At 62.3% G+C, this 57,671-nt stretch carries 52 protein-coding genes (2 of these 52 running past the window's edge); 18 read left to right on the top strand and 34 right to left on the bottom strand.

All coding sequences use genetic code 11. The features are described from left to right. Both ACFWEM_RS21995 and ACFWEM_RS21990 read right to left on the bottom strand, forming a co-directional pair. On the bottom strand, window positions 1-517 hold the 5' end (the start) of the coding sequence (locus tag ACFWEM_RS21995) for a flavin-containing monooxygenase (protein WP_378537036.1). Its footprint begins 968 nt before the window's first position; 517 of the gene's 1,485 nt are visible here — the first part of the coding sequence; its start codon is at window positions 515-517; its stop codon lies beyond the left edge, outside the window. Further along, the gene (locus ACFWEM_RS21990) at window positions 514-1,038 is read right to left on the bottom strand and encodes a TetR/AcrR family transcriptional regulator (protein WP_378537175.1); all 525 of its coding nucleotides are present in this window, start codon (window positions 1,036-1,038) and stop codon (window positions 514-516) included. Before ACFWEM_RS21990 ends, ACFWEM_RS21995 begins: the two co-directional genes overlap by 4 nt. Before the next feature lie 192 nt (window positions 1,039-1,230). Here ACFWEM_RS21990 and ACFWEM_RS21985 point away from each other — a divergent pair, with 192 nt between their 5' ends. From ACFWEM_RS21985 to ACFWEM_RS21965, 5 genes are all read left to right on the top strand, one after another. Then, window positions 1,231-1,935, top strand: coding sequence for a LuxR C-terminal-related transcriptional regulator (locus ACFWEM_RS21985; protein ID WP_378537034.1), 705 nt, complete (start codon window positions 1,231-1,233; stop codon window positions 1,933-1,935). Window positions 1,936-2,102: 167 nt separating this feature from the next. Continuing rightward, window positions 2,103-2,369, top strand: a complete 267-nt coding sequence (locus ACFWEM_RS21980) for a response regulator transcription factor (protein ID WP_378537032.1) — start codon at window positions 2,103-2,105, stop codon at window positions 2,367-2,369. Between the two features lie 152 nt (window positions 2,370-2,521). Beyond that, window positions 2,522-3,565, top strand: coding sequence for a sensor histidine kinase (locus ACFWEM_RS21975; protein WP_378537030.1), 1,044 nt, complete (start codon window positions 2,522-2,524; stop codon window positions 3,563-3,565). Continuing rightward, a complete protein-coding gene (locus ACFWEM_RS21970; protein WP_378537028.1) occupies window positions 3,562-4,593 on the top strand; it encodes a hypothetical protein in 1,032 nt (343 codons plus the stop codon). Before ACFWEM_RS21975 ends, ACFWEM_RS21970 begins: the two co-directional genes overlap by 4 nt. Before the next feature lie 112 nt (window positions 4,594-4,705). Further along, window positions 4,706-5,011, top strand: coding sequence for a hypothetical protein (locus tag ACFWEM_RS21965; protein WP_378537026.1), 306 nt, complete (start codon window positions 4,706-4,708; stop codon window positions 5,009-5,011). 6 nt (window positions 5,012-5,017) lie between these two features. Here the strand turns inward: ACFWEM_RS21965 and ACFWEM_RS21960 are convergent, their stop codons facing one another. From ACFWEM_RS21960 to ACFWEM_RS21950, 3 genes are read right to left on the bottom strand one after another with little or no spacing between them, the layout of a single operon-like run. Then, on the bottom strand, window positions 5,018-5,929 hold the full coding sequence (locus ACFWEM_RS21960) for a hydroxymethylglutaryl-CoA lyase (protein ID WP_378537024.1): 912 nt from the start codon (window positions 5,927-5,929) through the stop codon (window positions 5,018-5,020). 1 nt (window position 5,930) lies between these two features. Next, window positions 5,931-7,145, bottom strand: coding sequence for a CaiB/BaiF CoA transferase family protein (locus ACFWEM_RS21955; RefSeq protein ID WP_378537022.1), 1,215 nt, complete (start codon window positions 7,143-7,145; stop codon window positions 5,931-5,933). A 36-nt stretch (window positions 7,146-7,181) separates the two neighbouring features. Next, window positions 7,182-8,948 (bottom strand): multicopper oxidase family protein, encoded by a 1,767-nt coding sequence (locus ACFWEM_RS21950; RefSeq protein WP_378537020.1) that lies wholly within the window; start codon window positions 8,946-8,948, stop codon window positions 7,182-7,184. Window positions 8,949-9,220: 272 nt separating this feature from the next. Between ACFWEM_RS21950 and ACFWEM_RS21945 the strand changes: the two genes are divergently transcribed. Beyond that, window positions 9,221-10,537, top strand: coding sequence for a DUF222 domain-containing protein (locus ACFWEM_RS21945; RefSeq protein WP_378537017.1), 1,317 nt, complete (start codon window positions 9,221-9,223; stop codon window positions 10,535-10,537). A gap of 89 nt (window positions 10,538-10,626) precedes the next feature. Here the strand turns inward: ACFWEM_RS21945 and ACFWEM_RS21940 are convergent, their stop codons facing one another. Both ACFWEM_RS21940 and ACFWEM_RS21935 read right to left on the bottom strand, forming a co-directional pair. Then, window positions 10,627-11,559, bottom strand: coding sequence for an oxygenase MpaB family protein (locus tag ACFWEM_RS21940; protein ID WP_378537014.1), 933 nt, complete (start codon window positions 11,557-11,559; stop codon window positions 10,627-10,629). 1 nt (window position 11,560) lies between these two features. Then, entirely contained in the window at window positions 11,561-13,348 is a 1,788-nt protein-coding gene (locus ACFWEM_RS21935; protein WP_378537173.1) for an acyl-CoA dehydrogenase, read from the bottom strand. A gap of 138 nt (window positions 13,349-13,486) precedes the next feature. On the opposite strand from ACFWEM_RS21935, the gene ACFWEM_RS21930 reads away from it, so the two are divergent. Beyond that, window positions 13,487-14,128, top strand: a complete 642-nt coding sequence (locus ACFWEM_RS21930; RefSeq protein WP_378445687.1) for a TetR/AcrR family transcriptional regulator — start codon at window positions 13,487-13,489, stop codon at window positions 14,126-14,128. A 169-nt stretch (window positions 14,129-14,297) separates the two neighbouring features. On the opposite strand, the gene ACFWEM_RS21925 is transcribed toward ACFWEM_RS21930, so the two are convergent. The 4 genes from ACFWEM_RS21925 to ACFWEM_RS21910 are packed head-to-tail and all read right to left on the bottom strand — an operon-like array spanning window position 14,298 to window position 17,972. Continuing rightward, window positions 14,298-15,332, bottom strand: a complete 1,035-nt coding sequence (locus ACFWEM_RS21925; protein ID WP_378537010.1) for an aspartate-semialdehyde dehydrogenase — start codon at window positions 15,330-15,332, stop codon at window positions 14,298-14,300. Window positions 15,333-15,338: 6 nt separating this feature from the next. Continuing rightward, a complete protein-coding gene (locus ACFWEM_RS21920) occupies window positions 15,339-16,604 on the bottom strand; it encodes an aspartate kinase (RefSeq protein ID WP_378537006.1) in 1,266 nt (421 codons plus the stop codon). 49 nt (window positions 16,605-16,653) lie between these two features. Beyond that, window positions 16,654-17,607, bottom strand: coding sequence for a hypothetical protein (locus ACFWEM_RS21915; RefSeq protein ID WP_378537002.1), 954 nt, complete (start codon window positions 17,605-17,607; stop codon window positions 16,654-16,656). Further along, the gene (locus ACFWEM_RS21910) at window positions 17,607-17,972 is read right to left on the bottom strand and encodes a hypothetical protein (RefSeq protein WP_378536999.1); all 366 of its coding nucleotides are present in this window, start codon (window positions 17,970-17,972) and stop codon (window positions 17,607-17,609) included. The genes ACFWEM_RS21915 and ACFWEM_RS21910 overlap by 1 nt, the downstream gene beginning before the upstream one ends. A 270-nt stretch (window positions 17,973-18,242) precedes the next feature. Between ACFWEM_RS21910 and leuA the strand changes: the two genes are divergently transcribed. Then, on the top strand, window positions 18,243-20,051 hold the full coding sequence (leuA, locus tag ACFWEM_RS21905; RefSeq protein WP_003943488.1) for a 2-isopropylmalate synthase: 1,809 nt from the start codon (window positions 18,243-18,245) through the stop codon (window positions 20,049-20,051). A gap of 240 nt (window positions 20,052-20,291) precedes the next feature. Next, complete coding sequence (locus ACFWEM_RS21900) at window positions 20,292-20,669, top strand: SHOCT domain-containing protein (protein WP_378536996.1); 378 nt, start codon at window positions 20,292-20,294, stop codon at window positions 20,667-20,669. A gap of 159 nt (window positions 20,670-20,828) precedes the next feature. Here the strand turns inward: ACFWEM_RS21900 and ACFWEM_RS21895 are convergent, their stop codons facing one another. Next, entirely contained in the window at window positions 20,829-21,722 is an 894-nt protein-coding gene (locus ACFWEM_RS21895) for a LysR family transcriptional regulator (protein WP_378537171.1), read from the bottom strand. Between the two features lie 90 nt (window positions 21,723-21,812). Between ACFWEM_RS21895 and ACFWEM_RS21890 the strand changes: the two genes are divergently transcribed. The 3 genes from ACFWEM_RS21890 to ACFWEM_RS21880 are packed head-to-tail and all read left to right on the top strand — an operon-like array spanning window position 21,813 to window position 24,739. Beyond that, window positions 21,813-22,754, top strand: coding sequence for an EamA family transporter (locus ACFWEM_RS21890; protein ID WP_378536993.1), 942 nt, complete (start codon window positions 21,813-21,815; stop codon window positions 22,752-22,754). A 25-nt stretch (window positions 22,755-22,779) separates the two neighbouring features. Then, window positions 22,780-24,033 carry a MurT ligase domain-containing protein gene (locus ACFWEM_RS21885; RefSeq protein ID WP_378536989.1) on the top strand — a complete coding sequence of 418 codons (1,254 nt, stop codon included), beginning with the start codon at window positions 22,780-22,782 and terminating at the stop codon, window positions 24,031-24,033. Beyond that, entirely contained in the window at window positions 24,026-24,739 is a 714-nt protein-coding gene (locus ACFWEM_RS21880) for a type 1 glutamine amidotransferase (RefSeq protein ID WP_378536986.1), read from the top strand. The genes ACFWEM_RS21885 and ACFWEM_RS21880 overlap by 8 nt, the downstream gene beginning before the upstream one ends. 6 nt (window positions 24,740-24,745) lie before the next feature. Here ACFWEM_RS21880 and ACFWEM_RS21875 read toward each other — a convergent pair whose 3' ends face one another. From ACFWEM_RS21875 to ACFWEM_RS21825, 11 genes are all read right to left on the bottom strand, one after another. Then, window positions 24,746-25,909, bottom strand: coding sequence for a low temperature requirement protein A (locus tag ACFWEM_RS21875; RefSeq protein WP_378536983.1), 1,164 nt, complete (start codon window positions 25,907-25,909; stop codon window positions 24,746-24,748). Between the two features lie 66 nt (window positions 25,910-25,975). After that, window positions 25,976-27,103 carry an acyl-CoA dehydrogenase family protein gene (locus tag ACFWEM_RS21870; protein ID WP_378536980.1) on the bottom strand — a complete coding sequence of 376 codons (1,128 nt, stop codon included), beginning with the start codon at window positions 27,101-27,103 and terminating at the stop codon, window positions 25,976-25,978. Window position 27,104: 1 nt separating this feature from the next. Further along, complete coding sequence (locus tag ACFWEM_RS21865; RefSeq protein WP_378536976.1) at window positions 27,105-28,310, bottom strand: acyl-CoA dehydrogenase family protein; 1,206 nt, start codon at window positions 28,308-28,310, stop codon at window positions 27,105-27,107. Window positions 28,311-28,327: 17 nt separating this feature from the next. Then, complete coding sequence (locus ACFWEM_RS21860) at window positions 28,328-30,538, bottom strand: acyl-CoA dehydrogenase (RefSeq protein WP_378536973.1); 2,211 nt, start codon at window positions 30,536-30,538, stop codon at window positions 28,328-28,330. 27 nt (window positions 30,539-30,565) lie between these two features. After that, window positions 30,566-31,696, bottom strand: a complete 1,131-nt coding sequence (locus ACFWEM_RS21855; protein WP_378536969.1) for a steroid 3-ketoacyl-CoA thiolase — start codon at window positions 31,694-31,696, stop codon at window positions 30,566-30,568. Continuing rightward, window positions 31,693-32,529: an SDR family NAD(P)-dependent oxidoreductase gene (locus tag ACFWEM_RS21850; RefSeq protein ID WP_378536965.1), complete on the bottom strand. Its 837-nt coding sequence runs from the start codon at window positions 32,527-32,529 to the stop codon at window positions 31,693-31,695. Before ACFWEM_RS21850 ends, ACFWEM_RS21855 begins: the two co-directional genes overlap by 4 nt. Before the next feature lies 1 nt (window position 32,530). Then, window positions 32,531-33,739 (bottom strand): DegT/DnrJ/EryC1/StrS family aminotransferase, encoded by a 1,209-nt coding sequence (locus tag ACFWEM_RS21845; RefSeq protein WP_378536962.1) that lies wholly within the window; start codon window positions 33,737-33,739, stop codon window positions 32,531-32,533. Window positions 33,740-33,773: 34 nt separating this feature from the next. After that, on the bottom strand, window positions 33,774-34,955 hold the full coding sequence (locus ACFWEM_RS21840) for a lipid-transfer protein (protein WP_378536959.1): 1,182 nt from the start codon (window positions 34,953-34,955) through the stop codon (window positions 33,774-33,776). Continuing rightward, window positions 34,952-35,365, bottom strand: coding sequence for an acyl dehydratase (locus ACFWEM_RS21835; RefSeq protein WP_378536956.1), 414 nt, complete (start codon window positions 35,363-35,365; stop codon window positions 34,952-34,954). The genes ACFWEM_RS21840 and ACFWEM_RS21835 overlap by 4 nt, the downstream gene beginning before the upstream one ends. Next, the gene (locus ACFWEM_RS21830) at window positions 35,362-35,790 is read right to left on the bottom strand and encodes a Zn-ribbon domain-containing OB-fold protein (protein ID WP_378445672.1); all 429 of its coding nucleotides are present in this window, start codon (window positions 35,788-35,790) and stop codon (window positions 35,362-35,364) included. Before ACFWEM_RS21830 ends, ACFWEM_RS21835 begins: the two co-directional genes overlap by 4 nt. Further along, window positions 35,787-36,365 carry a MaoC family dehydratase N-terminal domain-containing protein gene (locus tag ACFWEM_RS21825; protein WP_378536953.1) on the bottom strand — a complete coding sequence of 193 codons (579 nt, stop codon included), beginning with the start codon at window positions 36,363-36,365 and terminating at the stop codon, window positions 35,787-35,789. Before ACFWEM_RS21825 ends, ACFWEM_RS21830 begins: the two co-directional genes overlap by 4 nt. A gap of 65 nt (window positions 36,366-36,430) precedes the next feature. Here ACFWEM_RS21825 and ACFWEM_RS21820 point away from each other — a divergent pair, with 65 nt between their 5' ends. Continuing rightward, entirely contained in the window at window positions 36,431-37,144 is a 714-nt protein-coding gene (locus ACFWEM_RS21820; protein ID WP_378536950.1) for a TetR/AcrR family transcriptional regulator, read from the top strand. On the opposite strand, the gene ACFWEM_RS21815 is transcribed toward ACFWEM_RS21820, so the two are convergent. The 4 genes from ACFWEM_RS21815 to ACFWEM_RS21800 form a co-directional block, all read right to left on the bottom strand. Next, window positions 37,131-38,603 carry an MFS transporter gene (locus tag ACFWEM_RS21815; protein ID WP_378536947.1) on the bottom strand — a complete coding sequence of 491 codons (1,473 nt, stop codon included), beginning with the start codon at window positions 38,601-38,603 and terminating at the stop codon, window positions 37,131-37,133. The two genes, ACFWEM_RS21820 and ACFWEM_RS21815, sit on opposite strands and share 14 nt — an antisense overlap. An 86-nt stretch (window positions 38,604-38,689) precedes the next feature. Continuing rightward, window positions 38,690-39,259, bottom strand: a complete 570-nt coding sequence (locus ACFWEM_RS21810; RefSeq protein WP_378536944.1) for a TetR/AcrR family transcriptional regulator — start codon at window positions 39,257-39,259, stop codon at window positions 38,690-38,692. Beyond that, complete coding sequence (recR, locus tag ACFWEM_RS21805; protein ID WP_003943917.1) at window positions 39,259-39,879, bottom strand: recombination mediator RecR; 621 nt, start codon at window positions 39,877-39,879, stop codon at window positions 39,259-39,261. Before recR ends, ACFWEM_RS21810 begins: the two co-directional genes overlap by 1 nt. Window positions 39,880-39,891: 12 nt before the next feature. Beyond that, a complete protein-coding gene (locus ACFWEM_RS21800; protein WP_003943929.1) occupies window positions 39,892-40,230 on the bottom strand; it encodes a YbaB/EbfC family nucleoid-associated protein in 339 nt (112 codons plus the stop codon). Between the two features lie 109 nt (window positions 40,231-40,339). Between ACFWEM_RS21800 and ACFWEM_RS21795 the strand changes: the two genes are divergently transcribed. The 3 genes from ACFWEM_RS21795 to ACFWEM_RS21785 all read left to right on the top strand — a co-directional run bounded on the left by ACFWEM_RS21795 (window position 40,340) and on the right by ACFWEM_RS21785 (window position 43,032). Beyond that, on the top strand, window positions 40,340-41,140 hold the full coding sequence (locus tag ACFWEM_RS21795) for an Rv3717 family N-acetylmuramoyl-L-alanine amidase (RefSeq protein WP_378536940.1): 801 nt from the start codon (window positions 40,340-40,342) through the stop codon (window positions 41,138-41,140). A gap of 84 nt (window positions 41,141-41,224) precedes the next feature. Beyond that, window positions 41,225-41,521, top strand: coding sequence for a hypothetical protein (locus ACFWEM_RS21790; RefSeq protein WP_378536937.1), 297 nt, complete (start codon window positions 41,225-41,227; stop codon window positions 41,519-41,521). Continuing rightward, the gene (locus tag ACFWEM_RS21785) at window positions 41,521-43,032 is read left to right on the top strand and encodes an alpha/beta hydrolase (RefSeq protein ID WP_378536934.1); all 1,512 of its coding nucleotides are present in this window, start codon (window positions 41,521-41,523) and stop codon (window positions 43,030-43,032) included. Before ACFWEM_RS21790 ends, ACFWEM_RS21785 begins: the two co-directional genes overlap by 1 nt. A gap of 55 nt (window positions 43,033-43,087) precedes the next feature. Here ACFWEM_RS21785 and ACFWEM_RS21780 read toward each other — a convergent pair whose 3' ends face one another. Continuing rightward, window positions 43,088-43,522, bottom strand: a complete 435-nt coding sequence (locus ACFWEM_RS21780) for an SRPBCC family protein (protein ID WP_378445664.1) — start codon at window positions 43,520-43,522, stop codon at window positions 43,088-43,090. Between the two features lie 336 nt (window positions 43,523-43,858). Here ACFWEM_RS21780 and ACFWEM_RS21775 point away from each other — a divergent pair, with 336 nt between their 5' ends. Then, window positions 43,859-45,286, top strand: coding sequence for an FAD-binding protein (locus ACFWEM_RS21775; RefSeq protein ID WP_378537168.1), 1,428 nt, complete (start codon window positions 43,859-43,861; stop codon window positions 45,284-45,286). After that, window positions 45,283-46,584 (top strand): class I SAM-dependent methyltransferase, encoded by a 1,302-nt coding sequence (locus ACFWEM_RS21770; protein ID WP_230816598.1) that lies wholly within the window; start codon window positions 45,283-45,285, stop codon window positions 46,582-46,584. The genes ACFWEM_RS21775 and ACFWEM_RS21770 overlap by 4 nt, the downstream gene beginning before the upstream one ends. 21 nt (window positions 46,585-46,605) lie before the next feature. On the opposite strand, the gene ACFWEM_RS21765 is transcribed toward ACFWEM_RS21770, so the two are convergent. The 6 genes from ACFWEM_RS21765 to ACFWEM_RS21740 form a co-directional block, all read right to left on the bottom strand. After that, window positions 46,606-47,658, bottom strand: a complete 1,053-nt coding sequence (locus ACFWEM_RS21765; protein ID WP_378536930.1) for a hypothetical protein — start codon at window positions 47,656-47,658, stop codon at window positions 46,606-46,608. Window positions 47,659-47,766: 108 nt separating this feature from the next. Next, on the bottom strand, window positions 47,767-49,908 hold the full coding sequence (locus ACFWEM_RS21760) for a 3-hydroxyacyl-CoA dehydrogenase NAD-binding domain-containing protein (RefSeq protein ID WP_378536927.1): 2,142 nt from the start codon (window positions 49,906-49,908) through the stop codon (window positions 47,767-47,769). A 45-nt stretch (window positions 49,909-49,953) separates the two neighbouring features. Continuing rightward, on the bottom strand, window positions 49,954-51,168 hold the full coding sequence (locus tag ACFWEM_RS21755) for an acetyl-CoA C-acetyltransferase (protein ID WP_003943886.1): 1,215 nt from the start codon (window positions 51,166-51,168) through the stop codon (window positions 49,954-49,956). A 222-nt stretch (window positions 51,169-51,390) separates the two neighbouring features. After that, window positions 51,391-53,223, bottom strand: a complete 1,833-nt coding sequence (locus ACFWEM_RS21750) for a multicopper oxidase domain-containing protein (protein ID WP_378536923.1) — start codon at window positions 53,221-53,223, stop codon at window positions 51,391-51,393. An 87-nt stretch (window positions 53,224-53,310) separates the two neighbouring features. Further along, window positions 53,311-54,867, bottom strand: a complete 1,557-nt coding sequence (locus ACFWEM_RS21745; RefSeq protein WP_378536920.1) for a hypothetical protein — start codon at window positions 54,865-54,867, stop codon at window positions 53,311-53,313. Further along, window positions 54,864-57,671: the end of an SDR family NAD(P)-dependent oxidoreductase gene (locus tag ACFWEM_RS21740; protein ID WP_378536917.1), read on the bottom strand. Its footprint extends 3,318 nt past the window's final position; only the last 2,808 of its 6,126 coding nucleotides appear in the window; its start codon lies off the right edge, out of view; it ends in the stop codon at window positions 54,864-54,866. The genes ACFWEM_RS21745 and ACFWEM_RS21740 overlap by 4 nt, the downstream gene beginning before the upstream one ends.

Raw genomic sequence — 57,671 nt, 5'->3', positions numbered from 1 at the left:
CACCACGCAGTTCGTGTTCGTGGTTCCACGTCGCCGAATGGAAAGTGGTACCGGAGAATTGGTCGAGACCGGGAAAGTCCGGAATCTTGGGTGTCGACAACGCCCCCGTTGCGGCGACCAACGTCTTGGCCGTCAAGGACCCTCGGGATGTTCGAATACGCCACAGCGCCGCATCCTCGTCCCAGACAGCAGCTTCGAGTTCGCAGTTCAGTACTACGCGATCCCCGATGCCGGTGTCTGCAGCCACCTTCTTCAGGTAGGCGTAAATCTCGGGCTGACGAGCGAACGTGTGACTCCAATCTGCGCTCGGTGCAAACGAATACGAGTACAACGCCGTCGGCACGTCACAGGCACAACCTGGATAGGTGTTGTCTCGCCAGGTGCCGCCGATGTCAGCTCCGCGCTCGATCAACACGACGTCCGCTGCTCGGTTGTCGCGAAGCATTCTGGCCGCCAAGCCCATACCCGCGAATCCGGCACCGACGATCAACGTTTCGACATGTTCGGGAAGCTTCACTTCTTCTCCACTCGGGATTGCCAGGCCGGCAACAGTCGCGCTCTGAGCGCGTCGTCGGCTTCGGATGTACGGAAAAGGGCTGAGACGGCAAGCCCACGGACGAGTTCGATGGTGAGTTCGACCGATTCGGAATCGAAGCGTTCGCCGAACAACTCCGCGCTACCGAATTCGAGTGCCTCACTGACCTTGCGTTCGAGGGGCACCGTCGCCGCGTGCAGAACGGGATCGGTTCGCGCCGCGACCCACAATTCGAGAGCGGCATAGAACAGCGGCCCGGAAAACGCGTCCGCCAGGACCTCGAGGCCTCGACCGCGATCCACTTCAGCGGTGAGGATTTCTTCCAGTCGCTTGTCGACCAGATACTCGACGGCCGCAACGACCAGCGATTCCTTTGTCGGAAAATGGTGCAGTTGCGTACCCCGCGAAACGCCTGCGCGGCGGGCGATCTCTTGCGTACTGGTCCGTGCGTAGCCCAGTTCGACTAACGATTCAACGGCGGCGTCGAGCAGGCGCCCACGCATCGCGGCAGTTCGTTCGGCCTGCGTACGGCTTACTTTCGCATCAGACGTGGTCTCGGTCACAAGACAACTGTAGAGCTGAAACGTAAAACAGTCCAGGCTGACTTCAAAACTTAGCCAGCCGATAACTTTATCCAGACCAACCGGTCAGCTTCCCTGATAACGTCTTCGCATCGAGAGGAGGGGGTCGTTCGTATGTCAGAGCAAACTGCATTTCCACATCGCCGTGTAGGGCTGGTCGAAGACCACGAGTCGGTGGCTATCGGCTTGTCCGTGATGCTGAAGGACGAGCCAGATCTCGAGTTGGTGTGCATCGCGACCACCGTGTCCGAACTGCTCGCCCAGAACGTCGCCGTCGATCTGGCAATTCTCGACCTCCGGCTGGCTGACGGGTCATCACCCAAGAGCAACGTCGAGCAACTGCGGGCAGCCGGGCTCGAGACATTGATCTTCACCGGAGCAGAGAACCCGTTTCTCGTTCGCTCGGCTGCCCGTGCCGGTGTGCTGGGTGTTGTACGAAAGTCCGAGCCGACTGCCGTCGTGGTTGATGCGATTCGTTCCGCCGCGTCGGGAGGGCAGGTGGTGACGACGGAGTGGGCTGCCGCCATTGACGGGGATCCAGGGCTAGGTGAAGTGGGTCTGAGTCCTCGGCAACTCGAGGTACTCGAACTTTACGCATCCGGAGAGAAGGCGGATCGCGTTGCGCGGCTTACCGGATTGTCGCCGCAAACGGTCAACGACTACCTCCAGCGCATCAGGCAGAAATATGCGGCCGCCGGACGGCCGGCCCCCACAAAGACTGATCTGTACAAACGCGCGGTCGAGGACGGGGTGTTGCCGATTCCGGAACGGACGAATTTCGGGAGCAATCTGACATTGACCAACAATGACCTTCAGTAATGAAGCTGTTTCGCTGACAATTACTTTCGCTAAGGCTGCCCCTGGAAATATGGGCAGAGGAATTGATGTCTGGGACAAAGGGCCAACTTCGACTTACATTCTCCTGGTAAGAAGACGGCGCTGTCGGGGAGTCTGTCATTCCGCTATTCGAAAGAAAGACGAAACTCATGACCGTCACTGTGGAAAACTGCACGGCACAAGAACCTGTCGGACCACACCTTTCGGAGCGCGAAGTCGAGGTTCTGAGGGCGTGGCTACTCAGTGATTCGAAGTCACGCGTCGCTCAAAACCTCTACATAAGCGTGGGAACAGTGGGAACCCACCTGTCCCGGATTCGCGAGAAGTATGCCTACGTTGGAAGGAACGCACCGACGAAATGCGAACTACTCGTGCGAGCGATACAAGATCAGATAGTCACGATCGACGAACTCTGACCCGAGCCACCGACAGCGAACCCGCTACCGCTTCTGACAATATTCTGAGGCTCTTCGGCCGTTTCATCGGCGCCGGCTATGTCTGTTATCTGATATTGCTTGCCCCTGCCATTTCAGACGCCACTGCTCTGTCCGAGTCATGGTGGACGCCCGTGGCTGTGGTCGCGACTTTCGGTAGTGGGTTGGCACTGGGAGCATCGACGTTTCACGCGGACACAAAGTGGGTGAAACGAGCCGCGAGTACCAATGCGCTTCTCTACGTTGTGGTCATCCTTCTGTGGTGGCCCGCGTGGAATGGTGAGCACGTCACGGATTTCACATTGTGGATTACCAATTTCCCCGGTGTAGCCAGCCTTGCCGCAGCTGCCGCTTGGCGGCCGGCCGCTGCCGTCGTGCACCTATTCGTGGCGGCAACACTCGCGCAATTGACCAATCACATAATCCGCACCAGTCCCACCACACACCTGCTTGTTCCCGACCTCGCCTTCGCCTGGACATTTTGCGCGGTATTCGTCGCAGCGGCAGTCATGGCCTTGCGCACCGGCCGAGTACTGGATGCGACTATCGCCACCACTCATGCTGCCGCGGCCGGCGCCGCCGCAGCCGAGGCCAAGTCCGTCGAGCGCGAGAGATTCGACGCACTCATCCACGACACCGTGATGTCCACCCTGCTCGCTGCTTCAAGGAACGATGCCGATCCCTCGGTCGTCGCTCAGTCGCGAAGAACGGTGGCGAGCCTGGACGAACTCCGCTCCGGAACCGACCACGAGACGATCTTCGACTTCGACGGAATTCTCGCTCAGTTACGTTCAGCCGCTTCGGAAGTAGACGAAGGTATCGCCTTCGACAACGCCATCTCCGGTGGAGCTGATCCGAGCGGATATGCACCCGATTCGATTCGAGCGATGGCCGGCGCGATGGCCGAGGCGCTGCGCAACAGCGTCAAGCACGCCGGAAGCAGTGCACGACGGTCGGTCACGGTCACGGCAACCGCGACCGGCATCGAGGTAGTCGTCGCGGACGACGGCGTCGGCTTCGATCCGAGCTCCGTCGAGACACATCGACTCGGAATCACTGTCAGCATTCGCGGGAGAATGCGTCAACTCGACGGCGGATCGGCAGTCGTTCGATCGTCGCCCGGTCGCGGCACTTCTGTGACGCTCACCTTGAGCGCGCCCGAAACGGTGATGACGTGACCAGACCAGACGGGCGAGATATTCGCGATCTCCTCGGCATGCACAGCCGTGCCGCTCGATTCATGGCTGCATGCTTCGCCCTCACCTGCGTGATCTCGGTCGCCTACACGTCCTCCGACGTCCGAGCCGTCTGGCCGATGGTTCTGGCAATTGTCGTGTGCTCGACTGCGGCATTCACACTCGTTCTGAGCAAGGGCGACCCGATGCCGCTGGGGCAGAGCATTCTGGTGTCGTTGACCGGCGCCGTCACGAGTGGCTTGGTGTTGTCAGTAGTTCCAGTCCCCGTCAACGACATGACTCAACTGTGGATGTTCGGGATGTCGACAGCCGTCTTCACCTTCATGTGCGTTCGTGGGCGTACTGCTTTCGCATGGATTGGGCTTGGGCTCATGGTGTCGGTAACCGCCATCTGGTCCTCCACTACCGGCCAGGGGGCCATGTACGGAGTGTCGTTGACGGTTATCAACGCGGGTCCTGTTCTGATGGCGACCTTCTTCGCGTACACCATCCGCCCCCAGGCCAGGGTGATCTACGAACTCAGGGAGCAGTCCACCCGACGAATTGCCTCCGCATCCGCTAACGCTGCGATTCTCGAGGAACGCGACGCGCAACTCGACAGGCTAGATCTCCTTGCACGCCCGCTTCTCGAACGGATCGGTTCCGGGGTTCCGCTGACATCCGCCGAGCGACAAGAATGCGAACTCCTCGAGGCACAACTCCGAGATTCACTGAGGGCACCTGCCTTACAAGAGACAGATGTCGTCGAGGCGGTGTACTCGGCGCGGAGCCGTGGCGTCGAGGTGGTACTGCTCGACGACCACGGAATGGATGACGCGAACCCCGCTGTGCGCGACCGAATCCACTCGAGCATCGTCCGGGAACTCACCGCGATCACGCGAGGCAAAGTGACTATTCGTATCCTTCCACCACGGCGCACCGCCATGGCCACGATGCTGGTCGACACCGAAGACGTTCGACGAATCGAGTTCGATCACAACGGAATGCAACTGATACGGCAGAAGGGTTAGCGAAGCTCGGCACCGCATCCGTGTCCGTCGATCCGACTACAGACAGCGCCGTCGAACCCTAATAGCTTTCGAGGAGAGTGAGATTCACCGGGTCGATCACCAGGAGAAATGAATGATCTTCGAACTGCGTCCAGCACATGTCGCTCGCGCCCTCGCCGCGCTGTGCGCACTTCCGATTCTGTGGACCTTCGCGGTCGAGGGAATCACCACGACAACGGAATACGACTACAGCACAGGCGAAGCGTCCTCGTCGAGCGACCTGGGCTCCCAGATCGGAAGCGTCGCGATCTGGATCGTCCTCGCGATCATATTTGCCGCCGGTGCATGGTATCTGGAGAAGCAGCGCATCGGCTGGCCGCCGGCGGCAAACGAACAGTTGGTCAAACTGCAGCTCGCGTCACCCAGCCGAGACGAGTAAGGCTCCCTATCGCTTCCGATCGCCCGCGCGGAGGAGATTACTGGGAACTGCATGGCCCACAATCTCTTCCGCAACGGCAGCGGCACGAATGCTCGCGTCCAGGTCGATACCTGTCGCAATGCCCATGTCTTCGAGCATGTAGACCAGTTCCTCAGTCGCAATATTGCCACTGGCGCCTGGAGCGAACGGACAACCGCCCAGACCGCCGGTGGACGCGTCCAGGTTTCGAACACCGTGCTGCACAGCCGCCAACGCGCAGGCAAGACCAGCACCGCGAGTGTTGTGGAAGTGCACACCCAACCCGAAGTCGCCCACTCTTTCGGCCACGGCGTCGATCAACCGTCCGACACGCCCCGGCGTGGCAGTGCCGATGGTGTCCGCGATCGAGAACTGATCAGCGCCGAACTCTTTGGCCTGCTCCGCAATCCGCAGAACACGATCCGGGTCGGTGGGACCGTCGAACGGGCAGTCCCAGGCTGTGGCCACGATGACCTCTACCCGCCCACCGGCGTCGTGGACGATCTGAACGACCTCTCCGATACGTTCGGTTGCTTGCTCGGTGGTCGACCGGGTGTTGGCTTCGCTGTGTCCATTCGATGCCGACACAACGTATTCGACGGTTCTCATTCCTGCAGCGACGGCCCGTTTCGCTCCTCCGATTCCGGCGACCAATGCCGAGAACTCGATGCCCGGCCACTGGTGCAGTTCTGCGGCCAATAACTCCGCGTCCGCCAATGCCGGCACAGCGCGCGGTGAGACGAACGACGTCGCCTCGATGCGCGAAACACCCGTCGCAGCCAGAGCTTCGACAAGTCGAAGTTTCTCCGCCAGCGACACCGGGTCTTCGATCTGCAACCCGTCCCGTGGCCCGACTTCACGAATACTGACTGCTGGAATACCCGCGTCAGGGACCGACATGTCAGATCACGCCCTTCGTTTTCAGTTCTGCCTGCTCGTCGTCCGAGAGTCCGAGGAGCCCGCCCCAGACCGAGGAGTTGTCGTGACCCGGCGCCGACGCTCCCGCGTTGCGCACGGATCCAGGGGTCTCACTGAAGGTAGGCACGACGCCCAAACCGAGGACGTTTTCCCCGATCCGCTCGTCGTAGTGGTCGACAAGCATTCCCCGTTCGATCAACTGAGGATCCTTGACGACGTCTTCAACCGTATTGATCGGTCCGGCAACAACTCCCACCTCGGTCAGCCGTTCCACCAGCGTCGCGGGATCCTGTGCCACAACCCATTCGGCGATCAGTTCGTCGAGTTCGTCCTGGTGCTTTCCCCGCGCAACGTGATCCGCGAAACGCTTGTCCTGAGCAAGTTCCGGTGAACCCATGATGCTGCACAGCCGAGCGAACAACGTGTCCTGATTGGCCGCGATCACCACCCAGTTTCCTTCAGAGGTCTGATAGATGTTGGACGGCGCGATACCCTCCAACCTCGTTCCCGAGGGCTGTCGGATGATGCCGCCGCGGTCGTAATCCGGAATCGTGGATTCCTGCACCGCCAGACAGGATTCCGTGAGAGCAACGTCGACGACCTGACCGCGGCCGGTCCGCTCTCGCGAGAGCAACGCCGCCAACACTCCTTGAACGGCGAACATCCCGCCGAGGGAATCTCCGAGCGAAAGGGCAATACGCGGAGGTGCCTGCCCTGGATAACCGTTCAGATGCCGAAATCCGCTGACTGCCTCAGCCACCGAGGCGTAGCCGGCACTCTTCGCCTGCGGTCCGCTCTGCCCGTACCCGGATACCCTGGCCAACACCAACTTCGGGTTGCGTGCGCTGAGCACGTCGAATCCCAGACCCCACTTCTCGAGGGTGCCCGGCCGGAAGTTCTCGACCACCACGTCCGCATGTTCGACCAGATTCAGAAACAGGTCTCGTCCCGCGTCGACGCGAAGATCCAACGTCACACACCGCTTGTTGCGGGCGTGAACCGTCCAGAAGAATCGATGACCGTCCTGCTCAGCCTGACCCCAGGTACGAAGCGGGTCTGGGCGGTCCGGTGATTCGATCTTGATCACGTCGGCTCCCATGTCGCCGAGCAATTTCCCGGCGAAGGGCCCGGCGATCAAGGTTCCGAGTTCAATCACCCGATATCCGTCCAGGGGCCCGGTGGGCGCACCTTCCGACACAGCTGCCTCCTCTGGGAACTTTTCTCCCTTTGAAGGCTACGTCACCACCCGATATCGCAACATCATGTCGTGGTCTTCGTGATCGAGCATGTGGCAGTGCCAGACGTACCCCTGCAGGTTCTCCATGCCGGCCTCACCGTGTGCCGTGTGATCCGCCATGGAACCTCTCGCGAATGTTGCATCCGGATCGAAGCCCAACTCGTCCGCCGTCGGAAAGCGAACGATCACCCGGGTAATCGAGTTGGCATCCACGATGACAGTGTCTTTCTCCCCCGTTTCCCACACTTCTGGAGGCCGCAGCGGGGAGGTCACGAACTCCTCGGCCGACGGCGTCCACCGGACCCCCAGGTCAGGTACCGGATACCGCTGCATCAGCGCTGCAGTGTCGATGTTCTGGCGTCCCACGACGCGGAACGCCACCAGATGCAGATGAATCGGATGGGGTTCCGTAGTGATGTTGATCAGATTCCATTGTTCGATGGTTCCCTGGCGCGGTAGTTCGATATCCGAATCGGTGAACCGCAAATTGTTGAGCGACATGGTGATCGAGGGATAATCCGAGGGACGCGACAGCTGCATGATCGTGAGATTGCGCACCACATCCGGGGATGTTGGTTCGGCGGCAACGGAATTCAACTTCTGGGGGATCGTGCCGGTGAACCCTGCTGCACTGCCCAGGTCGAACCGGCAGAAGACCGGCATCACCTGCGTGCCGCGTTGAGCCACCGCAAGAGGTACCGGTTCATCGTTGCGCAATTCCACCGTCGTGCCCGGCTCGAGCATTCTGAAGTCGACCAGCAGATCAGCGCGTTCACCTGGACTCAACCGGACGTGATCCGTCGGCGCAGGAGCGGCCAGTAACCCACCCTCGGACCCGATCACCCAGAACCGCATACGATTTGCGAAGTGCAGATTCCACACCGAATAGGTTGCGGCATTGAGCAGTCGCAATCGATACAGTCCGCGAGCCACCTCCACTTTCGGCCATACGACGCCGTTCACCACACCCACGTCACCAGGAGTCGCCGGGTCCCATGAACCTTGCGGAGTGAGCCACGTGGAACGGACACTCTGCTGACCGTCGGAGGTGAATACCTTGTCCTGCAAAATCATCGGAAGCTCGAACTCACCGGACGGCAAGCCGAGAGAGTTCCCGGCGGTGCCTGTGTCAGCGTCGTCACGGAGAAAATACATCCCGACCAGCCCGGCGTAGACGTTGAGGCGAGTCATCCCCATGGCGTGATCGTGGTACCAGAGATTACCGGCGGCACGACCATTCGTGTATTCGTGGACTAAACCTTCGCCCGGCCGTTGAATCAACTCCGGATGTCCGTCGAACTGTGGTGCAGTAACTCCTCCATGCAGGTGAAGCGAGGTGGGGACCTGTGTGCGGTCGAGGTCGCTCACACCGTGCAGGCCCGGATCGACATCGGCGGCAAGCGGATACGCAGCAATGTCATTGGCGTATCGCACTGTCACGAGCTGATCGACGTGCGCCTCGATGGTGGGGCCCAGATAGTCCAACCCGCCGTATCCCAGCGACGGCGACGACGGTAGGTCCGGATGGAAACGATGCATCGACGACGCCGCGCGAAGTTCCAGATTGCCACCCGAAATGCCCGGCAGGACAGGAAGGGGCTCCCGGAACGGTTCCAGCCGGGGTGACGGAAGTTGGAACGGGCGCAGTGGGTCGATATCAGGGGGTCTAGCCGTCGCAGACCCAGCGGACAATGCACTCAGTCCAGCCAGCAGGCCAAGCCCTTGAACAAACGAACGGCGACGGATCTTGTGTGACTCGTCCACTCACGGCCCCCTCACGCTGACGGCATCCGGAGCGGGTTACCCGTGTGCTCGCGCGGTCAAACGCCGGCCGCATACTTTAGCCAAGTTTGAGAATCGGTGGCCTATACCCCACCCCATCGGTCGTGACACTCGATGACGGCCTCCGTCCCGACGAAACACATTCGCGGACAACGGATGCACTCTTGAATCTTTGCGAGAAACCGAGGATTCAAAAATGCTCTTGACTCGAAAGTATGTTCGAGTATTGTAGAGGGTGGGGATCGGGGGATTCTATGAGTGTCTTGTTGTCGGACGTGGTGTCTGGTTCTGCGGTGGGGTTACGCGGACGCCTGTGGCGGTTGTCTGCTTCTGAGTTGCGTGAGGCTGCGGTGTCGGCGAGTGCGGAGATTCTGCGCCTGGAAGCCGTTCGGGTGGCGGTGGTGGACGAACTGTCGATGCGTCCGGATGATCAGGTGATTGCGTCCCGCGGGGTGGGGGCGTGGTTGGCGGCGAACACGATGCTGCAGGTTCGGGACGGGAAGAAGATCGCCGCCCTTGGTGCGGCGCTGCGGCCGTTTCCCGCGGTGGCAGCGAGTTTCGATGTGGGGGATTGCTCGTTCGATCATGCCGTGTTGATCGTGGCGTTTTGTGAGTCCCCGCCGAAGGGGATGCCGGAGGAAGCGTTGCCTCGCTGCATCGATTTGCTGTTGGCGGCTGCGTCGGGGATAGAAGCGACGACGACGAAGGTACGGCACGTCATCGCGACTTTGGAGCGGTTGTTCGAATCGGATGAGATTCCGCCCGCCGAAGACGTCGACCAGAACGAACTCCGCATCGCCTCGACACTTAATGGTCGGGTGGTGGTGCGCGGGGATTTCGACGCCCTCACTGGCGAAATGCTGCTGTCGGCGTTGTCGAATCTGACGATGCCCACCCCCGCGCCCGACGGAACTCCCGACGCTCGGTCGGCGGCGAAGCGGACCGCGGACGGGTTCACCGAACTGATCCGCCGCTACCTCGACTGCGCAAAAACCGGTACCGATGGTGGTCAACGACCGCACGTGAACGTGCACATCAACGCCCGCGACCTCGCTGAGCATCGGGACTGCGCCGCCGCGCCTTCTGATGTGGACGACGAAGGCTCGCCCGATCTGGACCTGTCAGATCTCGATGTCGGGCACATGCCATGGCTGGGACCACTGTCCGTGTCGCAGACCCGACTTCTCGGGTGCGATTGCTTCCTGTCGACTGTCCTACTCGACGATCACGGCGCGCCGCTCGATGCGAAACCCGGGAAACGGTTGGTCACCCCGGAGCAGAGAGTGGCGTTGATTGCCCGAGACAAGGGCTGCGCGTTCCCCGGCTGCACATGCGTGCCCGCGTGGACTGATGCGCACCATATCCGGCATTGGGCTAACGGCGGTCCGACGGTGATGAACAACCTGGTCCTGCTGTGCCGCTCGCACCACCGGTTGATGCACCGCAAATCCGGGTTCGTCGGAAAATGGGACATCCGAATAGGCGTCGACAACAAACCGTGGTTCATCCCGCCGCCCTCGATCGACCCGCAGCAGCACCCGCGGCCGGCGAACACCACCTTCAAAACCTGAGAACAGTTTCTCAGGCGCAACAGAATACGGCCAGGCTCCGCATCGGACATCAGCACCCGATACGGAGCCCACAGGCCGTGGCGAACCCGTCAGACTGCCTGCGGAACTTTGGCGGCTCGCGGGAATCGCTCCCGAATCTCTGCTGGGGTGACAACCCTCGGGTCGAGGGGCTGCTCGTCACGCAGGTGCCGCTCCAACACCTTGCCCGTCATCGGCGCAATGACTTTCAGAGCAGTGGTCATGTTCTTCGGTGAACTGCCCACCCGGACTGCAGTTCGCACCGCGGGCGCAATTGCCCTGTCCAACAACGCGGGCTGATCGAACCCACCCATCGTTCGCATCCAGCCGGGCAAAGTCGCGATAGTGGCCGGCGCGACCAATCGGCTGAAGGCCGCGAACTTCGTCTTCCCCTGCGCTCTCGGAGTTCTCAACAAGTAGTGCATCGCCCGGTTGGCACGCTCGGAGGTACACAATCTGGGCCTGACTTCTGCGAAGTACTCACGTACCTCGTCTCGGGAGCGTGGAACGTCGGAGGTCTTGCATGTCTGTAGTTCGGCAGCGATCACGCATTCTTCCCAGTACCGCTGCTCTTCGACGGCGGAGAGTGGTCCCGGCCCGTACATCTCGTAGCACTTGAGCACCGAATGCCAACCGGTCACGTGGATCCACAGTTGCGACGCCGGATTGTTTGCACTGTAACGAGTTCCGGTAATCGGTTCGATGCCCGTGGCCTGAGCGTGAACCGTCATGAGATGGTCGGACAAGGCCAGTGCCGTCCGCCCGTCGGCAGTGGCGACGGTCAGGAAGTAGGCCAAGGTTCGGTCGAGTCGCCCGGCCGGATCGCTGTAGATCCCGCTCATGTCTGCCACTGCGGCAGCAAGAAAGGGGTCGAAGTGCTCGAGCACCACTGACCGTTGGAAACCGATCAATGCTGTCGGGGCCGCCCATATTTTCCAACTGGGTGATCCTGGGCCGAAGAAGCCGTAATCCTCACGCGGTCGATTCATTGTCAGTTCAGACATTTCATTCCTCCCCGTTCGTTTCGCGAGCACCGTTCATTTCGTATGCACCGGACAGAGCAACAACCTGCTGCCAGACGTACTCGAATCGCTCGGCCGCAAACGCGGGGCGCCGAATGGATGCGAGAGCCAACCGTTGTTGATCTTCACTGGCACTGGGCTTGCCGTACAACTCCACCGCCGCAGCACTGAAGTCGCGAACCAAGACATCGAAGATCTGATCCAGGACCCCGCCGTCGCGCTGCCCCTCGTCCAATCCCAAGATCTCGGCCTGTTCGAGGATCAGCTGGCCGTAGACGACGAGGGTGAAGAGTTCGGTGATCGCCAAGCCGAAGTCCAAGTCGACCTGCTGCGCCGCATCCGGTGCAGCTTCGGCCAAGAGGGTCACGAGCGCTTCTGCCTGCTCGACGAACAGCGCGACGTTGGGAACATCCGCGAACTTCGCGTACACCGCTCGCCAGTCATCGAATCGAACCTTCGACAGCCCGCGTGCCGGGCCCTGACGGAACAGGAACTCGTCGTCGGCGGCGTCATTGCGCGTCGGAATCGCCGGAAATGACTCGGGGGCAAAGAGGTACGCCGGCATGAACTTGGCGATAAGGGCGAGATTGACGGCGACGGTTCCCTCGAGTTTGGGCAATCCGTCGACATCCATCTTGGCCACCGCGAGGTAGCTGTCTTTCTCGAAACCCTTTGCCGCAGCGATGTCGGAGAGCAGTCCGATCACTTTCTGCGCTTCGGTTGTCACCTTCATCTTGGTGACGGGGTTGAACAAGAGATAGCGGCGGTCTTCGGGCGATGCAGTACGGAAATAATCCACCGCTCGATCCGAGAAAAGCCTCATTGCCAGCAGGCGCGCGTACGCGTCTACGAACTCACGTCGCACGTGAGGGAAGGCGGTGACTGGATTACCGAACAGAATTCGATTGTGCGCGTGGGTGATCGTCTCGTACAACGCATGTGTCGACATACCGATTCCACCGAAGCACAGGTTGAACTTTCCGATGTTCACCGTGTTGAGTGCCGCACTGAAGGCTGCCTCACCGGTATGCAGAATATCTTCTGCCGCAACGGGATAGTCGGCGAGAGAGAACTCCGCCACGTACATCTGCGCCGGAACGATGTTCTTCACCACGGTGAATGCCGGATGGTCCGAGTCGGCGTAGAAGAAGACGTACTGATCAGCACCCTCCACTCCGTCGACGCGACCGAAGACGGAAACAGTGTTGGCACAGTTGCCATTTCCGATGTAATACTTCGAACCGCTGGCCAGGTAGCCGCCACCGCCGTTCGGCGTCAAGACCATGTCGGTGGAGTAGACGTCGGCGCCGTGCTCTTTCTCGGACAATCCGAATGCCGCAACACCTCCGGAATTCAACGCGGAAGCTGCTCGCGCCCTTGCCGTCTCGTTGTCGCTCTGCCACACCGGCCCGAGACCGAGAATGGTCACCTGCCACGGGTACCAGTAGTTGAGTCCGTAGAAGCCGAGGATCTCGGACAGCGCGGCGATACGACTGGTATCCCAGCGCTTGTCGGAGTCGCCGCCGCTGTCGCGGGCGGGCGTCAGAAATGTGGCGAACAGCCCTTCCTTCGCCGCGAAATCGAGGAAATCGGAGTAGAAGGTCTTGTCGTGATAGTCGGCCAGGAGCCGACTCTTTCCACGTGCCTCGAACCAGTCGACGGTCGCGCCCAGCAGTCTCCGCGTGGTCGCGTCGAACTCCGGCCGATCGTAAGTGGAGGGATGGAGCAACAGATCATTCGGCGCTGTCATAGCGGTTGTTCTCCTCGAGATCTCGGCAGAGGCGCCTCACTGAGCACCCCTTCGAATACAACGCCACCGTAACAATTGCAGACGTCGAATACAACGGTTGCGTATGATTCATGCAGAAGTGGCTGGCAGATTAGGGTGGGAGACGAGGTGAGGCACACGATGACCAGGTCACAGGCAGACACAACGGACACACCGCGTCGAAAGTACGCTCCGCGCATGGCGCCCGAGCAACGTCGCGAACAGCTCCTCGACGCAGCATTCGAGGTCACCGGCCGCGTTGGCCTGCACAACCTCAGCATGGAATCAGTGGCCGCCGAAGCCGGCGTCGGCAAGCCCGTCCTCTACACAATTTTCGACACGAGAACCGATCTCGTTGCCGCACTGCTGCGCCGCGAGCACGAGCGAGCCATCGCTCAGGTGCTCGAAACCATGCCGACAGATCTGAGCGAACTCGGCCCAGCCGCGTCGTACACCGGAACCGTTGGAGCCTTCGTCGACGCCGTACTCGCGAACCCGACGCGCTGGCGCCTGATTCTCACGTCTGTCGAGAACGCACCCAGCGAGTATCACGGTCTGTTGAAGCTCTCACGCGGAGCCGTTTTCGCTCGCGCCGAAGAACTGGCCCGCGCCGGAATTGCCATCGAACCGAAACTCGAAGGACTGGATCCGGTTCTCCTCGCCCACACGATGATGTCGTTTGCCGAAATGCTCGGACGGTTGGCCGTCAGCGACCCCGAAAGCTATACCCGAGAACGACTTTCCAGCTTCGCCGTAGCTCTCGCCCAATCGGTAGGTCGCTAGAAAGACGACTGAAACCTGTCGGTGAACTCGGTGCGCTTCTCGCCAAGGCGTATTCGGACGCCGACGACCTCGGCGGCCTGGTCGCGATCTCCGAACTGGACTGAAACGCACCAGCAAAACGACAGTGACCCCGCACCGCAAGGCACGGGGTCACTGGCAAAAAAGATGCTTAGCCGACCAACAGCTCGGCAATCTGAATCGTGTTGAGAGCGGCGCCCTTACGCAGGTTGTCACCCGAGACGAAGAGCGCGAGTCCGCGGCCCTCCGGAACACCCTCGTCCTGACGGATGCGACCGACCAGCGACGCGTTGCCACCGGCAGCGGCCAGCGGCGTCGGAACCTCGACCAGCTCCACACCGGGAGCGTCGGCGAGGATTTCCTTCGCACGAGCGACCGAGAGCGGGTTCGCGAACTCTGCGTTGATCGCGAGCGAGTGCCCGGTCACGACGGGAACGCGCACGCAGGTGCCCGAAACCAGCAGATCAGGAAGTCCGAGGATCTTGCGGCTCTCGTTGCGGAGCTTCTGATCTTCGTCGGTCTCTCCGCTTCCGTCGTCGACCAGCGAACCTGCGAGAGGCAGGACGTTGAACGCGATGGGAGCGACATAGTTGTTCGGGGCCGGGAAGTCGACGGCACTGCCGTCGTGAACCAGCTTCTCGGCGTCACCGACAACGGCGCGCACCTGGCCGAGCAGTTCCTCGACGCCGGCGATGCCGCTACCGGACACAGCCTGGTAGCTGGAGACGATCAGACGCTGCAGACCAGCTTCGTCGTGCAGAACCTTCAGCACCGGCATCGCTGCCATGGTGGTGCAGTTGGGGTTCGCGATGATGCCCTTGACCAGGTTCTTCGCGTCCTGCGGATTGACCTCGCTGACCACGAGGGGAACCTCGGGATCCTTGCGCCACGCGGAAGAGTTGTCGACAACGGTCGCGCCGGCAGCGGCGAAACGCGGAGCCTGGGCGCGCGAGAGCGTCGCACCGGCGGAGAAAAGGGCGATGTCGATGCCCTTGAGGTCCTCGTCGGACGTTGCTGCGGCATCCTCGACAACGATCTCTTCGCCGCGGAACGTCAGCTTCTTACCGGCAGAGCGCGCCGATGCGAAGAACCGCACCTTGTCTGCGGGGAAGTTACGTTCTTCGAGCAGAGTGCGCATGACGATGCCGACCTGACCGGTCGCACCGACAACAGCGATTGTCGTCATCAGAAATTACCGTCCTGTTCCTGCGTGTACTACAGCTTCTTCGTCGCCGCCCAGTCCGAAGGCTGCGTGGATAACGCGCACGGCGTCGTCGAGTTCGGTGTCCTTGACCAGCACTGAGATGCGGATCTCGGAAGTCGAGATGAGGTCGATGTTGATGTCGGCCTTGGCCAGTGCCTCACAGAACGTGGCCGTGACACCCGGGTGGCTCCGCATTCCGGCGCCGACGAGGGAAACCTTGCCGATGTGATCGTCGAACAAGATCTGTGTGAAGCCGATGTCTTCCTGGCGCTTGGTCAGGATCTCGACCGCGCGCGGGCCGTCAGCCGTCGGCAGCGTGAAGGTGATGTCCGTCTTGTTGGTCTCCACCTTGGAGATGTTCTGCAGCACCATGTCGATGTTGATCTCGGCATCGGAGACTGCGCGGAACACCTTGGCAGCGTGTCCCGGTGTGTCCGGCAATCCGACAACGGTGATCTTGGCTTCGCCGCGATCGTGCGCGACTCCGGTGATCAGGGCCTCTTCCACAGGAATGTCCTCCATCGATCCGGACACGATTGTTCCGGGCTTGGTGGTGTATGACGAACGGACGTGCACTGGCACGTTGTAGCGACGGGCGTACTCGACGCAGCGGAGCATGAGCACCTTGGCACCGCACGCTGCGAGTTCGAGCATTTCCTCGAAGGAAACCGTCTCGAGACGGTGAGCGTCGGGGACGATGCGCGGATCGGCGGAGTAAACGCCGTCGACGTCGGTGTAGATCTCGCAGACGTCAGCGTCGAGAGCGGCTGCCAACGCCACGGCAGTGGTGTCCGAGCCACCGCGTCCGAGCGTCGTGATGTCCTTGCTGTCCTGGCTGACGCCTTGGAATCCGGCGACCAGAACGATCGAGCCCTCGTCGAGCGCGGTGCGAACACGGCCCGGGGTGACGTCGATGATCTTGGCGTTGCCGTGGCTGCCGGTGGTGATGACTCCGGCCTGTGAGCCCGTGAACGAGCGAGCCTCGGCACCGAGAGAATGAATTGCCATCGCAACCAAGGAGTTGGAGATGCGCTCACCCGAGGTCAGCAGCATGTCCATTTCACGGGCCGGCGGGGAAGGGCACACCTGCTGAGCCAGGTCGAGCAGCTCATCGGTGGTATCGCCCATCGCTGACACCACGACGACGACATCATTGCCGGCCTTCTTGGTCTCGACGATCCGTTCAGCGACTCGTCGGATGCGCTCGGCGGTTGCCACCGAGGATCCGCCGTACTTCTGGACGACGAGAGCCACGCGTTTCTACCTCCAGGTCGAAATTGTTTACAGATACCAGAGGTCGAGCTTACCGAGGTGGTCCTGGGACTTCCCGATGCGTACTGCTGTTCGCCTCAGATCCCCGCGGGATCAGTTGCGAGATCCGCGCTCGCATCAACGTCGCAGAACGCGAGCCACCGGCAACATAACCGACCACCGCGACGGCAACTCCGCAGGCGAGAAGGACGCGGATACTGCTGACCAGCGAAACTGCCAGCGCGTCGTACACCGCGACTGCCGCCTCAGATGACGGTATGTCTGAATTCTGTAAATAGACCCGACGCACGACGGCCAGCGCCACCAGCAGGGCGATCATCGCCACCGCGGTCGCAAGCCCGACCAGGGACAGCGCCCGCATTCGCCCCGGTGCAACTGTGACGGCCGCGATCGCACACGCCACCGACACCCACGGCAGCCAGGCCGCTGCTCGGTCGAGAGTGTTCGAGAGGTGCTGGGCCCGCACCAGCTCGTCGGATTGCAGGATCTCGAACTGCGGATCGAACGTAGGGAGGCGATCGACGACGGTGAATCCGCGATCGCGGAGGTTCGTCCGCAGTTCTGTCATGACCGGCTCGAGGGACAAGGTGACTGCTCCGCTGTCGTCGGACCGAACGATGCCGTCGGTGGCTCGGCCGGTCACCATCGCGGCAAGTTGCGCGTGCGCCTGACGGTTGGCCGCGATCCAGAGCGTCGCAAACTTCTCGCTCGAGACCAACGACTGAGCCGCCTCCCGAACGAGTTTCTCGGCTTGTCTCGTCACCACCTGCGGAAACCGGTCCAACCGCTGCGTCAATTCCTCGGTCAGCCGGTCAACGACCGCCGTTTGGACAGCAGGTTCTGCAGCCAACGGGGCGACCGTCTCGACATAGCTGTCGGTGTCGTTCACCTGGGCGTGCACGAACAGCGCAACCACCGAACCGGCAGAACCGAGCCCGGCGAGAACGATCAGCAGTGAACAGACGACCCAGCGGATCGAACGCATCACGTGTGCTTGGCGCGCGCCGGTCGGATCTTTGCGGTGATGCGGTGAATGCGGTGATCATCAGCGGGTATCCGGAAAGTCTCGGTAACCCGAACGGTCATCAGGCTCCGCCCGAACAACCCGGCGTCAAGGAGGTACTCAGCCGTCAGGTCGTCCCCGTCGACCGTCCACTCCACCTCACGAATATCGCGGATCACGCGATACTGAGGACCTCCGGAAAGGCTGCGCCGCAGATGATTCCCCGAAAATCCGGTCTTGAGCCCGACCTCGTGGCGTACTGCGTCCGGAGCCAGCGGTACGGAGCTGCCATCGTGACTGCGGAGCGCGTCGAGGTACGTGCTCGCCACGCCGATTCGGGGATCCATGGACGACAGTCCACCATTTTCGGTGCCGAAACGGCAGCACAATTCGGCGACAAATTGGACATGAGGGCGAACCCCGCCGATTTCTCGCGAAATCCAGGAGTAGAGTGCTGTCCATGCAGCGCGCACTCCTTCTTGGTTGCCGCGACGGGGTCTGATCCAGACTGGCCTCCCGCCGCGGGGTTTTTGTGCGCCGGTCGACCAAGCCTTCCGGACTCATGGTCTTGACCAACAGGTCAACAGGCCGGGTCCACAATCCTGGAGATCACACCCATGTCCCCCGCTGACGCATTCACCACCGGCACTCGCACCATCACCCCGCCCACGAAGCCGGCACCTTCCGACCAGCCTGCGTGGAACACGCAGAAGAACTCGTCGATGCCGACATTCCGCTACCGCCCGTTCGCCGAAGAAGTCGAGACTGTCACGCTGCCCGACCGCACCTGGCCGGACAAGATCATCGACCGAGCACCCCAGTGGTGCGCCGTTGACCTGCGCGACGGCAACCAGGCGCTGATCGATCCGATGAGCCCGGCGCGCAAGCGTCGTATGTTCGATCTCCTGGTTCGTATGGGCTACAAGGAGATCGAGGTCGGATTCCCGTCCGCGAGCCAGACGGACTTCGATTTCGTTCGCGAGATCATCGAGGACGGCGCCATCCCGTCCGACGTCACCATCCAGGTGCTGACGCAGTCGCGTCCCGAGCTGATCAAGCGCACGTTCGAGGCCTGTGAAGGTGCCGAGAACGCGATCGTGCACTTCTACAACTCCACCTCGATCCTGCAGCGCCGCGTCGTTTTCCGCGCCGACAAGGACACGATCAAGAAGATCGCCACCGACGCCGCCGAGCTGGTCCTGGCCGAGTCCAAGAAGTACCCGGACACGAACTGGCGCTGGGAGTACTCCCCTGAGTCCTACACCGGCACCGAGTTGGAGTACGCCAAGGAAGTTTGTGACGCCGTCACCGAAACCCTGGGTGCGACGCCTGCCAACCCGGTCATCCTGAACCTGCCTGCCACCGTCGAGATGGCCACGCCCAACGTGTACGCCGACTCCATCGAGTGGATGCACCGCAACCTGGCTCGCCGCGATTCGGTCATTCTGTCGCTGCACCCCCACAACGACCGCGGCACCGGCGTCGCTGCAGCCGAGCTGGGCTACCAGGCCGGCGCAGACCGCATCGAAGGTTGCCTGTTCGGCAACGGTGAGCGCACCGGCAACGTCTGCCTGGTCACTCTCGCTCTGAACATGTTCACGCGTGGCGTCGACCCGCAGATCGATTTCTCGAACATCGACGAAATCCGTCGCACGGTCGAGTACTGCAACCAGCTGCCCGTCCACGAGCGTCATCCGTACGGCGGCGACCTGGTCTACACCGCATTCTCCGGCAGCCACCAGGACGCCATCAACAAGGGCCTCGACGCCATGAAGGTCGACGCCGACAGCCAGAACTCCGACGTCGACGACATTCTCTGGCAGGTCCCCTACCTGCCGATCGACCCGAAGGACGTCGGCCGCAGCTACGAGGCCGTCATCCGCGTGAACTCGCAGTCCGGCAAGGGCGGCGTCGCGTACATCATGAAGGCCGATCACGGTCTGGTGCTGCCGCGTCGTCTGCAGGTCGAGTTCTCGCAGTCGGTCCAGAAGATCACCGACGGTGAGGGCGGCGAGGTTTCGCCGAAGGAAATGTGGGACGTCTTCCACGAGGAGTACCTCGCTCCCATCACCCCGCTCGAGCGCATGAAGCAGAAGGTCACCGCGTCCGAGGAAGACGGCGGCACCGATGCGATCACCGCGATCGTCAAGGTGAACGGCAAGGAGCAGGAGATCTCGGGAACCGGCAACGGCCCGCTCGCTGCCTTCGTCGACGCGCTGGGAAGCATCAACTTCGACGTTCGTGTCCTCGACTACTCCGAGCACGCGATGTCCGCCGGTGACGACGCCCAGGCCGCGGCCTACGTCGAGTGCGCCGTGACGGGCCCGGAGGGTCAGAGCACCGTTGTCTGGGGTGTGGGTATCGCCACGTCGATCACGACGGCCTCGCTGCGCGCTGTGGTCTCGGCAGTGAACCGCGCCAGCTGACACTCAGCTCCCGACTCGTGAACAATCCCTGGTCTCACCCGATTTTCGGGTGAGACCAGGGTCGTTTTCAGGGCACTGAAGATTTTCGGTCCATGTTTTCGATTCGGCATGACATTGGTCCCGAAAGAGTCGGTTAGCGAAGTTAACAAAAAGAATTCACCCATCGAGGATGATGCAGACGCCACGTGCGCGTGAGATAGTCAGCTCAGACAAATCCGACTTGTGAAATGGAGCTCGACAATGGATTCCTTTTGGGACTTCCTCTGGCTGATCATCATCAGCTTCGCGTTCATCGCGTACTTGATCCTGCTCTTCTCGATCATCACCGACCTGTTCCGCGATCACAAGACCTCCGGCTGGGTGAAGGCAATCTGGATCGTCTTCCTGTTCTTCATTCCGCTGCTCACCTCGCTCGTCTACCTGATCGTTCGCAGTGACGGAATGGCACAGCGGTCCCTCGAGGCTGCGCAGCAGGTCAAGAACGCACAGGACAGCTACATCCGCGAGGTTGCCGGAAAGTCCCCGGCCGAATCCATCGCAGATGCAAAGGCACTTCTCGACTCCGGCACCATCAGCGAAGAAGAATTCGCAGCACTGAAGGCCAAGGCCCTCGCCTGATTCCGGCCGTCAATAACCGGCCTCCACTAACCGGGCCTCAATAGTCAGTGGAGATTGCACTACCGAAGCGGGAGCGACACTAATCGTGTCGCTCCCGTTTTGTGTTCATTCACCAACCGTCGTTCATTCACCGACGGCCCTTCATTCACCGACAGCCCTTCATTCACCAACAGCACGTGCGACGTCGCGAAAGGCGTCGAGTACCACTCCGATTGCCGGACTGCGATCGGAATGCAATCGAGTTGCCAATTCATAAACGCGTGCAGCGCGCACTCCCGCCACCGGTTTCCTCGATACTCCGGGATGCGTGATCGCGTAACGCGGCATCAAAGCCACGCCGTGACCCGCCGCCACCAACTCTTCGATGACGCGGAAATCGTTTAACCGATGAGCGACGCGAGGCTGGACCCCGGTTACCGACGCAACCGACAGCAGAACGTCGTCGACCGGAAACCCGCCGCGCACGCTTATCCAGTTCTCATCGGCCAATTGTTCCAACCGAACCGAATCCTGCTCGGCGAGTGGATGATCAGGCCGCAGCACCAGATCGATCGGTTCACGCATCAACGGTTGCACGCTGACCCGGGGAAACGACGTCTCGGCTCCGCGTTCGTCACGGTGAGTGAGGATCACATCGTGATCGGCCAACAGCCCAGGGACGGCCGACGCCGGTTTGTCGACGTCGTAGGCGTCGATGTCCACGTCCGAGTTCTTCAGCGCCGTCAGGACACCGGGCAGCAGGAGTGCCGCGCCGGAGGGGAAGAACGCGACTCGCACCTTGCCGCGCGGCGAGCCTCGGTACGACGCCATCTCGTCCGCTGCCCGGTCGAGCGCCGCCACCACGTCGTCGGCGCGAAGCACCAGCGCTCGACCCGCGTCCGTGAGGCGCAGCGTGCGCCCGTCCGGCTCGAGGAGCGAGACCCCCGCCTCTCGGCCGAGGATCTTGAGTTGTTGCGAGACGGCGGACGGCGTCATCGAGAGGGCGAGAGCAGTAGCGCCGACGGTTCCTCGGTCGGCGAGCTCGCGGAGGATTCGCAGGCGCGTGGCATCCATACGGTGACGAATATCCATGTAGCAAAACTACATGGATAGTGCATCTATATTCGCTTGTTCTGATGCTTTGTAAGGCTCACGATTAACGGCATGACTCCCCGCGACCGTCTCCTCGGCCTGACCGTGATCGTCTTGTGGGGTCTGAACTTCCTGGCCATTCGCGTCGGCCTGGATCATTTCCCGCCGTTCTTCTTCGCAGCGCTGCGGTTTCTGATCATCGCGATTCCGGTGGTCATCTTCGTGCCGCGTCCGCAGGTACCGCTCCGTTGGTTGCTGCTCTACGGATTCGGTTTCGGATTCGGCCAGTTCGTCTTCCTCTTCTGGGCGATGCATTCGGGGATGCCGACGGGCCTTGCATCACTTGTCCTGCAGTCGTCAGCACCGTTCACCGTCCTACTCGGCGCGTTCCTGCTCCGCGAGAAGCTCAGCGTCTGGCAGGTCTCCGGTATCGCCGTCGCCGTTGCCGGTATGTCCTTGATCGGCTGGGACCGCTCGCACCATGCGGCACTGTTGCCCGTGATCCTTACGCTCCTCGGCGGCCTGTCCTGGGCGTTCGGCAATCTCGGCAGCCGCTTGGCCGCGGCGAACACCGTCGGCGATCCCGCACCGATGCGCTTGATGTTGTGGATGTGTGTCATCCCGCCGTTGCCGATGCTCGCACTGTCAGCCGTGGTCGAGGGCCCCACCGTCGGCTGGCACGCACTCGGCACCGCATTCAGCGCCGACGCCTGGCCGTCGCTGGTCGGGTTGGCCTACATCATCGTGCTCGGCACCATCGCCGGATCCGGGCTCTGGACGATGCTCATGGGCCGCTACCCGGCCGGCATGGTCGCGCCGCTCTCCCTGCTGGTGCCGGTGGTGGGAATCGGCGCGTCCTGGCTGTTCCTGCACGAGGATCCGAGCCCGTTGTCGCTGGTCGGGGCTGTCATCGTGATTGCCGGAGCGAGTGCCGCACAGATGAGGCGCAAGCCCGCTGGCACTGTTTTCTCGGACACACCTGCAGCTTCACCACCGGCGCGACTCGGCGTCTGACGACGCCCTGTGCCAAACTCGGGCCGTGGGAACTGGACTATCGATCACAGTGCGCGGAAAGCTCGCCATGCGAGCTGCCGCAGCAGCATCTTGGGCATCGCAGAAGGCCGGTCGCGGCAAGGGTTCGATGATCGGCGGGCTGATCGCTCTCAAGATCGACCCGACGCTCATGACTCAGCTCGGACGCGGCAAGCGCACCGTCGTGGTCACCGGCACCAACGGCAAGTCGACGACCACGCGTATGACCGCTGCAGCTCTCGCGACACTCGGTGACGTCGCGACCCAGGCCGACGGCGCCAACATGGATGCAGGGATCGTTGCCGCTCTGGCAGCGCGTACCGATGCGACGCTGGCGGCACTCGAGGTCGACGAACTGCACGTCCCCCACGTAGCCGACGCCGTGAACCCGGAAGTGATCGTGCTGCTGAACCTCAGCCGCGATCAGCTCGACCGGGTCGGCGAGATCAACATGATCGAACGGAAACTGCGCGCGTGCGTCAACGCGCATCCGAATGCGGTGATCGTCGCCAACTGCGATGACGTACTGGTCACCTCCGTGGCATACGACGCCACCAACGTCGTGTGGGTTGCGGCCGGCGGCGGCTGGGCCGGCGATTCCGTCAGCTGCCCGCGCACCGGCGAACCCATCGTGTGGGAGGGAAAGCACTGGCGCAGTACCGGTTCCGACTTCGCGCGGCCCGAGCCGACCTGGTGGCTCGACGACGACAATCTCTACGGCCCCGACAGCCTGAAGATTCCGATGACGTTGACCCTCCCCGGAAAAGCCAACCGCGGTAACGCAGCTCAGGCCGTAGCGGCAGCAGCGGCTTTGGGCGCAGATCCGGTCGGGGCAGTTGCCGCCGCGTCGACGGTCCAGGAAGTCGCCGGTCGGTACAGCACCGTCGAGGTCGGACCGCACTCCGTTCACATGCTGCTCGCGAAGAATCCCGCGGGTTGGCAGGAAGCGCTGTCGATGATCGACCCCACGGTGGACGGACTCGTGATCGCGGTGAACGGTCAGGTGCCGGACGGCGAAGACCTCTCCTGGCTGTGGGACGTGAAGTTCGAGCACTTCGAAGGCGTCAAGGTAGTGGCCGCCGGCGAACGCGGAACCGATCTGGCAGTTCGCCTCACGTACGCGGGCGTCGAGCACACTCTCGACCCGGACCCGTTGCGCGCCATAGCTTCCTGCCCTCCCGGACGTGTGGAGGTACTGGCGAACTACACGGCCTTCCGCGACCTCAACACCGCCATCGCGAAGGAGTCTCGCAATGTCTGACTCGACAATTCGCATCGGTCTGGTCCTCCCCGACGTGATGGGTACCTACGGCGACGGCGGCAATGCCCTGATCCTGCGTCAGCGTCTGCGGATGCGCGGCTACGACGCCGAGATCGTGGACATCACCCTCAGCGATCCGGTCCCCGATTCGCTCGACGTGTACACGTTGGGTGGCGCCGAGGATTCCGCTCAGCGCCTCGCAACGCGTCACCTCGCGAAATACCCTGGCCTGCAACGCGCCGCCGAGCGCGGCGCACCGGTTCTGGCGATCTGCGCTGCCATTCAGGTGCTCGGCAACTGGTACGAAACCTCCAGCGGCGAACGCGTCGAAGGTGTCTCGATGCTCGACGTCACGACCTCACCGCAAGAGAAGCGCTCCATCGGCGAAGTCATCACGAAGCCGCTGATCGACGGACTCACCGCGCCCCTCTCGGGATTCGAGAACCACCGCGGCGGAACAACTCTGGGTAGCTCGGCCTCCGGATTTGCGCGGGTCACCCATGGTGTCGGAAACGGCGTCGGCGACGGATTCGAAGGCGTCGTGCAGGGTTCGGTGATCGGGACGTACATGCACGGACCCGCGTTGGCTCGCAACCCCGAACTCGCGGACCTCCTGCTCATGCGCGCCCTGGGTGTGAACGAGCTGGAACCCCTGCATCTGCCCGAGGTCGACAAGCTCCGCAAGGAACGACTCGCGATTCGCTGAGCCAGCTCAGACGGTTTCGGATTTGCCCTCGGTCAGGATCAGTTCCACGGCCAACAGCGCGGCGCAGGCCAGTCCCGCGACCAGTTCGGGCACTGCGGTGTAGGTGCCGCCGAGGACGACGATTATCGCGACCGAGAACGGTGCGAGAGTGCGTACCGACGAGTCGTGCAGTCGAATGTGGATGAACCACAAGGCCGCGAGGATGACCGCGACCGGCACGGTGACGGCGGCACCCGTCACCAACGCGCTGCCGTCGCCGTGATGGGTCCAGAAGTCGACGCGTGAGGCCAATCCTGCACCGATGGCGGCAGCGGCCGCGAAGATGAAGTAGTGACCGAACCCCCAGACGAAGGGTGAGACGTTGTCACCGCCGATCACTTCGCCAGCATTGCGTTGGAAGTACAACCACCACAGGCTGAAGACGATCAGGATTCCGCCGATCACGACGTAGGTGACCTGCGCTGCCGGATGCTCACCGTCGACTGCGTCCTGAATTGCGATGGTGGTCGAGAGGATCGTCTCGCCCAGAACGATGATGAAGAACAACGAGTACCGCTCCGCGATGTGATGCGGGTGCCACGGCGTCATGCCCGGCTTCTCGGACCAGATCGGAACCGCGAACTCGCACAGAACCAACACCAGGAACGTCGGAACGTAGATGGCGGAGGGCACGAAGTAGAAACCGATCCAACCGAGTTGGACCAGAACGATTCCGAGAGCGTATCGACGAGCCGTCAGCGCGTGTTCCGGGTCGTTCCGCGAAACCCTGAGCCATTGGATGACCAGAGCTATTCGCATGATGACGTAGCCGACGATGATCAGCAGGGCGTCGTCGTTGAAGAAGCGGACGATGCCCGCGGCAAGAACCAGCGACCCGAGGATCTGGAAGATGGTCAGCAGACGGGCGATTCCGTCGTCGTTGTCGTACGCCGAGGTGAACCACGTGAAGTTCAGCCACGTCCACCAGATCGCGAAGAACGCCATCGCGAAGTGTCCGACGCCCGAGGCCGCGTGCCCTTCGCTGATCGCATGGTGCAGACCGGTGGCCGCTTGAGCGACCGCCACGACGAAGCAGAGGTCGGTGAGCAGTTCGAGCGGCGTCGCCACCCGATGCGGCTCGTGCGGATCCCGCGGAACCAACGGCCTGATGAACGAACTGGTGCGATTCACGAAGGGCAGAGTAGCGCGATGGTTGCCGACGCGCTGCTTGTGACTGGAACCTGCTGCCTCAGATATTCACGCCGACGCCCCGATCTGAGCGCGGATTTCCAGCTGATCGGCGAGTTCGGCGCCTATCGCCCCCGCGCTCCCCAAGGTGAAGGCGATCTGGCGTCCCCACAGGAAGTAGCGGTGAATCGGGTAGTCGACATCCGCGCCCATCCCGCCGTGCAGGTGCTGGGTCGCGTGCACGACGCGCAAACCGCCGCGCGAGGCCCACCATTTGGCGACCAGCGCAGCCGCTTCCGCTTCACTCTCAACTCCGCTGTCCATCAACCAGGCAGCGCGGTGGGTGGTCAATCTTGTGCTCTCGGTGTCGAGGTACGCGTCGGCGGCCCGGACTGCCACTGCCTGATTGGTCGAGAGCGGACGGCCGAACTGCACTCGCTCCGAGGTGTATTTCGCCGTCATCGCCAGCGCTTCCTCGCAGACGCCGGTGGCCAGGGCCGCCAGCGCCACCCGTGCACGCCGCAACGTCCAGTCTCGAACTACCGTGCCGTCTGCGGGAAGTGCGTCGGCTGCACTGACGGCAACCCCGTCGAACTGCACAGCGCTGTTGCTCTCGCGGTTCGTCACCGCAAGCGGTGTACGCACCAGCGCGTCCCGGTCCGTCGGCACGATCATGACGGTGACACTGCCGTCCGGCATCGTCACCGGAACAACCAGTGCGGCGGCGAACTCGGCGGCCGGTACGGAGTCGACGCGTCCGGACAGAACCCAACCGTCAGGCGCCGGCTCGGCGCGAACTGCCGTCTCGGCGTTGTAGCCGGTGTCGAATGCGCCGGTGACGATCACCGAGCCGTCGAGCAGTCCCGGAAGCCACGACGCTTTCTGCTCCGAGCTGCCGAACTCCGCGATCGGCAGCGCCGCCGTGGACACCACCGACCAGAGCGGGACCTGGGCGACCCGGCGACCCTGTTGTTCAAGCACCGCTGCCAGACCCAGCATTCCGAGGCCCGCTCCCCCGACCTCTTCCGGCAGAGCGATTCCCAGCACGTCGGAGTCGGCGAGGAGCTTCCACAGTTCGGCGTCGAAACCGCCGGCGCCCTCCACTTCCCGGAGGCGGTCCACACCGGACTTCGCCGCAAAGATCGAGTCACTCAGATCCCGTACGGCGGACAGGTTGTCGTCGAATTCGAATTCCATGTCAGCTCTTTTCGTTCTGTACAGCGGGCCGTCGACGCGCAGCAAGCGCCATGCCCAGGCACTTGGCTGCGACGATTTCACGCATCACTTCGTTGGTACCGCCACCGAAGGTGTTGTTCTGTGCGCGTCGGCCCAGGTTCTCGACCCGGCCTTCGAGCACCGCTCCTGGCGAGCCGGGGCGCAGCAATCCCTTGGCGCCCAGCACTTCCTGCAGCATGCCGTAAGCACTGACGACGGCTTCGGTGCCGAAGATCTTGGCCGCAGCCGAATCGCCACCGCCCAATGTGTTGGCAGCGACGTCCGCCACCAGTCGCAGATTCATCAGGTCGGCGGCGCTGAGCAGCGCGTAGACCTCTGCCAATTTCTCACGTACCCAACCGATGTCGTAGACGTGGCCGTCACCGGCGGGTTCGGTCTTTGCCCATTCGACCACCTCGGCAAAGAGCTCGTTGGCGATGCCGCCGCGTGCGGCCAGGGCCACACGTTCGTGGTTGAGCTGGTTGGTGATGAGCTTCCACCCTTGATTGAGCTCACCGACGACATTGGTGATCGGTACCCGAACATCTTCGTAATAGGTTGCCGAAGTGCTGATTCCACCCACGGTGTGAATTTCGGTTACCGAGAAACCCGGCGAGCTGGTCGGCACCAGGACCACGGAAATGCCCTGATGCGTCGGCGCGTCAGGATCAGTACGAACGGCAAGCCAGACCCAGTCGGCAAACACACCGGCACTGGTGAAGATCTTGTTGCCGTTGATGACCAGCTCGTCGCCCTCGATGCGGGCCCGTGTTTCGAGTGCTGCGAGATCCGTGCCCGCATTGGGTTCGGTGTAGCCGATGGCAAAGATCAACTCGCCCGCCAGGATCGGACGCAGGAAGAAGTCCTTCTGAGCTTGCGTCCCGTGCTTGATCAGAGCGGGTCCGACGGTGTTCAGCGTCACCAGCGACAGCGGTGCATTCGCCCGGATCACCTCGTCGTAGAACACATACAGAGCTTCGGGGTTCTCACCCCGGCCGCCGAATTCCTCCGGCCACCCCAAGCCCAGCCAACCGTCCTTACCCATCCGGCGCAGAATGCGATCGAAGACGGGGCCGCCTTCGGTCTGATCCACGAGAGCACGCCGATCTTCCTCGTTGATGATCTCCGCGAAGTACGCGCGCAATTCCTTGCGCAGAGTCTTCGACTCCTCCGACAAATCCAAATACATGGTGAAGCTCCTAAGATCTACGAACGCGGCAGGCCGAGTACGCGCTGCGCGATGACGTTGAGTTGAATCTCGACGGTTCCGCCGCCGAACAGAATCGAGGGCAGTCCGATGTGGTCTATTGCGTAGTTCGCTGCCGAATCGACAACGGCGGCGCGCGGTCCGAGCAGACGCAGCAGGTCCCGCGAGCCCTCGCGTTGTGCCAGGGCGTTGTACACCTTCGAGACGCTGATCTCGGCGCCCGGTTCCTGACCTGCCAGTCGCGCTGACACTCCGCGCAGATTCATCGCGGACAGCGCCAGTTCACGAGAGATACTGCGGCCGAGGCCTTCCGCCGCATCCTCGCGGGGGCAGTCGTGGCTCGCATCGGCAATCACCTGACGGAATTGATCGCTCGAACCGTGGTGAAGTGTGCTGCCCATGCTCAGACGCTCGTTGGACAGTGTTGTCGCAGCCAACTTCCAGCCCTGACCCGGTTCCGCGACCAGGCAGTCGTCCGGCACGAATACGTCGTCGAGAAATACCTCGTTGAACTCCGACTTACCGGTGGCTTGCTTGAGTGGACGTACGTCGATGCCCTTCGAAGTCATGTCGACCAGGAAGTACGACAGCCCACGATGTTTCGGAGCGTCCGCGTCGGAACGCGCCAGGCAGACTCCCCAATCCGCCTCGTGCGCACCCGAGTTCCACACTTTCTGACCCGAGAGAACCCAGCCACCGTCGACCTTGCGGGCTTTGGTACTCAGACCGGCCAGGTCTGATCCCGCCCCCGGCTCACTGAAGAGCTGGCACCAGATGATGTCGGCTCGCAGCGAAGGCTCGACAAACCTGCCCTGTTGCTCGGCGTTGCCGTGTTCGAGGATCGTGGGCAGTACCCATTCTCCGATCACCGTGGACGGTTGAGCCCAACCTCGCATCGCGAATTCGTGTGCGATGACGGCCTGTTCCCTCGGTCCGGCCCCCAACCCGTACGGCGCCCGATAGTGCGGGGCAACCAGTTTGGCGTCGGCAAATCGTGCGCGTCGAGCGCTACCTTTGGCCGGCGCCCAACTCGCGCTGGTGGTTCCGTCGTCCGGCAGCAGCGCAACTTCGTACAGAACCCTTCGAACCTGCTCTCGCAACTCCGGCAGCATGTCCGGGTCGACAAAGGAGAAGTCGCGGACCGAATCGGCAGACCGGCCGCCCAATGCGTGCGCCCACTTCGCCTCGGATCCTGCCACCGCCGCGATACTGATCGCCCGGCGCCAGTACAGATGCGCGTCGTGCTCCCAGGTGAATCCGATTCCGCCGAGCAACGTCACACATTCGAGGGCATTCTCGATGCCGACGGGCAGTGCAGCCAACGCGGCTTGAGCCGAGACAAGTTTCTGCTGATCCTCGTCGTGTTCCTCGGATCGAGCCGCATCCCACGCTGCGGCACAGGCAATCTCGGAGCGAACCAGCATCATGGCTGCCTTGTGCTGGACTGCCTGGAAGCTCCCGACCGGACGACCGAACTGCTGACGGGACTTCACATAGTCGACCGCGGTGCGTAGCGCCCACCCGGCGATACCGCTTGCCTCCGCAGCCAACACCGTGTTGACGATCAGTTCGACTCGGTGCGTCTGGAGACCGTCGACGATCAGCCCGTCATCGACCTGGTGATCGGTCAACGTCAGTGTTCCGATCGACCGTGTCAGATCAACTCCGTCTTCGACCTCCACCGCAGCGGAAGACGACTGCTCGAGCCGGAACCACAACTCACCGTCTTCGCTGTTTGCCTGCACGAGAACGACATCGGCTCCCGGCAAACCCAGGGCGGGATCGGCAGAACCGCTCACCGTCCACCCGGCATCGCTGCGAGCCGCGCGCAATCCCACGCCGGTGCAGACTGCTCCGGTTGCACCGGTGGCCAATTCGGTCAGCATTGTCTCCGCTGCCGAGCCGGCGGCTGTTGCAAGGATCCCACTGGCGATGACCGTCGGAACGTACGGTCCCGGATAGAGCGCATCGCCCAATTGCTCGACTACCACAGCCAGTTCGGCAAGTCCTGCCCCGTCACCGCCGTACTGCTCGGGCAGGTGCACTGCGTGCAGGCCCTGACGGACCAATCCATCCCAGGAGTCCAGCCGATCACCGGCGGCATAGCGCTTGACGTTGCTGCGCGTGTCGGCGATGCCACCGAAGCGGTTCGCGAATGCGGATACCGCTTCCGCCAGGTCACGGTGATCTTCGAGCAGGGGCAGTGCCATGGCAGGTTCCTCAATCTTCGGTTCTTGTCAGATGCGTTCGAGAATCAGACAGGTAGTTGCGGCTGACGCACAGATCGCGATCAGTGCGGTGGACTTGTCTCGGCGTTCCAGTTCGTCGATGACATTGGCCAACAGCCTGATTCCGGTTGCACCGGCCGGATGGCCCAGTGCGATTGCGCCACCATTGACGTTCAGCAATTCGGGATCGACGCCGTGAACCTGCGCAAACGACATCGGTACCGAAGCAAATGCCTCGTTGACCTCGAACAGATCGATATCGTCGATCGTCAGGCCGGTGCGGCCGAGCACGATGTTTGCCGCGTCGACGGGGCCGTCGAGCATGAACTCGGTGTCACCACCGATGACGCACTGCGCCAGTATCTTTGCCCGCGGTCGCACTCCGAGGGCCTTCGCTCGATCCTCGGACATCAGCAGAGCGGCACTCGCACCGTCCGAGACCTGCGAAGACGTTCCAGCGGTGTGCAGTCCACCCTCCTGAACGGTCCGCAGTTTCGCGAGTCCTTCCAGACTCGATTCGCGTAGACCCTGATCCCGATGAACCGGAACGTCAGAGCCCGGAGCCAGCACATCGATGATGTGCGAGTCGAATCGTCCTGCCTCCCATGCTGCTGCGGCTCGCTGCTGCGAGCGCAACCCAAAGGAGTCGAGGTCCTCGCGGCTGAAACCACGCTTGACCGCAATCCGGTCGGCCGCGGTGTACTGATCGACGGTATCGAGTGACCACGACTCCGGACGTGGTGTTCCGAGGCCGGTACCCACCTTGTAGGTGAGTGGTGCCCGCGACATCAGTTCCACACCGCAGGCAACTCCCACGTCGACTGCACCGATGGCAATTTGCCCGGCGATCAACTGCACCGACTGCTGCGCGGTTCCGCACTGCGCGTCGATCGTGGTGCAGCCCGCTTTCAACGGAAGGCCCGCATGCATCCAGGACGTACGCACGATATTGCCGAACTGCTCGCCGAGAGGCGTCACGCATCCACCGATGACCTGGTCGACTGCGCGAGGATCCAAGCCGACCCGATCCAGCACGCCTTTCTGCGCGTAACCCAACAGTTCGGCCGCGTGGACTCCGGACAGCCATCCCTCACGCTTGCCGAACGGCGTTCGTGCTGCGTCCACGATGACGGGCTTCATGCCAACTCCTCGGTTCGTAGTGCCGTTCCGTCCAGACCACGCACGGTCAGAGCCCAGTCGTCGATCAGGTCGAAGCTCACGCACGAGCGAGCGGTGAACTCGGTGTCGCAACCACACAGCGCTGTGACCGCTTCCACCATTTCTTCCATAGATTCGACCTGATCCGGCCGGATAGTCTCACCGACCAGGACTCTGGCGCCCTCGCTGAGCACCGCCGCCCGCGGTTGAACCGTGTTGACACGCACCCCCTGGCCGTAGAGTTCCACGCCCATGCCGTTGCTGATCCTGTTGAGCGCTGCTTTGGACGCGCCGTACACGGTCATCGCGGTTCCCGGTTCGACCCACGTGAACGGCGGGCCCTGCCACGGTTTGACGGTGCCGCTGGACACGTTCACGATCCAGCCGTATCCGTTTGCCACCATCCCCGGCACCACGGCTTGCATCAGATCGAGCGGTGCGTGGACATTTGCCTCGAACATCAGACGTCGCCGACGCAGTGGGTAGTCCGACAGCGGTTGATAGATCGCTGCTGCCGCGTTGTTCACCAGGATGTCGATCGTCCCACCGAGCTTCTCGATTGCCGCCGGCACAACCGTGTCGCGCTGCTGCTCGTCCGTCAGATCCGCAACAATGATCTCGACCTTGTTTCCGTACTTCGCAATTCGAGCGGCCGTCTCCTCGAGACTGCCAGGCAGGGTTGCGTGCGCACCGAGCGTCCGGGCCACGAGAGCGACGTCAGCGCCTTCCGCTGCCAGCCTTTCTGCGACGCCAGCGCCGATTCCGCGGCTGGAACCGGTGACAAGCGCTCGGCGGCCCTCGAAACGCCTCGTCATGCTATTTGAACTTCGAGGCGAAGCGATTGATGCTCTCCGCAATCCGAGCAACTTCGTCTTCGCGCAGGCCATGGCTCATGCCGAGCGTCATTCCGCGGGCAAAAACCGCGTCGGCTTCCGGCAATCCTTCGGCCGGCTGACGGAATTCGATGTTGTGCATCATCGGGTGACGAGTGACGTTGCCGCTCCACACAGTTCGTGTGTCGATGCCGTCGGCCTCGATGGCTTCCTGCAGGTCGCTGCGTGTGAAGGGTGCATTCTCGTTGATCATCACGGGGTAGCACAGCCACGCTGTATCAAGACCGTCGAGTTCTACCGGCGTCGTGAAGAATTCGGGATGAGCCCCATACGCCGCCGTGAAGGCCGCAAACGTGGCCTTGCGCGTCTTGTAGTTCTCCTCCAGCTTGTCGAGTTGCACGACGCCGTAGGCTGCGCCGAGTTCGGAAGGCTCGAAGTTCCACGACATGAGCTCGAAGATGAAATCGTTGTCGTAGTCGACGCCGTCGAGTTCTTCACGGAAGACTCGGCCGGACTTGGTGCTGCCGAACAGGTTCGGCTCGCTACGACGACCCCAGCGGCGGAGCAGCAGAGCCTTGTCACGGCTGGCTTCGTCGTCGACGCACACCATTCCACCGGTTCCCGCGCACGTGATGATGTGTGCCATCGAGAAACTGGTGACGGCAATGTCCGCCCGAGAGCCGGTCGGAGTACCGCGGAGCGTGGCGCCGATCGCGTCACACGAATCTTCGATCACCTTGAGTCCGTGACGATCTGCAATGTCGCGGATGGCATCCCAGTCCGGGCAGTTGCCGGCCAGGTTCGGCATCAGGATGGCGCCGGTTTTCTCGGTGACCATGGCCTCGATCTTGGTGACGTCGACGTTGAACGTATTGGGTTCCACGTCCACGAACACCGGCACCAGACCGGCACGCACGATCGGCGCGATGTCGGTGGAGAACGTCAACGGCGATGTGATGACCTCGCTGCCGGCTGGAAGTCCGAGCAACTCGACAGCCAAGTACAGACCCGAGGATCCCGAGTTGCACATGACGCCGAACTTCTTGCCTGCCAAGGCCGCGATACGCTCTTCCATCTCGAAGACGTTCTTGCCGATGCGCAGTCCTTGATGCCCGCTGCGCAAGACGTCGACAACAGCCTGTATTTCTTCCTCGCCGTGGGTGGCCCTGGCGTAGGTGATCCGCTCACTCATATGGTTCCTGCTTTCTCGAATGTGTGCGGCAGATTCAGCGATCTGCCGAGAGGACGAGTGCACTGTGCGGGACGGGGGAACCGCCGGTCACGAGCACGTTGTCCAAAGTTTTGGTGGGTTGGTTGGTGGAGGTGCCGCGGATCAGACGAACGCCTTCGGCAATGCCGTTGACGCCGTGGATGTATCCCTCACCGAGTTGACCTCCGTGAGTGTTGATCGGTAGGCGGCCGTCCAGCTCGAGATTGCCGTCGGCGATGAAGTCCTTTGCCTCGCCCCGTCCGCAGAATCCGTACTCCTCGAGTTGAAGCAGAACCATCGGAGTGAAGGCGTCGTAGAGAATTGCGGCATCGATGTCCTCTGGCCCGATACCGGTCTGGTCCCACAGTTGGCGCGCGACCAGTTCGACTTCCGGCATACTGTCGATGTCGTCTCGGTAGTAGCTGCTCATCGAAATCTGTTGCGGACCTACACCTTGCGCGGCACCGCTGATGATCGCAGGTTTATGAGGGAGATCGCGGGCGCGCTCCGCGCTGACGATGACCAGCGCCTGTCCGCCGTCACTTTCCTGGCAGCAGTCGAGCAGGCGGATGGGGTCGGCGATCATGCGCGAGTTCTGATGATCCTCGATGGTGATCGGGCGTTCGTAGAACCAGGCCTTGGGGTTGTTCGCCGCATGCTTGCGCGAAAGAACCGAGATCTGGCCGAAGTCGGCACTGGTTGCCCCGTACTTGTGCATGTACAGCTTGGCCAGGAAGGCTTCCTGCTGCGCCGGCGTCAGAAGCCCGTACGGGTTGATCCAATTCCGGTATTCCTGGTCCGTCGACGCGTTGTACGCAAAAGGTGGTGGCCCGGCGCCGAATCGGTGGCCGGATCTTTCGTTGAAGGCGCGGTAGACGACCACAACGTCGGCAACTCCGCTGGAGACGGCAAGCGCTGCTTGTTGAACCGGTGCACAGGCACCGCCGCCGCCGTGTGGAATACGGCTGAAGAACGTCAGTTCCGGGATCCCGAGGGCGCGTGCGACCGCAATCTCGGGATTGTTCTCCATGGTGAACAGCGCAAATCCGTTCACCTCTTCTGCCTCGATGTGCGCGTCGTCGAGTGCGGCGATCACGGATTCGCACGCCAACTGCCATTCGCTGCGGCCGGAGTTCTTGGAGAACTCGGTGGCGCCGATTCCGGCGATGGCTGCTTGCCTCGAAAATCCTCGTGTCATGCGATTACCCTTTCCACCGGTTCGAGAGTCACGTCGGCACTCACGTGTGTTCCGCGGGCGTTTTTCCCGATAACCGTCACGGTGAGCGCCCGGCCGTCTGTGGCGGTGACCTTGCCGGTGAATGTCATGGTGTCTCCGGGGAAGTTCGGAACACCAAGCCGTAGTGATGTTTTGACGATTCGTGATGCGGGGCCGGACCAGTCGGTGATGTAGCGGTCGATGAGCCCGTTGGTGGTGTTGATGCTCATGAAGATGTCGGGAGTTCCGCGATCCTGCGCCTTGCCCGGATCGTGATGCACGTCCTCGAAATCCTGTGAGGAGATCGCGGTGGCGACGATCAGCGTTCGATCCAACGGCAATTCGAGGCTGGGGAGGACCGAACCCACCTCGCAGTCAATCAGTTTCGTCATTCCGCCGAACCCCGTCGCCTCAGTTGCGGCAGCATCTCGCCGTGAGCGTGCTCGGAGAAGGTCACTTCGAGTTCCATGCCGAATTCGAGTTCCTCGTGATCGATCCCCGCGATGTCGGCAACCAGACGCGTGCCTTCTTCGAGATCGACGAGCCCGACGGCGAGTGGGTACTCGAAAGCAGGATCCTTCGGGTGATGGATGACCGTGAAGCTGTGCAACGTGCATCGCCGCGTGGATTCGACTGTGTCCCAACTGAACGAGCGGCATTCCGGGCATGCGGGCGCGGGTGGGTGGCGCAGTGTCTTGCAATCCGCACACCGTTGGATCTCGAGGCGACCCTCTTTGGCCGCGGAGAAGAAGAAATCGTTGTCGTCGGTGACGGTGAGTCTCGGAACAGCGGTGTTGCGGGAGCCAGTCTCGCTCATGCGATTACCTCCTGGACTTCGAGCTGGGTATCGGGCTGGGCATCTGGTTTGAACCTGAGCAATCGAAAACGCTCTTCGACCAGCGTCTTTCCGCCCTGGTCGACGTACTTCTTGAACAGGGTGATGAAGCACCCGTGACCGAGAGCCGTCTGTTTGAACGGCGAGATCGCTTCGATGGTGAAATGCGCGGTGACGTGGTCTCCGGGACTCAGCTCCGCGAGATACTCCTGCTCGACGTTGGTCGCGACGACCGAGGTGTATCCGGCCTCGTCCAACAACGCGAGCAGTCGTGAATAGGCGAAGTCCTCGAAGACTCCGTCGGCACGAAGCTGTTGGACCTGGCGATAGCGTCGGTAGCCCGCCATCACCCAGGTCGAGATCATGGCGGGTGGGCAGACGACATCTCGACGACCCACGCTGCGGGCAGCTTCTGCGTCGACGTAGATCGGGTTGCGGTCGTCGTGCGCCTCGACCCAGTTGCGGATCATCGCCTCGTTGACCGCGTAGCGAGCGACCCGGGCTGGTTCGGCCTCTGTGCCGATGAAATTCGGAAATTGCGTCTGCAGACTCTGCACTGAAATCCTCCGTGAACGAAAGTTGAGCAAGCGCTTGATTCTGAAGCTAGCATAGGAATCCGGACGTGGAAACACGCGATCTCACCGACGAATTGGTTCGAGCCGGAGCCATCAGGCAGGATTGCGCTACGTTCGACGCCAGCAGCCCGGCACCCCCGAAACCCTGCCCTGAGCAGGACCGACAACCAGTGGAGATTTCAGTGGCATCACCAGATCGTCGGGAGAAGATCCTGGAGAGCTCAGCCGAGCTGTTTGCCAGGAAGGGCGTCGCGACCACGACCGTTCGCGAAATCGGCGATGCCGCCGGCGTGTTCTCGGGCAGCCTTTACCACTACTTCAAGTCGAAGAACGCGATAGTTGCCGAGCTCATGCACGGCTTCATCACCGATATTCAACTCCGCTTCGATCAGGTCGAGAAAACGGCAACCGGCCCCGAGGACGTCCTGCGCGGCCTGATCCGCGAGACGCTGATCGTCATCGAACTGCACCCGCACCCGACTGCGATCTATCAGAACGATCGGGCGTATCTACGCGACAACGATCTCCTGCAATCCGTCGACGGGCCTTCTCGCCAAGTCCGCGAGCATTGGATGAAAGCGATTGCCGAAGGCGTCGATCAGGGAATCTTCCGCCAAGACGTGGCCCCGGAGATTTTCTATCGATCGGTACGAGACACCCTGTGGTCGACAACGCATTGGCCGGACCGCCAGAAATACACCACCGACGAGTTCGCGGATCTGATGATCACACTCTTCCTCTCGGGATTCAGGGTCGCCTGACGAGATCCGGCAGATCCAGATGTTTCGGGGTTCGTCCCTGCGGCAACAGGATCGACACCGCGAACACGACCACCGCGCAACCCGCGCACACCAGATAGGCGACGGAGAATCCGGTCCACGACGTGGAATGTTCCGAACCGCTGATCACGAACGCGGCGAGAATGGTCGCCACCGTCGCACTGCAGATGGTGCTTCCGGACGTCCGTAGGAGCGAGTTCACCCCGTTGGCTGCCGCCAGTCGCTGACGTGGCACGGCAACCAGGATCAGCAGTGAGAGTGTGCTGTACACGATCGCTGTCCCGACTGCTGTAATGCCGAGCGCCGCAACCACTCCCCACAGCGGCTTACCCGCGACGGCGTGAATCCCGTAGCCCCCAGCGAGGAATACGGCACCGGTCAACATCGCGGTCCGTGAACCGAAGCGATCGGTAATCCGCACCGCAACCGGAGAGAACAGCACCATCGCGATACTGGCCGGAATCTGGCAGAGCGCCGCCGCGATGATCGACAGGCCGTACCCGGCGCCCGGCCCCTTCATCCCCTGCAGCAGTTGCGTGGTGATCAGCGTGTTCCCGAAGAATGCGAACCCGACCAGCAGAGCCGCCAGATGCGGGATCAACACCGCACGCTTGACGAGAGCACGGACGTCGACCAGCGGATTGACGTTGCGCCGCTGCTGAATTACCCAAAGCGTGAACAGCACCGCCGACGCGGCCAGCATCGAGATCACCGCGCCGCTGGTCCACCCCCAACTCGATCCCTGCGTGATCGGCACAAGCAGAGCGATCATCGCGGCGCTCAGACCGACCGCGCCGACGCCGTCGAATCTCCCCGACGGATTCGGCTCCGACTCCCGAATGAACAGCACCGCAGCAAGAGTCACCGACAGTCCGATAGCCGTGGTTACCCAGAACAGGACGTGCCAGTTCGAGTACTGCGCGATCATCGCGGAAAACGGTATCCCCAAAGCCGTTCCGACGCCGAGCGTCGAACTCATCATGGCCACTGCGCCGTTGACCTTGTTGCGCCGCAATTCGTCACGCAGCATGGAGATTCCGATGGGGATGACGGCCGACCCGGCACCTTGCAGCGCTCTCGCGAAGATAAGGACCGCGATGTCCGAGGACAGCGCACACAACATCGAGCCGAGAGTCATCATCGAGAAGGCGACGAGAAGCATCTTCTTCTTGCCGAACATGTCGGCGAGCCGGCCGAAGATGGGGGTGACGACGGCGCCGACCAGCAGCGTGACGGTCACCAGCCAGGACACTGCTGTGCGTCCGGCGCCCGTGAAGTGGGGCAGCTCCGGCAGCAGCGGAACGATGACGGTTTGCAGGACTGCTTGGAACACGGCGGCCGCGACAACGATGGGAAAGAGGAAGCGGGAGCGCGGCTGCGCAAGACTCGCGTCAGGGGCGGGGACTGTCGGAGTACCCGGCGGACGGTCGAGCGTCGTCACCCCACACCGCCTGTTCTCACTAGGTAAATATCCGTTCACCTACATTAGGTGAACGGATATTTACCAAGCAAGAATTGTGACGCCGCTCACCCGTCGAGGAGCTTTTGCACGAGTGGTGCGTACAGCGCAACCACCTCGTCCTGGGTGCCGGTGGCATGCCCGGCCATCATCCGTCGGCGCATGATCGCCACTCCGACCACCATCGACATCGCCAGTTCCGCGCGCAATCTGGCATCGGGACCGGACAGACGAGCGGCGAGGGTGTCGATCATCTGCGTCGAATAGTTCTCGCGCAGTTTGCGGTTGCTTTCTTCACTGACACCGCTCATGAACAACAAGCTCATAGACAGCGGCTTGTACGACTCCAGCGGCTTGGTGAACAGCGAGACCATGCGCTCGCCGAGCGAGTCGTGCGGTGCGTCGAACACCGTGATCGCCGCTGCACGGAAGTCGACCAACTCGTCGTACAACTGCTCTTTGGAACCGAAATACTTGATGATCAGCGGTGCACTGACGCCCGCGTCTTCGGCGATGTCTTTGAGCGTGATTTCGCGGTACGGCCGAGTCGCGAATGCTTTCCCGGCCGAAGCGATGATCTGCGCGCGCGTCTGCTCGGACGTACGACGCACTTGCTGACCTTGCTCCGTGCCGCTCATCAAGCGTTCCGCGACAATTCACGACGGCCGGACAATGCCCGCCCCAGCGTCAACTCGTCGGCGAACTCGAGGTCGCCGCCCATCGGAAGGCCCGAAGCCAACCGAGACACCGTCAGCCCCGGTATGTCTCGCATCATTCGGACGAGGTAGGTGGCTGTCGCCTCACCCTCGGTATTGGGGTCGGTGGCAATGATGACCTCGGACACGTCGACGCCGTCCTCCTGATTTGCGATGCGAGCCAACAACTCCCGGATGCGCAACTGGTCCGGCCCGATACCCGAGAGCGGATTGAGCGCACCGCCGAGCACGTGATAGCGACCCTTGAACTCCCGGGTGCGCTCGACGGCCTGGACGTCCTTCGGTTCCTCCACGACGCAGATCACCGTGCGATCGCGACGTGCGTCGGCGCAGATGCGGCACTTCTCCTGATCGGAGACAGTTCCGCACACCGTGCAGAACTGAACGCCGTCACGGATGCGCTGCAATGCATTTTTCAAACGGTCGATCTCGGGAGGCTCCACGGAGAGCAGGTGAAAAGCGATGCGTTGAGCGCTCTTCGGCCCGACTCCGGGAAGCTTCCCGAGTTCGTCGATCAGATCCTGAACCGGACCTTCGTACACGCGTTCTCGTTTCTAGAAGCCGGGGAGACCGGGAAGGCCTCCGCCGAGTCCGCCGGCCAACGGGCCGAGCTTCTCAGCAGCGACTTCCTGTGCCTTGCGCGAAGCATCCTCGATCGCGCCGATCACCAGATCCTGCAGCGTCTCGACGTCTTCGGGGTCGACGACCTTGGGATCGATCTGCAGACCGACAACCTCGCCGGTGCCCTTGACCGTGGCGACAACCAGCCCGCCGCCGGCCTGACCGGTCACTTCGGCCTGAGCCATTTCCTGTTGCGCCGCCATCAATTGCTGCTGCATCTGCTGAGCCTGAGCCAACAGAGCAGACATGTCGGGTGCTCCACCTGGTTGCACGAGCGGTCCTTTCTACAGAGTTATCCCCACCAGCGTAGTCGGTGCGCGCTACCGTGAGCGGGTGCGCCGGAACCAGTCAGACACCGTAAAACCGTCAAGAGGGTCCAACATGGCATCACGTGTGTTCCGCTCCACCGCCCTCATCGCCGTAGTCGGGGCCGGCCTGCTGAGCGCCGCGTGCACGATTCCCACCGAGACTGCCGAGGCCACGACTTCGGTCGAGGTGTCTCCGCTCAGCACTGTTGCCGCTGACATCCCCGCAGCCCTCACCGGCAAGGTCGTCTTCCTCGATCCCGGGCACAGTGGAGCGAACGACGACAGCATCAACACCCAGGTCCCCACTGGCCGCGGCGGCACCAAGAACTGCCAGACCACCGGCACCAACACCGACGCCGGGTTCCCCGAACACACCTTCAACTGGGAAGTCGCGAGCCTGGTCAAGAGCGAACTCGAAGGCCAAGGCGCCACAGTCGTCCTGAGTCGACCGGACGACGTCAGCGTCGGATCTTGCGTCGACGCACGCGCCGAAGCCGCCAATTCCTCCGGCGCCGACGTCGTGGTGAGTATTCATGCGGACGGCGCAGCGGCCGGGGCCGAAGGCTTCCACGTCTGCTACTCCGCTCCCCCGCTGAACTCGGTTCAGGCTGGCCCGTCCGTGGCTTTTGCGGAAACCATGCGCGACTCACTCGTCACGGCCGGCCTCACCCCGTCGACCTACATCGGTGACGACGGGCTGGCACCACGCGCCGATCTGACGGGACTCAATCTGTCGCAGCGGCCGTCGATTCTGGTCGAACTCGGCAACATGCGAAATGCCGACGAGGCAGCGCGCATGACGAGCCCGGACGGTCAGCAGGACTATGCAGCCGCCGTCACCAGTGGAGTCACGGCCTTCCTGACAACCCCCTGATCCGGCTTCTGTGGAGAAAATCCGCTTGTCCACAGGAAAGCCGGCACGGCCCCGACAGCCAGTTCGCCTGGCTACGGTTCAGCCATGGGGCCGATACTTCAGGTAGACATCGCTGCGTTGCAGCAACTTTCGGTCGATCTGTCTCGAATTGCGGATCAGATTTCAGGGTTCGACTCCGCTAGCCCGATTTCCGAAGCCGCGACGAGCCTGGATTCGTCCGCTGTCATGGCTGTATCGACGGAGCATGCCGGCGTGATCGCCGACGCCTACCGGCACCTGGCTACGCAATTGGGGCTCGTGGCGTCCGGAACCACTGCCGCAGCACGTCTGTACGACACTACCGAGGCCGACGTGGTGTCCGAACTGCGCGGAGACTACTGATGCGGCCCACCATCTCTCAGCTTCGCGCGTGGTCACCGGAGCAACTACGCACCTGCGCTGCGGAACTCGTCGAAAACGATCGGAAAGTCGAATTTCTCAGTGGCGACGCCGGTCGCAGCATCGACGCCGTCCGCGAGTTCTGGCGGGGCGAAGCGTCGAGCGCGGCGGCAGTGCAGTGGTCGGGCATCTCGCTTGTCTCCTCTCGGCTCTCGATTACGGTGCGCGTGGTCGCGGATCTGTATGCCGGAGCGGCCAATACGATCGGCACCGCGCGAAGAACAGTTCTGGACCTGGTCGAGGAGGCGACTCTCGAACACGGCTTGACGGTGTCAGACAGCGGAGCTGTATCGGCGCCTGCGTCGACGCAGCCGTGGAATCTGGCCGACGTCATGCAAGATTCCGAAAACGCTACGGCTGCACAGAGTTTTCAGCAGCGAATCTTCGACTCTTTGTCGGGGCTGGACTATGAAGACAACCGGGCCGCGACTGCTCTACGTCAGGCATTCCGGGAGATCGGATCGCTCCTGGGTAATCAGCCTGATCGCCTCAGCCGCACTGTCGTCGACATTCTCGACGGGAGGTCGGCACTCCCCGGAACACCCGCGGAGCTACACCGACTCTGGGAATCGCTCACGCCCAACGAGAAAGACGCGTTGGCGAGGTGGGATCCGTCCGTCGGAAGTCGCGACGGCCTTCCCGCTCTCGACCGGGACTACTACAACCGGCGGTACCTCTCTGCACTCGAGCAGTTGCCGGATCGAACGGTAGCGGCCGGATACACGGCCGTGCGCGGCGAACTTCGACCGGACACGTTCCTTCTCTCGGTCACGGATGGGCACGCCGTAGTGGCAGTCGGTAATCCCGATGCCGCCGACAACGTCGCAACGTTGATTCCCGGAACCGGTTCCGGGCTCTCGGGCGTCGGCGGAGATCTACAACGAACCAGAGCCATGTACGACGCAGCCGTCAGCGCGGCACCAACGGAAGCCACGTCGGTGATCCTGTGGTCCGGGTACGACGCTCCCCCAGGCATTCCCGACGCCGGTTCGGATCGCTACGCAGACGCCGCGGCGCCCGGGCTGGACACTTTCCAGGACGGGCTACGCACCTCACATGACGGTCCGCCGTCGCACAACGTCGTGATCGGGCACTCCTACGGCAGCACCGTCATCGGTGCTGCGACTACCCGTGGCGCTTCTCTCGACGTCGACGAACTGGTATTTGTCGCAAGCCCGGGAGTCGATGCCGAGCGTGTGAACGAACTGAGCCTGGACGGCGTCGACTCCTCCGAGATGTCGCGTCGTGTTCATTCGACGACGGCCTTCTGGGATCCGGTCCAATTAATCCCCAAGATCCTCGGAGTCCACGGATTCGACCCGTCGGATCCGGAATTCGGCGCGCAGATATTCGACGGATCACCCGGGGAGCCGGGGTTCGGAGTTCACAGCGATTACTGGGAAAGCGGAAACCCCGCACTCGCCGAGTTGGGGCGGATCATTACCGGCGCATGAAAGATGGCGCCGCACCGGTGAAGGTACGACGCCATCTCTCGACATGCAGAATCAGTCAGACCAGTTCGCGCTTGAGATTGTCCAGGACCTGGGCCTGGATGCGCTGCAGACCCTTCGGAGCGAAGGTGCGCTCGAAGAAGCCGCCGATTCCGGTGGCACCCTGCCACTGGGTGAGCGTCGTAACCGTCGTTCCGGTGCCGTTAGGGGCAACGGTCCAGGTGGTGACGAGACTGGAGTTGGCGTCCTTCTCGGTGATGACGTTGCCGTCGACCGTCACTGTGGCCTTGACGTTGCGCGAACGCTTTTCCGTCGCCTTGAGCGTCCACTGCGCGACGGTTCCGTCACCCTGGCCGCCTTCGACGACCTTGTAGTCGAGGTACTGCTCGGACAGGATTCGCGGGCGAACCGTCTCGTAGTCCGAGAGCGCCGCGAGCACCTTGTCGGGTGCCGCTGTGACGACTATCGAACTCATTGCATTGACCTGACCCATATGCCCTACGTCTCCTTGTTCGACCAACGCGGCTCGATACCGCGAATGACTCTCGAATCCGCACCTCGAACTGCGCAGACATTCCTTTCCATATTGCCTGTCCCGCCCCGGTATCTCGACAATCTGCCCTGTCCTGTGAGCTGGTTCACCTGTTGGCGCATTTATCGAGTTCGTTTGCAACAACTCGATCAAATTCGGGCATTAAGACCCCTCCAGATAGCTTGCACGCGCAACTACCGATAGCGTCAGGGTGTGACTCTCTCGTTCAATGGGGTAGTTCAGAAGTTCGATCGAATCCGGACAAAGCAAGGCCCGGGTTCCGATGCTGCGCGTGAAATGGGGTTCGAGCAGCACAGAGAAGGCGTCGAACGCCTACTCGCGTCATACCGCGCCATTCCCGCCGATGCTTCTGTACGCCTGGCAAAGAAGACATCCAATCTGTTCCGCGCTCGCGCCAAGACGTCGGCCCCCGGCCTCGACGTCAGCGGTCTGGCCGGTGTCATCGCCGTCGATGCGCAGGCGCGCACCGCCGACGTCGCCGGCATGTGCACCTACGAAGACCTCGTCGACGCGACGCTGCCCTACGGGTTGGCGCCATTGGTCGTGCCTCAGCTCAAGACCATCACCCTGGGCGGTGCGGTGACCGGCCTGGGCATCGAGTCCACCTCCTTCCGCAACGGCTTACCGCACGAGTCGGTACTCGAAATCGACGTACTGACCGGAAGCGGCGAGATCATCACCGCAACGCCGGACGGTGAACACGCCGAGCTGTTCTTCGGTTTCCCCAATTCCTACGGCACCCTTGGCTATTCGACGCGATTGAAGATCGCACTCGAACCGGTCGAGAAGTACGTCGCGTTGCGTCATGTGCGCTTCGATTCACTGAAGAAGCTCGAAGAAACGATGGATCGCATCGTCACCGAGCGCGAGTACGACGGGATCGCCGTCGACTACCTCGACGGGGTGGTCTTCACCGATTCCGAGAGCTACCTCACACTCGGCGTGCAAACCGACGAGGAAGGCCCGGTCAGCGACTACACCGACCAGGACATCTTCTACCGGTCGATCCAGCATCCGTCACTCACACAGCCCAAGACGGACCGCTTGACCATTCGGGACTACTTGTGGCGCTGGGACACCGACTGGTTCTGGTGCTCACGGGCTTTCGGTGCACAGAACCCGAAGATCCGGCGCTTCTGGCCCAAGCAGTACCTGCGCAGCAGCTTCTACTGGAAGCTGATTGCCCTCGACCACAAGTACGACATCGGAGATCGCCTCGAAAAGCGCAAGGGCAAGCCCCCGCGCGAACGCGTCGTCCAGGACGTCGAGGTACCCATCGAACGAACCGCGGACTTCGTCTCGTGGTTCCTCGAGGAAATTCCGATCGAACCACTGTGGTTGTGCCCGTTGCGTCTTCGTGAGCCAAGCCCGGCCGCTGCCTCAGCATCGCGGCTGGATCAATTGGCCACATCGCGGCCGTGGCCCCTCTACCCCCTCGAACCCAAGCGCACCTACGTCAACATCGGCTTCTGGTCTTCGGTGCCGATAGTTCCCGGTGAGCGCGAGGGGGCAGCAAATCGACTGATCGAAGAAAAGGTCAGCGATTTCGACGGACACAAATCGCTCTACTCCGACTCCTACTACTCGAAGGAAGACTTCGAGGAGCTGTACTACGGCGGCGACCGGTACATCGGACTCAAGGAACGCTACGACCCGAATTCCCGTTTATTGGATCTATTCTCTAAGGCGGTGCAACGTAAATGACCACGTTCAAAGACTCCAAAAGCCAGGACAAGCTCTCCATCGCAGAGATTCTCGAGACGCTTTCCGACGGCATGCTGCCGCTTCGATTCACCGCGTACGACGGCAGCACCGCCGGCCCCGAAGATGCCGACTACGGACTGCACCTCAAGTCGACTCGCGGAACCACTTATCTCGCAACAGCTCCCGGCGACCTCGGCATGGCCCGCGCGTACGTCTCCGGCGATCTCGAAGCCGAGGGCGTCCACCCCGGTGATCCGTACGAGATTCTGCGCATCATGGGCGACGAACTCCACCTCAAGCGCCCGTCAGCACTGACTCTCGCCAGCATCACGCGCTCGCTGGGCTGGGATCTGTTGCGGCCCATCGCCCCGCCGCCCCAGGAACATCTCCCTCGCTGGCGTCGCGTCGCAGAAGGACTGCGTCACTCCAAGACTCGTGACGCCGAAGTCATACATCACCACTATGACGTCTCCAACACCTTCTACGAGTACGTCCTCGGCCCCTCCATGACGTACACCTGCGCCGCCTATGACAATGCGGAGCAGACCCTCGAAGAAGCCCAGGAGAACAAGTACCGCCTGGTGTTCGAGAAGCTCGGACTTCAGAAGGGTGATCGACTTCTCGACATCGGCTGCGGCTGGGGCTCGATGGTTCGCTACGCGGCCAGGCGCGGCGTCAAGGTGATCGGCGTGACTCTCTCACGCGAACAGGCAGATTGGGCACAGAAGGCCATCGAAGACGAGGGGCTTGCTGATCTTGCGCAGGTCCGCTTCTCCGACTACCGCGACGTCGCGGAGACCGGGTTCGACGCAGTGTCCTCGATCGGCCTGACGGAGCACATCGGCGTCGGAAACTACCCGGCTTACTTCGAGTTCCTCAAGGGCAAGTTGCGCGAGGGTGGGCGTCTGCTCAACCACTGCATCACCCGTCCGGACAACCGAAGCGGCGCCAAGGCAGGCGGATTCATCGACCGGTACGTCTTCCCCGACGGGGAGCTCACCGGATCGGGTCGCATCATCTCCGAGATCCAGAACGTCGGCCTCGAGGTGCGTCACGAGGAGAACCTTCGCGAGCACTACGCACTGACGCTCGCCGGATGGTGCCAGAACCTCGTCGACAACTGGGACGCCTGCGTCGCCGAGGTCGGCGAAGGAACCGCACGCGTCTGGGGCCTGTACATGGCGGGTTCACGGCTCGGATTCGAGCGCAATGTCGTTCAGCTGCACCAGGTTCTGGCCGTCAAGCTCGGCCCCAAGGGTGAGGCGCATGTGCCGCTTCGCCCATGGTGGAAGGCCTAGGGGCACAGCCCCTGTGAGTGGTTAAGGAGTCTCCGCACTCCTTAACCACTCACAGGCCCCGCAGGGGCGATCCCCCGTCCTCACCCAACCTCCCCGCCGCAATACCGTCTCCACCTCGTGCGCAACCTGGCACGGGGTCTTCACCACCTCGTCGAATCCGTAGACCAACCGCGGACGACCTGCCAGCTCTGCCGCATTGTCACGACGGCGATCACGGAATGCCACCTCCGCCATGGAATGCGCCCACCGACCGTCGAGACGCACGATCAGCGGCACACCGAATTCGCTGTAGTCACAATCCTCGTACAACGTGCGGCCGTCGACGCGAATCGGTGACTGGCGTCTGGCCGACGGCAACCCGTGCGCCCGCTCCACGTCGACCGCGTAATGGTATTCGAGCGATGACTGCACCCCATCTGCCAAGACCTTCACCGCACTGTCGAGGGCCTTCCGATATCGACGGGGTGAGCGCTCCTCCATGCGTCGGCGGATGTCCGTCAAACGGATGCGTCCGTTGGTGACTGTGGTGATGAGGCTGACATAGGCCTCGCGCGCAGTCGGTTCTGCGACGGCCAGATCGAGAGCTGTATCAGCCTTGCCGGTGCGCGGCATCTGCGCGTCGACACCGATGTGACGATGAGCCCTCGAACGGTGAACTACAACGCCGGGATGGAGGACAGTGCCGATCATTGGTGACGGATGTCGGTCGGCGCCGAGGCCACGAACGAAAGTGGCAGCCTGAGAGATCGCAGACTTCCCGTACGGAACGGTGATGTGTACTGGTGCAGTGCTGTCCCGCCGACGCATCGACCATTCCTCAGCGGCAGTGTGATGGCTGAGCATCGACGACCCGCCGCCGTACAGAAGCGCCGCTTCGAGTGCGGCATACCTGGTCAATGGGCCCGTGGTGACGGAGTAGACGCCGCGAAGAACAGTTTGCCAGCGTCCGACCTCAACTCGTTGTTTCACGCGAGAGCGCGGAAATCCGATGGCGTGAAGTTGGGTGTGACTGACCAGTCCGTGCTGAGCATCGACGATAACCTGCAATGCATCGATTTCTGTATGTGAAGGCATACGACGAGCCTGCAAATACATACAGAAGGATTTCGCCGAAAAAACCAACCTGTGGATAAAGCTGTGCGCGGTTAGGAAGTGCTGAGACTCCCTAACCGCGCACGGGGGCTATGCCTCTAGCGAAGCCGGCGGGGTGAACCGCGGGCCGTACTGCGCAGCGAGTTCCTTTGCGCGAGCGACGAAGCCGGCAGTGCCGCCCTCGTAGCCGACGATGAACTGGTGAACGCCACCGGTCCAGGCCGGGAACCCGATGCCCATGATGGAGCCGATGTTGGCGTCCGCCGTGGTGATCAGGACGTTCTCGTCGAAGCACTTCTGCGTCTCGATCGCCTCGATGAACAGCATGCGGTCGATGAGGTCCTGGATCGGGGCGTCGGAGGTTCCGGAATTGAAGTTCTCGCGGAGTCCGGACCACAGGCCGGTGCGCTTGCCCTCTGCGTAATCGTAGAAGCCTGCTCCACCGAGCTTGCCCTTACGATCGAACTTCTCAACGAGGGTGTTGATGACCTCGCCGGCCGGATCTGCCGGCAGTTCCTTGCCTTCGGCCTTGGCTGCCTCGGCAGATTCCTTGCGGATCTTCTGCATGAGGGTGAGGTTGAGCTCGTCCGAAAGCTGAAGCGGCGCAGCCGGGTAACCGGCCTGCATACCTGCCTGCTCGATGGTGGCGGGCTCGACGCCCTCGGCGAGCATGCCGATGGCCTCGTTGATGAAGGTTCCGATGACACGTGAGGTGAAGAAGCCACGCGAGTCGTTGACCACGATCGGCGTCTTACGGATTGCCTGGACGTAGTCGAACACGCGAGCCAGAGTCTCGTCGGAGGTCTTCTCACCGCGGATGATCTCCACCAGCGGCATCTTGTCGACGGGAGAGAAGAAGTGGATGCCGATGAAGTCTTCCTGACGCTTCACGCCGGTGGCGAGACCCGTGATGGGCAGCGTCGAGGTGTTCGAGCCCAGCAGGGCCTTGGGATCGACGATGTCCTCGATCTCCTGGAACACCTTGTGCTTGAGTTCCTGGCTCTCGAAGACGGCTTCGATGACGAAGTCGACGCCGGCGAAATCGGCCGGGTCAGCCGTCGGGGTGATCTTGGCGAGGAGTGCGTCGGACTTCTCCTGCGTGGTCTTGCCGCGCGAGAGTGCCTTGGCCTCAATGCCTTCGGAGTACGCCTTGCCCTTGTTCGCAGCCTCGATGGTGACGTCCTTGAGGACGACGTCGAAGCCTGCCTTGGCGGAGACGTACGCGATGCCCGCGCCCATCATGCCTGCGCCGATGACGCCGACCTTCTTGATGGTGGACTTCTCGATGCCTGCCGGACGTGAACCGCCGCCGTTGATCGACTGCAGGTCGAAGAAGAACGCCTGAATCATGTTCTTCGCGACGCGGCCGGTCACCAGGGAGGTGAAGTAACGAGCCTCGATGAGCAGCGCGTTGTCGATGTCGACCTGCGAGCCCTCGACGGCTGCGGCCATGATGGCGCGCGGAGCCGGCATCGGAGCACCCTTGAGCTGCTTGCGCAGGTTCGCGGGGAATGCCGGAAGGTTGGCAGCGAATGCCGGAGTGGACGGGGTTCCGCCGGGGATCTTGTAGCCCTTGACATCCCACGGCTGAACGCCGCCTTCGGGGTTGGCCTTGATCCATGCCTTCGCGGCCGGAACCAGTTCCTCTACCGAGCCGACGACCTCGTCGATGAGGCCGACTTCCTTGGCCTGGACGGGTCCACGCTGCTGTCCCTGAAGCAGGACGCCCATGAGCGCGTTCTGCAGGCCGAGCATCCGCACGGTGCGAACGACGCCGCCGCCACCGGGCAGCAGGCCGAGGGTGACCTCGGGCAGGCCGATCTTGACGCCCTTGACGTCCGCCGCGATGCGGTGGTGGGTCGCGAGAGCAATCTCGAGGCCACCGCCGAGTGCCGCGCCGTTGATGGCGGCGACTACCGGCTTGCCGAGAGTCTCGAGGCGACGCAGGTCTGCCTTGATCTCGACGCTGTGGTTGTAGATCTCCTCGGCCTGCTCGGGGCCGACCTTGATCATGTTCTTGAGGTCACCACCCGCGAAGAAGGTCTTCTTGCCGGAGGTGATGACGGCACCGGTGATGGAGTCCTTCTCGGCGACCAGACGGTCGACGGTGGCCTTCATCGACGCGATGTACGCGTCGTTCATGGTGTTAGCGCCCTGGTTGGGATCGTTGATGGTGAGCACGACGATGCCGTCGGCGTCCTGGTCCCAGTTGATGATGTTCTGATCAGTCACTTTGATTGACTCCTGGTAAGCCTCGTTGGAAGGACGGACGCCGCGTCAGACGCGCTCGATGATGGTGGCAACGCCCATACCGCCGCCGATGCACAGGGTGATGAGGGCGCGCTTGCCGCCACGACGCTCGAGCTCGTCGACCATCGTTCCGGTGATCATCGCGCCGGTTGCTCCGAGCGGGTGGCCCATGGCGATGGCGCCGCCGTTGACGTTGAGCTTCTCGTCCGGGATGTTCAGGTCCTTCTGGAACTTCAGGACGACGGAGGCGAACGCCTCGTTGATCTCGAAGAGGTCGATGTCGTCGACGGTCAGGCCGGCAGCAGCCAGAACCTTCTTCGACGCCGGCGTCGGGCCGGTGAGCATGATGGTGGAGTCGGCTCCGCTGGTGGCGGTGGCGACGACGCGAGCACGCGGCGTCAGGCCCATGTCCTTGCCGGCCTGCTCGCTGCCGACGAGCACGAGTGCAGCGCCGTCGACGATTCCCGAGCTGTTGCCGCCGTGGTGAACGTGGTTGATCTTCTCGACCCAGTGGTACTTCTGCAGCGACACGGCGTCGAATCCGCCGATTTCACCGATCACACCGAATGCGGAAGCCAGGCCGGCGAGGTTCTCGGCCGTGGTGCCGGGACGCATGTGCTCGTCGTTGTCGAGGATGGTGATGCCGTTGATGTCCTTGACCGGCACTACCGACTTGGCGAAGTATCCGCCGGTCCACGCCTTGGCGGCGAGGTCCTGCGAGCGCACGGCGTATGCGTCGACGTCGTCACGCGAGAAGCCCTCGATGGTGGCGATGAGGTCTGCGCCGACGCCCTGCGGGACGAAGTAGTTGTCGTAGTTGGTGGCGGGGTCGAGCGCCCACGGTCCACCGTCGGATCCCATCGGAACGCGGGACATCGACTCGACGCCACCGGCGATCACCAGTTCGTCCCAGCCGGACCGGACCTTCTGGGCAGCCATGTTCACGGCTTCGAGACCGGAAGCGCAGAAACGGTTGAGCTGAACGCCGCCGACGGTGTCGGGCAGTCCCGCATCGTTGACTGCAACGCGGGCGATGTCCATTCCCTGATCGCCAACGGGGGTGACGACGCCCAGGATGAGGTCGGAGATCCGATCCTCGTCGAGGTCGGGAAAGCGCACGCGCAGTTCCTGGATCAGACCCGTGACCAGCGAGATCGGCTTAACCGAGTGCAACGACCCGGTCTTCTTGCCGCGGCCTCGCGGGGTACGGATGGCTTCATAAATGAATGCCTCTGTGGTCACTGTGAGGTGTTCCTTCCGTGTAATTCGTCGAACCGGTCTGCAGATCGTCCGCGCCGCCTTCGGTGGTGGCGCATGGCCGAGGTACAGACCTCAGCCCTTTCACTGTAGAACGTGTTCCAAATTCATGGGAAGGACCGAAGCGATCCTGCTAGGTGACCGAGGTGATCCGACGTGCGTGCGCCTGCCCGCTCCGGTTCATTTCGAGTGCGCTTCCGGCGGCGCTCACGGCACGATTCGATAGGGCAGCATCATGTCGTGATCTTCGTGGTCGAGTAGGTGGCAATGCCACACGTATCCCTGGAGTTGACCAGCGTTACTCATACCTTGGTTACTCGTACCGTGGTGACCACTTCCCTGATGCGTCTGATCGCCACCAGTCATCCCCACACTCGGAAGTCGCTCGAACATCGCGTCGGGATCGAAACCCAGCTCGTCCGCGGTCGGGAATCGCACGATGATCCGCGTGACCGTGCCACCGTCCACCCTGACGGTGTCCTTCATCCCCGCTTCCCACGGCGCCGGCGCGATCATCGGTCCCGCCTCGAACCCGTCGGGCGACGGAGTCCACTTGTTGCCGATCACCGGCTGCGGATGACGGATGAGGTAGTCCAGCGTCCGCATCGGTGTTCGGCCGAGGATTCGGAAGTTCACCAGGTGCAGGTGAATCGGATGCGGGTCGGGTGTGGTGTTGACGATGTTCCACTGCTCGACGATGCCCTGCCGCGGCCTCTCGACGTCGGTGGTGCTGAACGTCAGGTTGTTCAGCGTCATCTGAGCCGGCGGATTCCGCAGTTCCAGTTGCTGGCTCACCGTCACCGTGCGAACTACCGTCGGCGGCTCCAACGGAGCGAGAACGTCGCGCTGCCGCCTCCCACCGCGCAGTCGCGTCGGAACACCTCCCGTGAAACCGCGTCTGGAATCGCCGCGGAACCGGCAGAACAGCGGCATCGTCACTTCACCGATGACAGCGGCGGGCAGCGGTGGCGCCTCGTCGTTGCGAAGCTCCACCGTCGACCCCTCCGACAGTCCGGTGAAATCGACGAGGAGGTCGTACCGCTCCCCAGGTGCGCAGCGGAAGGCATTGACCGCGACGGGTGCGTCGAGCATTCCGGCGTCGTTGCCGATGACCCAGAACGTCATCATGTTCGAGAAGTGGAGATTCCACACACTTGCCGACGAGGCATTGACGACCCTGAAACGGTAAAGGCCCCGAGCCACAGCCAGTTCCGGCCAGACCTTGCCGTTGACCAATCCGACGTCCCCCACCGCGCCGCCTTCCCACGATCCTTCCGGTATCAAGATGGTGGATCGGCCGCTCTGAGCGCCTGCCGGCGTGAAGATCTTCTCCTGCAAGATCAGCGGGATCTCGAATTCCTCGGCCGGCAGCCCCAACGGATTTCCCAGCTTGCCGGTGTCGAATTCGTCCCTGATCAGATAGTTGCCGATCAGACCGGCGTAGACGTTGAGCCGGGTGGTGCCCATCGCGTGATCGTGATACCAGAGGTGCGCAGCTTCCTGCCCGTGCGAAAAGTGATGCATCGCAGCCTGTCCCGGCATCACCAGCAACTCCGGATGGCCATCGCTCTCGGGCGAAGTGACTCCTCCGTGCAAGTGCAACGACGTCGGCGGATTCGCGCGAAAATCGGCCTGCATTCCGTGCAATGTCATATCCATGTCCGCAGCCAGCGGATGCCCGGCGAGATTGTTCTCGAACGTCAACATGATCGGCTCGTCCGAATGCGCCTCGACGGTGGGGCCCAAATAGCCGCCGCCGAACTCTGCGCTGCTGTACGACAAGGCGGGAGACGACGGAAAATCCCGATGAAATACGTGTGTCCCGACCTGCGCCGTCAGAGTGATCTCACTGCCGAAAAGCATGGGAAGTGAGGGAAGCTCGTCACAAAACGGCTCGAACTCCGGTGAATGAAAAATCAACGGAGACTCGATATCCACACTCCCCGCCGGAGCAGCACTCGCCTTTGCTCCCAAAGCAACAGCCGCTGTGCCGACTAACGACCCCTTCAGAACTGACCGCCTCGAAACTCCGGTACCCATACTTGCCCCTCCCCGTCGAAACGGGTTGCGTTCTCCCGTAAGGAAAACGCAACCCGTTTCTCTACTTCGATCTCGGAAATCCCCCGTCTACTTTCCGTCGATCGCCTCCAGTACCGAATCGATCAGCGACTGTGGAAGATTCGACGGCGGAGCAATATCCAGGGCTCCAGGAGCGCTCGGTATCGTCCAGATAGTTCGATGACGAGCGATCGCGAGCTTCTCCCGCGATCCATCCGGATGGACCTTGAAATACTCGAACTCGAGGTCGATCCCCTTCTCGTAGAGAGCTGCCAAAGACATCGTGACGAGCACATCGTCGAACGGCATGACCTCACGCAAATGCTCCACCCGCGTGTGCACACAACTCAGTTCACCCAGAGCGCCGCGGGCCGCCAAGGCCTCACGCTGAGAACGGACCAGGAACTTGTCCCGAACCCTCGACTGCCAGATGTAATAGTTGCCGAAGTAGACGTTGCCCACGACGTTTCCGTCTTGCAGCGTCGTCGAGAACACCTCGGATTCGAGTAGATACGGGTTGCGCGGCACCATCGGAGCCGAGCGAATCACCGAACCACGATCGACGTCCTTCGGCTCGGCCGGGACCGCAACGCTCTTCGCCCCCGTCGGAATCGTCATCGGCTCGATGAAATCGTGGAAGTACTGCGGCATCGGCCGTGCCGCCACCACGCCGTGGGAGAGAATTTCCACCCATGTCGTCTGCATCGCGCTCCACCCGATGTGGGTGCGCGTCTCACCGTCGACTCGGCACCATTCGACATGCAGATTGGTGGTTGCCCGATCCGGACCGGTGAGCTCGGTGATCCAGATCGTCCCCTCGACAATGTCGTCGGTGTACAGGTTCGCATCGATGAACACCTCGGAGTTGTTGGTCACCATGCCCCAACGACCCGTCGCCATGTCTTCGACGATCTGCTTCGAGATCGGTCCGGTCCCCCTCTCCCGCAAAGCACCCAGCCACAGGGCGAAGCTCGCGAACCCCACTGATCCACCGACGTTGCACGCGTCCCGGAACCCGACGGGGAACCGGATCGACACCGCCGGATAGCCGCTGCGTGCCACCACATGCACGTCGGAGCCGTAGGCCATCGGATCGAACTGTGCGAGAGACTTCGCCGACAACGGCCCGGTGTCGAACTGTGGTGCCGGGTCGTGCGCCGGTTCTTCCGCATCCTCCTCGTGAGTCACGAACGCGAGAATTCGCTCCTCGTTATCCGTCAACAGAGCTGGAAAAGTCAGAACCACCACGCTTCCCTCCGCGCCGCCGCGGAAGGTCACAGCGTCGTCCTCCCTGGCACCCATCGCCAGAGAAACCGACATCTGGCCCGTGGCCTTTCGGATCGCCTCGGCCGCCGCCCACAGCCTGGTTCCCGCACGATCGAGTGATTCGCCGCCCGCGATCAACTCGTCCAGCAGCGGAATCCGCGCCGAACCCAGAAGTGCCTTCCACTGCACGACGGTTCGGGCGCGAATCGGTTCGATGTCGCATCCCTGCGGCCAGTCACCTGCGGAGCTGAGAGACTTACTACCGTCGTGCGAGAGCGAGACATCCACCGATGGTGGAACGTCACCGACAACGACGGGCTTTCCGGTTTCCTGCCATTCGATGGCAAAGGCATTGCTCATTTGATCACCGCATCCTCATCGAGATGAATGTTCACGGCCGCCTCGGCGATCGGTTTCTCCTGCTCGTGGCGTTCCGACTTGGTCAGCTCGTGAATCCCCGGGGTATGTGCGACCACAACCCGCGGGCTCTTCACTCCCAACGCCCGGCTGTGTTGCGCGAGCTTGTCGAGAATGATCTGCGCATCACGCGCGGTCGGGTCCGCGATTTCCTCAGCTGTAGGCCTACTTTCGTCGTGCGAGAGAATCTGGGAGCGGTACCCCTCGAGCTGGATCACCACCCGCCCGTCCTTCACCACTGCCACGTCGGCTTGCATGTGGGTCTCGGTCTGCACCTTGTCGTAGGCGTACGCGGTGAACGAACGAGCCTCGAATCGCCCGTCGTACATGTCGATTCGGGCGATGTTGACCGGAAGGCAGATCTCCCGCGGAACCATGACCTGCCCCGATTGCAGCAGTGAATCCAGGAAGTAAGGATCACCGAGGAGGTGCTGCCTACGGTCGGCGCGCGAAATAGCGCTGAAGAGAATGTGCTCGGAGTCGAGACTCGAGATCTCTTCGAGTCGGCGGAAATCGCCCTCCTGGAACAGCAACCACGAGTAGAGATCGTCCAACGGATCGATGTCGAGCACCGGTCGCGGCAATTCCCTCTCGAACTCAGGCAGTGTTTCGTCCAGCCCGAAGATGAAGTCGGCCGAGAAATGGGGCCGCCCGTACCCGGTCCGTTCGGTGCCGATCGTGACATGCACCCGCGTTCCGGCGGCATCACGATCCTGCTCGACGACGCTTGCCCTGATCTCGATTCTGGTGCCCTCGACCGTGTCGACGACGATCGGTCGATCCAGCTTGATGTCGTCGATACGGACACGGCCCAGGGTCACCCGTCCCGTGACATAGGCTGCCGCCTGCGACATCGCCTCGAGCCCGAAGACCGTCGGCAGCAACGCCGATCCCTTCCAGACATGGTCGAGGACAAACGAATCCGCCGAGGTGGACAACGTCGTTCGGGTCGCGAGTTCTACGTGCGGCTCGAACGTCACGATTTGGTCGATGTAGCGCGACACCGCCGGCAGAGCCGGCGCTGCGGGAGCCCAGGTGTCGAGACCCCCGAGTCGACTGGTCACGACGATGCGACTCGCCTCGGGTCCACTGTCGACCAGACGAAGGAAGTGATCCACTCCCGCAGCCGTCGAAATCGGCATGACACCCATCTTCGCGAGGTGGTTGACGCTGCCCATGCGGGCGCCCATCCCTGTCTCTCCCCACACGCTGTACGCGAGCGAGAACGTCCGAGTCTTCGGGTGCCCGGCGGCATACCGCACCACCATTTCGTCGAGAAGCTCGTTTCCGTATGCATACCAGCTGTTTCCGGGCATACCAGTGAATCCGATGATGGAAGAGAAGCCCACGAACAGCTTCAACTCGCGTTCAGCGAGCGCTTCCACGAAGTTGGCTGCGCCCAGGACCTTCGGTGCAACCTCCTTGAAAGCCGCAGCGCTGTCGACTCTCTCGAACCGCCGCGGAACGTTCGCCCCCGCACCGTGGACAAACCCGGTGATCGGCCCCACCTCGATCTCGATCTGAGTGACGATGCCGGCCACCGCCGCAGCATCCGTGACGTTGCAGCGATAGTAGTGGGCACTCAAACCGGCAGACGTGAAGTCCGCAAGAGTGGAGGCGATTTCGTCACCGGCCTGCCGCTGAGAGCTTCCGATCAGTACCAGTTCGGCGCCGGTCTTTCGGCCCAGCGCCAGAGCGCATTGCGCCATGATGCCTTTCGCGCCTCCGGTCACGACCACAACATCCGAACGTCCCAGCCCACTTTCCCGGACGGTGTAGTCGTTCGAGGCGAGCACCCGCGGTTGCAGTGCCGTGCGCGCCAGCTCGGCGTCGTAAGTCGCGAACACATAGGGTGCAACCGAATCCAACTCGGAGACGGCAGTGGTTGCCACCTCCGCGTCCGCTGTCGAGCCGTCGAATCCTAGGACGCGTACATCCAGCTCGGGGCGCTCGTGATGCACCGAAGCTGCAAAAGCCGCCGCACTCGGCACCGGCGCTGGATTGCTCAACTCGGCATCGATGAACTGAACCACCGCCAATGTGGTTCGCGCGCCACCACTTTGCTGCGCCGGAACTATTCTGTGCATGTGTTCGATTCCGCGGCGCAAGCCGATTTCGGTGACGGAATCATCGGTCACGCGCGGCATTACCGCAATCACGTGGTGTGCGTTCGCAGTGTCGGCGTCGGAGAATGTCCGGGTGTCGACCTGGGCGCCACGGCCTCGAAGTTCGGATTCCAATCTTCCGACCAAACCGGCGTCGTCACCGATGACGACAAACGTCGCGGCCGTGAGGTCGCGGACTTCGTGCAACGCTGTCTCGCTCCGAACCTTTTCCAGGGTGTAATCGCGAACCCAGGTGAAGCTGTCGGCCGATATACCCTGCGACTTCGTCGGCAGCGCCCGCGCAGCCGGCTGCTGCTGACCCGACATCTCCTTCGCGGACCGATCGAGCACCTCGATCAGTTCACCCAGGCTGACGTTGACGAGTTCGGCCGGATCCAGGTCGCCCTGAACACCCAACCGTGTTGCCACCGTGGCTATTGCATCGGCAGCCTTGATCGAGTCCATGTTCAGGTCGTCGAGCAGGTGGAGATCCACATCGAGAGACCCCACCGGAAATCCGGTGTCCTCTGCGATTACCTCGAGCAGGATTCGCGACACGTCCGATTGCCCCGAATGCGCTACTGGAACGGCAGCTACTGGAACGGCAGTGCCGGCATTCGGCGATGCCGCAAGGATCAGCGA

Origin of the sequence: Rhodococcus sp. NPDC060176, assembly GCF_042728675.1 — a bacterium.
GTDB lineage: Bacteria > Actinomycetota > Actinomycetes > Mycobacteriales > Mycobacteriaceae > Rhodococcus_F.
Note: the sequence above shows the minus strand (reverse complement) of the source record. Positions and strands in the feature narration are given on the sequence as shown.

Bases quoted from the DNA above. Each gene is read 5' to 3' on its own strand.
- ACFWEM_RS21855 (WP_378536969.1), bottom strand. From the start codon at position 31,696: ATGAAGCCCGTCATCGTGGACGCAGCACGAACGCCGTTCGGCAAGCGT.
- ACFWEM_RS21845 (WP_378536962.1), bottom strand. From the start codon at position 33,739: ATGAGTGAGCGGATCACCTACGCCAGGGCCACCCACGGCGAGGAAGAA.
- ACFWEM_RS21785 (WP_378536934.1), top strand. From the start codon at position 41,521: ATGCGGCCCACCATCTCTCAGCTTCGCGCGTGGTCACCGGAGCAACTA.
- leuA (WP_003943488.1), top strand. From the start codon at position 18,243: ATGTCCCCCGCTGACGCATTCACCACCGGCACTCGCACCATCACCCCG.
- ACFWEM_RS21840 (WP_378536959.1), bottom strand. From the start codon at position 34,955: ATGACACGAGGATTTTCGAGGCAAGCAGCCATCGCCGGAATCGGCGCC.
- ACFWEM_RS21870 (WP_378536980.1), bottom strand. From the start codon at position 27,103: ATGGAATTCGAATTCGACGACAACCTGTCCGCCGTACGGGATCTGAGT.
- ACFWEM_RS21930 (WP_378445687.1), top strand. From the start codon at position 13,487: ATGACCAGGTCACAGGCAGACACAACGGACACACCGCGTCGAAAGTAC.
- ACFWEM_RS21765 (WP_378536930.1), bottom strand. From the start codon at position 47,658: ATGCCTTCACATACAGAAATCGATGCATTGCAGGTTATCGTCGATGCT.
- ACFWEM_RS21940 (WP_378537014.1), bottom strand. From the start codon at position 11,559: ATGTCTGAACTGACAATGAATCGACCGCGTGAGGATTACGGCTTCTTC.
- ACFWEM_RS21925 (WP_378537010.1), bottom strand. From the start codon at position 15,332: ATGACGACAATCGCTGTTGTCGGTGCGACCGGTCAGGTCGGCATCGTC.
- ACFWEM_RS21850 (WP_378536965.1), bottom strand. From the start codon at position 32,529: ATGACGAGGCGTTTCGAGGGCCGCCGAGCGCTTGTCACCGGTTCCAGC.
- ACFWEM_RS21835 (WP_378536956.1), bottom strand. From the start codon at position 35,365: ATGACGAAACTGATTGACTGCGAGGTGGGTTCGGTCCTCCCCAGCCTC.
- ACFWEM_RS21900 (WP_378536996.1), top strand. From the start codon at position 20,292: ATGGATTCCTTTTGGGACTTCCTCTGGCTGATCATCATCAGCTTCGCG.
- ACFWEM_RS21915 (WP_378537002.1), bottom strand. From the start codon at position 17,607: ATGCGTTCGATCCGCTGGGTCGTCTGTTCACTGCTGATCGTTCTCGCC.
- ACFWEM_RS21910 (WP_378536999.1), bottom strand. From the start codon at position 17,972: ATGGATCCCCGAATCGGCGTGGCGAGCACGTACCTCGACGCGCTCCGC.
- ACFWEM_RS21750 (WP_378536923.1), bottom strand. From the start codon at position 53,223: ATGGGTACCGGAGTTTCGAGGCGGTCAGTTCTGAAGGGGTCGTTAGTC.
- ACFWEM_RS21965 (WP_378537026.1), top strand. From the start codon at position 4,706: ATGATCTTCGAACTGCGTCCAGCACATGTCGCTCGCGCCCTCGCCGCG.
- ACFWEM_RS21880 (WP_378536986.1), top strand. From the start codon at position 24,026: ATGTCTGACTCGACAATTCGCATCGGTCTGGTCCTCCCCGACGTGATG.
- ACFWEM_RS21830 (WP_378445672.1), bottom strand. From the start codon at position 35,790: ATGAGCGAGACTGGCTCCCGCAACACCGCTGTTCCGAGACTCACCGTC.
- ACFWEM_RS21945 (WP_378537017.1), top strand. From the start codon at position 9,221: ATGAGTGTCTTGTTGTCGGACGTGGTGTCTGGTTCTGCGGTGGGGTTA.
- ACFWEM_RS21795 (WP_378536940.1), top strand. From the start codon at position 40,340: ATGGCATCACGTGTGTTCCGCTCCACCGCCCTCATCGCCGTAGTCGGG.
- ACFWEM_RS21745 (WP_378536920.1), bottom strand. From the start codon at position 54,867: ATGAGCAATGCCTTTGCCATCGAATGGCAGGAAACCGGAAAGCCCGTC.
- ACFWEM_RS21865 (WP_378536976.1), bottom strand. From the start codon at position 28,310: ATGTATTTGGATTTGTCGGAGGAGTCGAAGACTCTGCGCAAGGAATTG.
- ACFWEM_RS21860 (WP_378536973.1), bottom strand. From the start codon at position 30,538: ATGGCACTGCCCCTGCTCGAAGATCACCGTGACCTGGCGGAAGCGGTA.
- ACFWEM_RS21770 (WP_230816598.1), top strand. From the start codon at position 45,283: ATGACCACGTTCAAAGACTCCAAAAGCCAGGACAAGCTCTCCATCGCA.
- ACFWEM_RS21895 (WP_378537171.1), bottom strand. From the start codon at position 21,722: ATGGATGCCACGCGCCTGCGAATCCTCCGCGAGCTCGCCGACCGAGGA.
- ACFWEM_RS21980 (WP_378537032.1), top strand. From the start codon at position 2,103: ATGACCGTCACTGTGGAAAACTGCACGGCACAAGAACCTGTCGGACCA.
- ACFWEM_RS21810 (WP_378536944.1), bottom strand. From the start codon at position 39,259: ATGAGCGGCACGGAGCAAGGTCAGCAAGTGCGTCGTACGTCCGAGCAG.
- ACFWEM_RS21990 (WP_378537175.1), bottom strand. From the start codon at position 1,038: ATGCGTGGGCGCCTGCTCGACGCCGCCGTTGAATCGTTAGTCGAACTG.
- ACFWEM_RS21985 (WP_378537034.1), top strand. From the start codon at position 1,231: ATGTCAGAGCAAACTGCATTTCCACATCGCCGTGTAGGGCTGGTCGAA.
- ACFWEM_RS21960 (WP_378537024.1), bottom strand. From the start codon at position 5,929: ATGTCGGTCCCTGACGCGGGTATTCCAGCAGTCAGTATTCGTGAAGTC.
- ACFWEM_RS21775 (WP_378537168.1), top strand. From the start codon at position 43,859: ATGGGGTTCGAGCAGCACAGAGAAGGCGTCGAACGCCTACTCGCGTCA.
- ACFWEM_RS21790 (WP_378536937.1), top strand. From the start codon at position 41,225: ATGGGGCCGATACTTCAGGTAGACATCGCTGCGTTGCAGCAACTTTCG.
- ACFWEM_RS21780 (WP_378445664.1), bottom strand. From the start codon at position 43,522: ATGGGTCAGGTCAATGCAATGAGTTCGATAGTCGTCACAGCGGCACCC.
- ACFWEM_RS21890 (WP_378536993.1), top strand. From the start codon at position 21,813: ATGACTCCCCGCGACCGTCTCCTCGGCCTGACCGTGATCGTCTTGTGG.